Origin of the sequence: Rugamonas violacea, assembly GCF_016461825.1 — a bacterium.
GTDB lineage: Bacteria > Pseudomonadota > Gammaproteobacteria > Burkholderiales > Burkholderiaceae_D > Rugamonas.
Genome location: NZ_JAEMNU010000020.1, coordinates 1 through 53679 on the forward strand (window position 1 = coordinate 1; position 53679 = coordinate 53679).

Below are 53679 nucleotides of genomic sequence, written 5' to 3' on the forward strand. Positions count from 1 at the left end.
GACGAGGTTTGGCTCAATCCGGAACGGGCTGAACCTGAATTAGTGAAGCTGGCTGCATGAAGTGACGCGACAACTTTGTTGACAACTACCGGTATGACCCGCGTATCGCCGAGGCGTTGGCCGGCAAGGCCGTCGTTAAGGCGATCAAGCCTTTCGCGCCGGCGGCTTGATCCGAGGGAAAATCCTGTGTTCGCGTTGGGCTCCTTACCATGACGTCTGCGCTGCGTTTTTATGTAGGGGTATGAGTTCTTAGCCAGTCCTTGAGCGCGTCGTTCATGCGCTTCTGCCAGCCAATACCAGTCCCACGGAATTTGTCGATTACCTCAGTGTCAAAGCGCACCGTTAGTTGTTCCTTGGTGCCACTGCCGAGTGGTCGTCCCCGGCCCTTGGCCGGCTTTACGTGAGCCCATTCTTCATCTGTATGTGGGATCGAGTCGGGGTCTGCCATCGCCGCTTTGGTGATGGCCTCGTCTTCTTCCCTTGTTGGAATAATTGTTCCCGGCTTAAGCTTCGGCATAGCGATGTACTTCCCTTGAGTTTGCCTTGCGTAGACTGATAATTCGGCGTGATTCGGCGCGGTCTACATACACAACATAAAACAGGCGATCGTCGATGTATCCGATGGCGCACTTCCGTTCCTCGCCATACTCTTTCCGTCCATCAATTCAGATTAGTGCACCATCCCATTCCAGTTCCGCCGCAGCGGCGAGTGCAACGCCGTGCTTTCGCAGATTGGCTTCGTTCTTGGACTGGTCGCAAGTGATTTGCATGGATTTATTATAACTACACTTATTTGAGAGAACAATTGAATATTTGTAGTTATAAATATTCAATTGTGATGCGCTACCGTCGGAGGCCGGGGACTGCCGCAAAATCGTTTCCGCAATGAGGCATTGGTTCACATGAAGTAATGTGTTGCAACCCACTATTGTTGTGCCCTAAATTGCATGACCGCTACAGTCCGGCACGCGCGTACTGATGGATTGATAACAAAAAATTGACTGTTAACCGGATAACGGATAACGTGAACTGATGTCAATCCAGTCCTTTGCGTGCCCCGACACGGAAGCCCTGTTCACCACGGGTAAAAGCCGCCGGTTCGTCAACATCAAGAGTGTGGCCGAGCGCAAGCTAGCCCAGCTCGATGCTGCGCCCTCGGTGAACTTTATGAAGGCGCCACCCGGTAACGATCTGAAGGAGTACGACGGCGCTTGGCATGTGCGGATCAATGACCAATGGCGTTTGATCTTCAAATGGGGCGAGAGCGGCCCTTATGACGTGCTGATCGATGACCCGCATTGAATCGGGCTCAGCCGGAATTTGAAACCCCGAACAGAAACGGAGTGCATCATGTTTAAGAACGGTATGCGTCCTGTCCATCCCGGCGAGATCCTGGTGGAGGACTACATCAAGCCCATGGGCGTAAGCGTGCGCGCTGTGGCACTGGCCCTGCACGTTCCCTATTCGCGTTTAAGCGAAATCACCAAGGGCGAACGCGGCGTGACGGCCGATACAGCGCTCCGCTTGGAGCGTTACTTCGGTAGCGAGGCCCAAGGCTGGTTGAATCTGCAAAGCGCGTATGACCTGCGTATCGCCGAGGCTTTGGCGGGCAAGGCCATCGTCAAGGCGATCAAGCCTTTCGCGCCGGCGGCTTGATCCGAGGAAAAATAGTTTTTTCACCGAAAGGAGTATCAATGATTTATGAAATCGCGACCCTATAGCTTAAGCCGGACTCCCACGCGGAATTCGAGGCGGCCATTGCCGCCGCCGTGCCGCTGTTCAAGCGTTCCCGGGGTTGCCAATCGTTACGCTTGGAGCGCTCGATCGAACAGCCGGACAGCTATAAGCTCGTGATTGGCTGGGAGACGCTGGAAGACCACACCCTGCATTTCCGCGCGAGCGAGGAATTGCAGGAATTCCGCCGCTTGGCTGGAAGTTACGTGGCGGGGCCGTCACACATGGAGCATGTGGAGATCGTGTTCTCCGGGTTTTGAACAGGGCTTAAACAAAGCGGCCTGAACACACCAAAAACCTCTAGCCGGCCTTGCTGTGCTCGGCGGCATGCATCGCCAGATAGGCTTTGAGCTGGTCGTCGCCTATCCCCAGGCTGTGCAGGATTTCCGCCATGAAGCTGACCGGGGCGCTGCCGGGCGCCGTCACGACGCGCTGGTCGGCAACCGCGTAGGGCACATCCTGGTAGTGGGCGGCGCCAGCATAATTCAGTTGCGACAGATTCTCCGCCGAATTGGACGTATGTCGGACATGGTCGAGCACGCCCGCCTGCGCCAACACCCGCGTGCCGTCGCAAATGCCGGCGACGACGATGTTTCTTTCATGGGCGGCGGCAACTAGCGCGGCGATATTTGGCGCTTGACCGGTCTGCCAGATGCTTCCGCCACAGACGATAAGCAGGTCGAGCTCGTCGAGCTCAATGGCGTCGATGGCCAAGTGCGGCGTGACGATCATCCCGCCGGACGAGGTGACCGGGGTCCCGTTGGGGCTGGCGAAGCGCGTCTCGAAGCCGTAATAGGCGCGCCCGGTTGAGTTGATCAGGGCGGTTTCCCAATCGGCAAAATCTTCCGTGAGAATCGTGATGCAGCGTGTCATTGGAGCGTCCTTCCGATGTCGATGAATGCAGGCGGAATTATCCTCCCGCAGAAGTTCAAAGAATAGCCGGCACGTCTGTCAATTTCCGTCAGTAGTCTTTTCTGGACATGGCTTGCGCCGCCACCAAACGGCGCGGCGCGGCAGAACGGCGCCGCTGTCGCGCGCCCTCCATCTTGACTAGCGGTTCTTTCCGCCTATCCCCAGCAGCACCACGCCGCCGACAATGGCCGCGATGCCGGCCCACAAGGGAATGTTGACGGTTTCCTTTTCCTGCACCGACAGTTCGAGCGGCCCCAGCTTGAGCGCGGTGGTGTCCTTCGTGTAGCTGAAGCCGCCATACACCAAGCCAAGCGTGCCCGCCGCGATGAGCAGGGCGCCAATAATTTTGATCGGGTTCATGTTGTTCCTAGAGGTGAGGTGACCCTGTTGCCGCTGGATTCGGCAAAAGTAATTTCCCATTGGAACATAAAACGCCGACTTGGCGCCGCGCGATAGCGCGATGGCGCCATCGGCGTGCCGGTTGGCTCGGCGGGCTAGGGCTCAGTCCGGAACCGCGGCCTCGATCAATTGCGCCAGCAGGGTCAGCGATTCTTGCCAACCCAGGTAACAAGCCTCGGGCGGGATCATCGAAGGAATGCCCTCCTGCACGATGCTCAGCTCGGTGCCGCAAAACACCTGCTTCAGGGTCAGGGTGGTCTGCATTTCGCCCGGCAGGTTCGGGTCGTCGAACTTGTCGCTGTGGCGGACGAGTTCGTTCGGCACCAGCTCCAGATATTCGCCGCCGAAGGAATGGCTGTGGCCGCTGGTGAAATTGGTGAACGACATCTTGTAAGTGCCGCCGACCTTGGCCTCCAGGTGGTGGACCTTGCCGGTGAAGCCGTGCGGCGGCAGCCATTTGGCCATGGCGTCGGCGTCGAGCAGGGCGCGGTAGACGCGCTCGGGTGGCGCGCGCAGCACGCGGTGCAGTCGAATCGTGTTACTGGACATGGTTTTATCTCCTTTGACAACAGTTGAGGGCCCCTCGAAAAACCGTCATTCCGCATCGGCGGACCGCCGCGTAGGCGGGAATCCATACGCCGCATATCCATTGGCTCAGCATGGGTTCCCGCCTGCGCGGGAACGACAAGACAATTTGGTGGTTTTTCGAAGTGCCCTTGAGTGACGATGACGGGGCGCCCTCGGCGGCGCGCCCCTTCCTTACCGCAAACTTCAGCCGCGCTGCTCGGCCACCCAACGGTCCAGCACGTCGGCCAACACGTCGAGCGGCACCGAGCCGGTGCGCAGCACCACGTCGTGGAAGGCCGGCAACGAGAACTTGTCGCCCAGCGCGGCCTGCGCCTTGTCGCGCAGTTCGATGATACGCAACATGCCCAGCATGTAGGCGCAGGCTTGGCCGGGCCAGGAGACGTAGCGTTCCACCTCCTGCGCGCCGATGCCGTAATCGATCGCCTGCTGGCGCGTCCAGCCCTTGGTGTGCAGGCCGGTGTCGGCGACCAGGCGCTTGGCGCGGAACAGTTCCGAGCCGAGCGCGCCGAGCAGGCCGGCCACGTCGCCCTCATACCAGCCCTGTTCGACCGCCAGCCGCTCCGAGTACAGCGCCCAGCCCTCGGCGTGCGCGCTGCCGCCGCCGAAGATGCGCATGGTGCGGAACTTCGGCAGTCCGGTTTGCTCCTGCTGCAAGGCCAGCTGGAAGTGGTGGCCGGGCACGGCCTCGTGGTAGGCCAGGCTGCGCATGCGGATCATGTCGTATTGCGGCCCGCGCAAGGGCACCCAGAAAACTCCGGGGCGGCTGCCGTCCGGCGCCGGCACGCTGTAGTGGGCGGCGGCGCTGGGCTCGGTCAGCGGCGGCTCGCGGCGCACCTCGACCGGGGCGCGCGGCTTGAGCTTGAACACGGCGTCGCTGCGCCGCTCGGCGTCGCGCACGATCGCCGTGTAGCGCGCCAGCAGTTGCGCGCGCGGCTCGGGATCGGCCGGCAACTGGTGGCGCGCGTCGAGCTGGGCCATGCGCTCGCCGACGCTGCCGTCGGCCAGGCCCAGCGTTTTCAACTGGCGGTCCATCTCGGTTTCGATGCGGCCCACCTCGCGCAGGCCGATGGCGTGGATTTGCTCGGCCGTCAGCTTGGTGCCGGTGTAGGTGGCCAGCGCCTGGGCGTAGGCGGCGGCGCCGTCGGGCAGGCGCGAGATGCCGGCCTGGTCGGTGGTGCGCGGGTGCAGCTCGGCCAGATAGGCCTGCAGCCGCAGGTAGGCCGGGCGGATGCGCTGTTGCACGATGGTGCCGGCGCGGGCCAGGGCGGCGGCGCGCGCCGCCGGCGTCAGCCCGGCGATGGTGGCGCTGCGCTTGGCCAGCGCGGCGACCAGCACGTTGGCATCGGCGGCCGGCTTGAGGAAGTTGTCGACCTGGCTTTGCGCCCGTTCGAGGATGAAGCGCGGCGGGATCAGCTGGCGCGCGGCGGCGGCGCGCGACAGGGCGATGCCCTCGTCGATGCGCTGGCCCAGCTGGTCCAGCCGCGCCAGATAGCTGTCGACGTCGGCCGCCGTGCGCAGCGGATGGGCTTCGGACATGAAGCTCACCAGGCCGACCTGGATGCCGTTCATCTGCGCGAACATGAAGTTGTAGTCCTGGTAGCGCTCGCCGTCGATGGCGCTCAGCAGATTCCAGCGGATGGTCGCGGCGGAGATGCGTTGGTTGGCGTCCAGGGGGCCGGCCAGCCAGCGTTCGACCTCGGCCAGGCCGCGCCGCGCCAGCAGCGCCTCCTGTTCGCGTTGGGCGGTGGTGTGCGGCGTCAGCTCGCGGTCCAGCGCGCTTTGCTCGGCGCCGGCGAAGTATTGCGCCGTCGAGGCGCGCTCGGGCCGCAGCCGCACCCAGTCGGCGGCGAAGGCGTCGGCCCATTGCTCGAAGGCGAGCTTCTGCGCCGGCGCCGCCGCCGCCGCGGAAGCCGACGCTGTGGTTGGCGATGGCGCCGTCGGCGCCGGCTTGGCGGCGGCAGCGGCGGCATTGGCGGCAGCGGCGGCGTGGACGGGCGGTACGCCCGCGGCGAACAGCAAGCTCAGCAGCGGCGCGGCAAGCGCGCCTTTTCCTACGCGATACGTCATGTTTTTTCCGATAAAAATGTGGGGCGGCTCCGTTTGACGGCGGAGCCCTCTGCGGGCGCGTGCGCCCGGCCGCAGGGGCCGGGCGGCGAAGCTTATTTCAGCCGGGCCGGCACGAACTCTTCCATCACCGCCTTGTACAGCAGCTTGGGCGGCACCAGTCCCTGCGCCAGCACGAAGTCGTTGAAGGCCTGGCGGTCGAACTTGTTGCGCAGCGCCACCTGGGCGGCCTGGCGCGTTTCCATCAGGCGCTGGTAGCCGTAGAAGTAGGACGTCGCCTGGCCCGGCGCGCGGAAGGTGTAGCGTTGCACCTCCTGCGTCGCCATGCCCTCGGACAGGCCGACCTCGTCCATCAGGAAGGACTTGACGTCGGCCGCCGAGATGCGGCCCAGGTTGACCATCGGGTCGAGGAAGGCGCGGGCGGCGCGCAGCATGCGGTGTTGCAGGGCGAAGAACTGGCCGTCGAGCGGCTCGTAGGGTTGCATCTCGGCCTCGGCGTACAGGGCCCAGCCCTCGACGTTGACGCTGTTGAAGGCGAACACGGCGCGCGCCGTCGAGACGCCGGCCTCGATCATCTTGGCGAACTGCAGCTCGTGGCCGGGGCGGCCCTCGTGGGCGGTCAGCGTCCAGCTGCCGGCCTGGTGGGTGAAGTCGTCGAAGCGCAGCGCCTTGCCGCTGGCGTCGGGCGGCATGCCGGTGGTCAGCACGAACTCGCCGTATTCGCCGGTGTTGCCGACCAGCCGGGGCGGGCTCATGTGCGGCGCCGGCTGGCGCGCGTTCTCCGCCTCGCTGGCCAGGCGGATCACCGCCTTGCGTTCCGGCAGCGAGACGATGTGCTCGTTGCGGATCACCTCCTCGATCTGGCTCAGGCGGTCGGCGTACAGCGGCATCACCGCCTCCTTGGCGATCTGCTTGCTTTTCAACTCGCGCAGCACGGCGTGGTAGTCGGCCGAGGCCAGGCCCTGTTCCTTGGCGATCAGGCCGCCGGTGATGTTCATCTGGTTGCGGATCTCGGCGAACGACACCAGCGCCTTGGAGATCAAGAGCTCGGGATCGATGTCGGTGCCGACCTGGCGCAGGCGGTCGGCGTAGACCTCGGCCGGCAGGCGCGAGTCGGGGCGGGCGCGCGGCAACACTTCGCTCTTGAGCACGGTGTTGTAGGCGGTCAATTGCTGTTCCAGCGCGGCGAAGCTTTTTTCCCAGCCCTTCAGCTGACTCTTTTCCAACAGCGACTTGATGCCGGCGATCAAGGTCGGGCTGTCGTTGATGACCTGCTCGACCTCGCCCTTGAACGGGCCGAGCAGCTTCGGATTGGCCTTCAGGCGCTCGTGCAGGCGTTCGCGCGCCAGCTCCGTGTAGGGGCGGTAGCCTTTGCTCAGGCCGGCATATTTTTCCAGCCGCGACAGCAGGGATTTCTGCCGCTCCTGGGGGATGCGCGGGTCCAGCATGTCGTGCACCACGCCGTAGATGCTGCCGGTGGCGTCGATGAAGGGCAGGAAGTATTTTCGCTCCAGCGCGTTGCTGCGCAGGCCGTCCTCGGCGGAGGTGATCAAAATCTCCAGGTCCTGGCGGATCTTCGCGTCAGGCTCGGTCTTCAATCGCTTTTTCAGCTCGGCGACGACCGTCTGCGTGCCGCGTTTTTCCTCCTCGAAAGTGTCGTGCGACAGGTCGCTGATCTTCTCGTCGTAGCCGTCGACCCCCAGGCTGCTGGCGTTCTCCGGCGCCAGCCTGGCCTTCTCCTCCAGCAGCAGCTTGGCGTTGAGGTTGCTCTTGGTGACCCAGGGCAGCTCGGCCGCGCCGGCCGGTAGGGTGAAGGCGAGGGCGACGGCACTACTCAGCAGCGTTTTGATCAACAGTTTCATGGGCGACGGCTTTCAGTGGATTCCGTGAGCGGGTTGTCACGAATTGCTGAGTAGTATCGTCGTCCGGCCAGCCATGGTCAAGCGCCTCGGCGCGCCGCCGCTCAGCGGCATTGGTCGATCCGCTTGACCAGCGGGATGCGGCAGGTGGGTGCGCCCAGTTGCACGCCGGCGCCGATCGACCAGCCGCCACGGATGCTGCCGTTGCGTTGCACGGCGGCGTCGCGGCTGCCTTGCAGATAGGCGGTGAGGAAGCTGGAAAAGCCCAGGTCGATGCGCCCGCCCAGCGACGGCCGCCACGCCGCCGGCAGACCGTCGCGCGCCAAGCGTAGCGCCCGCAACTGCACGCTGAGCGCGGTTTCGGTCTCCGGCCGGACCCAAGCCAGGCGGCTGCTCAGCGCGATGCCGTCCCTGCCCGGGCCGAAATAGCCTTGCAGCCCTGCCAGCAAGGCGTAATTTTCGGAGAAGCGCTCGTGCGAGGCCTTGCCCTGGACCACGGTTTCGAGCGTCAGCAGCTTGCGGTTTTGCGTGTCGCCGAAGGTCATATTGTCGATGCCGTAACTCACTCCCCAGATCTGGTCCATCGCCTTGTAATCGATCCAAGTGCGGTCGTCGTCCAGGTCGCCGCTACGCCGGTTGCGTTCGGGGATGACATATGTGATAGGGCCTATCACCGCCGTGATCTTCGATGGCTTGATGGGGTAAAAGACCTCCTCGGCGGGCTGCGGAGGAGGGTCGAAATCCCAGGTCCAGGCGCTCTTGGAGAACGAGTCCTTCAGCACAATCGCGCGCACGGCACCGGCACCGGCGGTGCCGGCCTCGCTGGACTGGCTTTCGAGCACGTCGAAAATGGCGCGGACCTCGGTCCACAGCATCACCAGGCGCTGCTCGTCCTGATCCGCGTCCCACAGGTGCTGGTCGCCGCGCAGCTTGACTTTGAGCTCCTCCTTGCCGTGGACGCGTCGCATGAACTCCAGCAACTTGTCGAGGCGTTTGTCTTCGCTCTGCGCCAGCACTGCGCAGTCGGCCGCGCAGGGTTTGGGGGACTCGCCGATGTAGCGGAAGAAGTACTGGCGCACCGCCAAATCTTCGCACAGGCTTTGCAAAATCGTACCGATCAGATTGACTCCATGCGAGGCGTTGGGGATGCTGGTCGTGTCGGCAAGCACCGTCTTGTCGACGGCGATCGTCCAACCGCGCTGGTTGTTGCGGTCGTGGTAGGCGTTGGCGGCGATGTCGCTGAGCCGGCTGCGCCAGGTGGTGATGTGGCCGGGGGCGAAGCTGTCTTGAAGGAAATGATCTGAAATGGCGTTCGCCACCATGGCGCCGAACAGGTTGCCGTCCGAGGCGCGCAACATCAGCGCCAGCAAATGATTGGTGCGCTGCGCCGCCAGCAACTCCGCCTGGAAGTGGGAGTGGTTGACATGGCCGGCCCGCGCGCCTTCGAAATTCGAGTCCGCGGGATCGCAGCGCTGCCAATACCTGAATTCCAGATCGCTCCTCCGTTCGGGAAACAATTGGCCGTGCCGGGCGCGCGCGTCGCCCTTCGGACGTGCCAGGATCAGTTGGTTTTCGCGTCCGGCCAGCAGTTTTTCCGGCGTCAGGAAGTAGTCGACGCACATGACGATGTCGCCGTAGCTGATGTGGCTGTAGGGTGTGGCGGTGGAGTGCTGCGCCTCGACGGCGTTGCCCACCGGGTCGAAGAAGGTCTTCTCCTCGTCCTTGAGCAGGCAGAAGTCGACCCTCGGGTTGGTGGCGCAAAAGATCTGCGTCGCCAAGTGATAGGACAAGTCGGCCAATTGCTTGTGTTCGGGCGATTCGAATGCGGCCGCGTGGTTCACGCAGAGCAGTAGCAGCACGAGTCGGCACAGCGATCGCATCATCATCATCATCATCTCCTTTTGCGCGGGGCCGCGACGGGTGTTACAGCACCGTCTGCAGGGCCTTCAGCAGAACGCCGGCGCCGCATTGCTGGGAGACGCTGTCCGGGTCGAAGCGGTGGTCCTCGACGAAGCGGCCCTTTTCGTACAGGTTCGAATAGCTCCACACATAGGGCGACCAGAGCTCTTTTGCGCGGTAGCCGAAGCCGTTGAACTTTTCCCAGCGGTACAGCATGGTGGCCACGTTCCAATCGCCCAAGCCGACAAAACCCTCCAGCGTCAGCGCGTCGAGCGCGCTGTCCTCCCAGTTGAACGGCGGGTTGCCGGCGGCGGGGCGGCCGCGCGGCACGTGGCTGGTGCGGGCGCTGAGCGGATCGCCGTTGTGCAGGTGGGTGGCGAAATTGGTGTTCGATTCGAGCATGTGGATGATGCCGATGAAGTACCAAGGAATCTTGACGTCGTTGGCCAGCGCCCGGTAGCGCGGCGCGTTGTCGAGCAGGCGGCCGACCCGGCCCTTGATCTCGGTCTGGCGCTGGGGCCGGATCTGGCACAGGTCGAAGCAGGCGCGGTACTGCGCCGCCAAGGTCGCGAAGGGGCCGGCCGGCAGCGGCGGCGGCAGTTCCTCGACCAGCGCGGCGGTCGGCGCCGGGGCGGCCTCGGCCTCGTCGGCGGTGGCCAGGGGGGCCAGTTGCGGCGAACCGGCGAAGGTGGCGATCACCGTGAAGTTGCCGTCCGGCTCGGCGATTTTCTGCACCGTGGCGCCGATGGCGCGGTAATCGGCCACCAGCTCGGCGACGCCGTCCGGCGGCACGCCGCGCAGGATTTCCTGTGTGCTCATGTGTACTCCCTATTTGGCCAGGTTGAAGAACAGCACCGCCTCGACCCGGTCCTGCGCATAGGCCGGCGTGTTGATGAAGGCGATGTAACTGACGCCGATGCCCTTGGCCCGCATGAAGGCTTCCAGCCGGCTGCGGCGCTCGTTGTCGATGGCGCCGTTCTGCTTGACGAACTGATTCAGCAGCTTGCTGCTGGCATCGGGGGCGAAGGAGGCGTCGACGGTGACGCGGGCGTTCGACACCTCGGGCGCGCGGCCGGTGGCGGCGTTGCCCGCCTTGCCGCCCGGCTGGGCGTTCTTGACTGCGTGGTTGACCTCGGCTTCGATCGAGGCGGGTATGCACAGCGAGGCATAGCCGCGGATCACCGCCATGGCCGCCGGGCGCGAGGTGTAGCCGCTCACCTTTTCGTCCTTGTACTTGGCCTGCAGCGCCTTGACCAGGGCGCGCACCGAGGAGGGTTCGATGTCGTACAACACGTTGTTGCTCAGGTTGTCGACGGTGGCCGCGCTCAGGCCGAAGGCGATGGCGACCAGCGAAACATCCTTGGCCGCCGATTTCGCCGCCGCCATGATGCCGGCCGAGGCCGTGCCCAGCAGGCCGAGCTCGCCGCTGACGGTTTTCCGGTCGCGGTTCAGGCGCACCAGGGCGGCCATGTAGGCCTCGCATTTGGAGTCGGCGTATTCGATGCCGGCGTCGATCACCTTGTCCCAGGCGTCCGTGGTGATCGCCTCCGGTGGTGGGGGCAGACCCGCCCTGATCTGCAGTTGTGCCAGTATCTTGGTTTGTTCGGTGGTGCTGCTGACAAGGTCGGCGGAGTCGAAGTCCGCCTTGGGTCCGAGCGCCAGCGTGGTGTTGCTGTTCAGGTCGGTGGCGCAGCCGGACAAGGCCGGCGGCAAAGCTATGGCGGCGAGCAAGAGCAGGGCGGCGCGGCGCGTGCTGGGAAGCATGTTCGTGTCCTCGGCAAAGGGATCGGCACTCCGATTTTCCTAGTCTTGTAGGATTACTCCTACGTAAAGTGGCAATTTTGCTCTCATTTTTTAGCCGAACTCTCTCCAATCGTCACAGCGCCGCAATCCGGGCCGCGCCGAGCCGTCCTCGCGAGCGGGCCGCCACTCTGCCGCAGAGGCTGCTTGTCCGCACAAACATCCGCGCAAGCTCGGCGGGCCTGTTGGGCCGGCGCCACACCGGGGTGGGCCGCTCGGCAGCATGCTGTCGATGATCGATGACGGGATGGAGGTATTTGCAGCTGCGCTGCCGCGCCGGCCTTATTCGTCAGCCGGCAATTCGCGCGACTGCAAATCGAAAGGCACGCCGCGCGGCACGGCGCTGTCATCGTCCTGGTGGTCGGGCAGCAGCCGGTATTCCGATTCGATGAAGTAGACGCGGTTGCCGACGACGACGACGGACGACGCATCGTTCAGGCCGGCCACCACGCTACGCAGCGACATCCGTCCGCCATCCAGGCGCGCCACGGCGCCCTGGCGCCAGCCGCCGACATAGAAACTGCCGTCCGCGCCGGCCGCCACGCGTTGCGGATATCAGTCGGCCGGCAGGGGCCGCACGGTCGCCATGCTCGGCGCGGCGTGGGCGTGGGCGGGCAGGCACGGCGACAGCAGTAGGGAGGTCCGGGAGGGCAGGCGGCGCATGGCGGACTCCAATCAGGATGAATGCGGCCATTCTGGCTGCAAACAATTGAAGGGTAAATGCGGTGGAAATTCCTGCTATCGAAAGAAATTATTTCGAATCGCCGCCTCAAATGCGGTCGCTCTCCTTGCGCACGATGCGGCCGATGATGATGCAGTCGTTGCCACGGCAGACCTTGCGGTGGTACTTGCGCTGGTCCGGGTTGTCCGACGTCAACCACCATTCGCCGGCGTCGCGCGACAGGCGCTTGACCACCGGCTCGCCTTCGTAGTTGACGGCGAAGACGGCGCCGTCGACCGGCTTGGCGTCGGCCGTGTTGATGATCACCAAGTCGTCCTCGTACAGCGAGGGCTCCATGCTTTCGCCGCGCACCTTGATGCCGATCAGGCGCTCGGGAATGAAGCCGTTGCGGTCGGCCCAGTTGCGCGGCACGCTGAACATGCTGCCGTCGTGCATCTCCGGCTCGATGCTGAAGCCGCTGATGCCGGCCGACAGGCGCAGCTTGACCTTCTGGATCTGGTAGAAGCGGACGTCGTCCTCCTGCGCCACCACCACCGGGACGAAGCCGGCCGGCGGTGCCATGGCGCGGCCGCGCGGCTCGATGCCCTCGTGCAGCCAGTCGAAGGCGACGTTGCAGGCGGCCGCCAGTTGCACCAGCGTGTGGGCTTCCGGACCGCGCTTGCCGACCCCCTTGAGTATGCGGTTGATGGTCGGCTGCGGCACGCCGGAGGCGCGCGACAGCGCGCTCTGCGATTCGAAGCCGGCCTCTTTCATGGCCGCGTCCAGTCTGCTTGAAATATCCATAATGAATTATACATCCGCGTATAGTTTTTGGTGAATTTCTATCCATTTGCGTATTGATCCTGTATTCATTCTCGTATATATTGTGTGAATTGGCAAGTTTTACAGTGGCAGGAACACAGCGAAAGGCGGGTAGGGACATGGCAAACATGCAAACGATGGCAGTGGGAAAAAGGGCGGCGGGGGTAAGTAAGCAGGAGGAGTATCGCGACGCGGTCTTCAGCAGCGCCGGGCAGGCGGTGCACGTGGCGTACATGATCATGGCGCAGGAAGCGCAGCAGGACGCGCCGCTACGCAAGGCGTTGATGCGCATCATGGAGTCGGCCGGCAGCCTGGCCGAGCCGCAGCGCGAATGGCTCGAACAGCTGCGCGGCAGCACGTCGAAGCAGGTCAACTTCGCCGGACTCAGCCCGCTGGAGGTGCGCGCCCAGTGCGCCTTGATCGTCCACGCCGTGGCGCACAAGCTGCCGCGCACCGAGATGTGGGCCTTGCAGGCGAAGTACGGCCACACCGACATGGAAGACGCCGCCGGCGTGCGCCGCTACGCCTTCTCGGCCGAGCGCATCGCCGCGATCAAGGGCTTGGCGGACTGGATGGCGCCGGCCTTCCCGGCGATCCAGCCGTTCGCCCTCGACTGCATGGTCGGCAAGCTGTACGCCAACCATCAGGGCATTGCGATCAGCTTCCGCGAGCTGGCCAAGTCCTTCGGCGGCAACCATATGACGTATGCGCGCAACTTCGACAAGCTCAAGCAACGTTTGCACGAGCTGGAAATGGTGGCGCTGGACCGGCTGGAGCCGTATTTGCGGGAGCAGGGCGTGGTGGGAGAAGTTTTTTGCTAGTTTGTAGAAAAAAGTAGTTGACAAGGTGTTACAGAGGGTATAAAGTTTAGTCATTCTCGCAGTAATAGCATCCAAAGCCCGCCGCAGCGGGCTTTGTCGTTTCTGCGGCAAACATGGATTTCCCCAGCATTTCCCCCACAGCCCGCCCGGCCCCACAGCCCGGCGGGTTTTTTTTTGACCCCAAAGCAAAATCGGGGTCGGACCCGCCGGGTCCGACCCCAGATTGACGCCCTTGGGTTTCATCGTGATAGAGGACGCAAGATGAGCGACAAGCTTGAATCGATAGAACAATTGCACGAGGCGATCCGCAGCGGCCTGGCGGCGCGGCTGGCCGGCGTGCCGACGGTGCTGCACTACCCGCCGTCCGAATCGGCCTTGGCGCTGCCGGCGGTGCTGGTCGAGCTGGCCGAGCTGCGGCCGGGACGCGATCCCGGCACCGGCGAGTCGGCGCTGATCGGCCGCTTCGTGGCGCGCCTGATCGTCGACGCGGCCGGCGCCAAGGCGGCGCTGGCGCTGCGCGAGTTGGCGGCGCGGCTGGCGCTGGTGCTCAAGCATCAGAACTGGGGCCTGCCGGTCGGCATGGCGCAGTGGCAGCAGGCCGTTGCCGGCACCGGTGCCGCCGGCCGCCTCGAATGGCAGTTGGAGTGGAGCCACGAGTTCGAACTGGGCGCGCCGGTCTGGCCGTATCCGGACAGCAGCAACACCCAGCTGATGCTGGGCCTGGACCCGGAAACGGGCGTCGGCAAGAAGGCGCGTTACTGGGACGCCGGCGACGTTCCCACCAACCTCTAGGAGATGGCGATGGACTATCCGATAGTCGAATTGGACCGCCGCCTGGCGGCGCTGATCCAGGCCGGCACCATCGCCGAGGTCGACCACGCGGCGGCGCGCTGCCGCATCCGCGTCGGCCAGTGGACCTCGGCGCTGCTGCCCTGGCAGACCTTGGGCGCGGGCCAGGTGCGCCACTGGCGCGCGCCGTCGCTGGGCGAGCAGGCGCTGATCATCGCGCCGTCCGGCGAGCCGGCGGCCGGCTTCATCCTGCCCGGTTTCTATTCCGAGCCGCACGGCCAGGCCGGCGAGCAGCGCCCCAAGGTGGTGAGCTGGCGCATGCCCGACGGCTGCCTGATCGAGTACGACTGGGAAGCCGGCGCGCTGCAGGTCAGCGGCAGCAAGAAGGTCAGCGTCAACAACGCCGAGACGGTCAGCATCGTCTCCGGCGGCCAGGTCACCTTGCAATGTCCGAGCCTGGTGGTGGACTGCGCCTCGACCACCTTCAAGGGCAAGGTCAGCGTGGAGGGCGCCGTCAGCGTCAAGGGCAACCTGGGCGTGGACGGTAACGTCGACGCCGCCGGCACCGTGATGGACTCGGGCGGCAACAGCAACCACCACAAGCACTGATTGGGCCGCATCCCGCCTGGCGGCGCCAAAAACCACCCAACGGCAGAGAGCCGGGGTCGGACCCGGCGGGTCCGACCCCAGATTTACGCCCTTGGGTGGTTTTCGTCGCCGCCGGCGCCGACACACGAAGCACCATTTTTCTCAACGATGCCCGCCGATGCGGGCATTTTTTTAAGGAGTCACCCATGGCAAGAGCCAACAACAAACCCCCCGTCGTGTTCCGCGACACCGCCTTCCAGAGCCGCAGCATCTTCCTGCCCGACGGCAGCCAGCACCGCGTCCACAACGGCACGCTGACGGCGGCCAGCGCGGGACTGATCGCGCATCTCGACCAGCACGCCGAGTTCGAGCGGGTGCCGGTCGTGCGCGCGGCGGCATAGCCATGGCGCTCGTCGGCATGGATCGGCACACCGGCCAGCCGATCACTGGGAACGCGCACCTGCTGCAAAGCGTGCGCGATATTTTGACCACGCCGCTGGGCAGCCGGCGCGAGCGGCCCGACTACGGCTCGACGCTGCCGCGCATGGTCGACCTGCCCGTCACGCCGGGCTGGAAGTCCTCGCTGCAGGCCGAGGTGGCGCGCGCGCTGGGGCGCTGGGAACCGCGCCTGAAGCTGCAAGCGGTGGCGGTCGAGTCGGTGCTCGACGGCAGCGTCGCGTTGCGCCTGAGCGGCGACTACCTGGGCGAGGCGATGATATTGGAGGTGAAGACATGAGCACCATAGACCTGAGCCAACTGCCGCCGCCGGACATGGTGGAGCCGCTCGACTTCGAGCAGATCTACCAGGACATGCTGGCCGCCTTCCGTGGCCAGATGGGCGAGGGCTGGAACGCCGCGCTCGAATCGGACCCGGTGGTCAAGCTGCTGCAACTGGCGGCCTACCGCGAGCTGCAAATCCGCGCCCGCATCAACGACGCGGCGCGCGCCAGCCTGCTGGCCTTCGCCGAGGGCGCCGACCTGGACCACGCCGCCGCCTTCTACAACGTGCGCCGCCTTGCCGACGAGAGCGACGAGCGGCTGCGCCTGCGCACCCAACTGCGCACCGCCGCGCTGGCCGGCAACGGCACGCCGGAGCAGTACCGCTTGGCGGCGCTGTCGGCCAGCCCGCTGGTGCGCGACGCCGGCATCATGGCGGCGCCGCCGGGCAGCGTGGCGCTGGCCGTCTGGCCGCAGGAGGGCGCCGACGGCGCGGCGGTGCTGGCGGCGGTGCGGGCGGTGTTCGCGGCGGACGACGCCAAGCCGCTCGGCATTCCCTTGTCGATCATGCTGGCGCAGGCCCGCCCGCTCGACGTGGCCGCCACCATCCACCGCGAGGCCGGCGCGCCGCTCGATCTGGTGGACCAACTGCGGCAGGCCTTGCCGGCGCAGATCGCCGACTACGCCCGGCTGGGGCGCGACCTGTCCGGCTCCTGGCTGGCCGGCCGCCTGCACGTGGCCGGCGTGTCGCGCGTCGAACTGGTCGGCAGCGGCATCACCGTGGCGCCGCACGAGTACGCGGTGCCCGGCAGCATGCGCATCGTCGACGGCGGTGTCGCATGGTAGCGCTGGCCGACGCGGCCAGGCTGCTGCCGCCCAACGCCACCGGGCTGGAACGGGCGCTGGCGCGCACGGTGCCGCGCGCCGCCCTCGACGCGTTGGCCGACGCGCCGGCCGGCCTGCGCCGCACCGAGGCCGGTGCCGGCCCGCTGGCGCCCTGGCTGGCGGCGGAGTGGCAGCTGGCCGAGTTCGCGCCTTACTTCGAGAGCACGGCGGCGCTGATCGAGGCCGGTCTGCCGTGGTTGCGCCAGCGCGGCACGGCCGCCTCGGTCAAGCGGGCGTTGTCCTGGCTGGGCTACCCGGCCAAGCTGGAGGAGGAGGGGCCGTGGTTGCAGATCGACCCCGGCGACGCCTACGCCCAGCTGCGCGTCGGCGCGGTGGCGCACCTGGTGCGCGCCTCGCTGCCGGCCCACGCCCGCTTGTACCGCATGTACCACGGCTACGACCTGCGTCCGCTGCGGCTGGACGACGGCCGGCTCGACGACGGCCTGCTGGACGACGACTCCGGCGTGCTGGTCGACGGCATCAAGCTGTCGTTCGCGGCGCGCCGTGGCGGCGTGGCGGAGACGCCGGGCGATGGTTCCGACCATGCCCGCACCGATACCTTCTCGGCCAACGCGCCCTACGACGACCGCATGATGCTCGACACCTGGCAGCTCGACAGCGAGTTGATCGCCGACGGCCGCTTCATCATGGGCCAGCTGATGACCGGCACCACGGCCGACACGGCGGCCACGCCGGCCACGCTGACGGCGCACCGCACGATGGCCCTGTCGCAGGTCCTGCTGGACGGCGACGAGACGGCGCTGGACGACATCAACAGCCAGCTGGGCGGCGGCATGACGCTGATCGAGCGCCGCTTCGTGCTCGACGGCGAACGGCTCGACAGCCATGACCAGGGCTTGCGCCGCATCGTTATCGACCGTTTCGACATCGATGCGCGGGCGGCGTTGGCGCCGGTCCTGCAACTGCCGTCGGCCGGTTTCGCCCGGCTGGCGCGCGAGGCCCTCTTCAGCGGCACGGCCGGCGTTTATGAGACGCCGATCAAAGCCGCCGGCTGGAGCGGCAACTGGAGTGCGCGCCACTGGCGCATCACGATTCCTTCAACCATCACTTTTTACAATGGAGCTTGATATGGCAGTTTTACAAGACGACGGCCGCGCGGCGCTGGCCGAGGCGGTGAAGTCCCGACCCATCCACCTGGCCTGGGGTTCGGGCGACCCGGCCTGGGACAGCGCCGGCACGGCGCCCGAGCCGAAAAACGCGGCCGCGCTGGTGGCCGAGGTGGGCCGCCGCGTCGCCACCGAAACGCGCTTCGTCATGCCCGACCCGGCCGGCGAAATCTCGGTGGTCGGCGGCCGCTACAAACTCAGCGAGACGCCGACCAAGTGGCTGCTGGTGCGCTTCGTGTTCGATTTCCTCGACGCGCCGGCGGCCCAGTTGCGCGAGGTCGGCATCTTCCTCGGCACGGTGGTCAAGCCGGAGCTGCCGCCGGGCCAACGCTACTTCATCGCGGCCGACCTGCTCAGCCCCGGCAAGCTGTATGCGCTGGAGCGCTTCGACAAGACCACGCGCAGCCCCTCCATCCGCCAGACCTTCGAATACGTACTGCCTTTCTGAACGGGACAATTATCATGATCGAACAGTATTACAACCGCTTCAACGCTGCCGACAACCACGAGCAGATCATGTTCCGCGCCGACCGCGTGCTGCAGTCGGCCGAACTCAACGAAATCCAGTCGGCCGCCATGGCCCGCCTGCAGGGCGTCAGCGACGCCCTGTTCAAGGACGGCGACATCATCCGCGACGCCCGCGTGCGCATCAATCCGGACACCGGCGCCTCGGTCTGCGAGGCCGGCGCCATCTACATCCGCGGCGCCGTGCGCGGCCTGGCCGCACGCGAGCTGAAAGTGGCCACCGTCGGCAGCGCCACCATCGGCGTCTACCTGAAGGACAGCGTGGTCACCGAGCTGGAAGTGGCCGAGCTGCGCAATCCGGCCGCCGGCACGCGCGGCTACCAGGAACCGGGCGCGGCACGCCAAAAGACGTTGGCCGTGTGGGGCGTGGCCGGCGACGGCCAGTCCGGCGAGTTCTACCCGGTCTACCTGATCGACGACGGCGTGCTGCGCGCCAAGGAGGCGCCGCCCAATCTGGACGGCGTGACCCAGGCGCTGGCCCGCTATGACCGCGACAGCTCGGGCGGCTCCTATGTCGTCGGCGGCCTGAATGTGGCCGCCTCGGCCGACGTCAACGGCGCCCAGGTCTACACCGTGTCCGAGGGCCGCGCCCGCGTCAACGGCTTCGGCGTCAACCTGGCCACCAGCCGCCGCCCGGTGTACGCGGCCAAGCCGGACCTGCGCAACATCGAATTGGAGCCGCATGTGTCGAGCGGTCCGGCGCCGCAGCGCGTCACCCTCGACCGTGTGCCGCTGGCTTCGCTGGCGGCGGTCCACATCACCTTGCAAAAGAGCGCGACGATGACGCGCGGCGGCTACACCGGCGGCGCCGACAACCTGGCCGATTCGTCCATCGTGCAGATCGTCGCCGTCAACCAGGGCGGCACCATCAACGCCAACGGCGACGGCTTCGTCGGCGGCACCAGCTACGTCGCCGGCACCAGCTACAAGCTGACCGCCGGCGCCATCGACTGGGGCCTGCCCGGCACCGAGCCGGCCACCAACAGCACCTATCAGGTTATCTACCAGTGCAATGTGGCGGTCACGCCGACGCTCATCGACGACACCGGCTTCACCGTCACCGGCGCCGTGAACGGCACCCAGGTGCTGGTCAACTACAGCCAAAAGCTGCCGCGTGTCGACCGCCTGTGCCTGGACGCCGACGGCGCCCTGGTGTGGATCAAGGGTGTCGCGGCGGACGTCAACCCGCGCGCGCCGGCCGTGCCGGACGCCTTGCTGGCGCTGGCCAGCGTGCAGCAGAGCTGGCGCGCGCCGCGCGTGGTGCAGAACGACGGCGTGCGCGTGGTGCCGATGCAGGACCTGGCCAACATCAACGCGCGCATGGACTTCATGGCCACGCTGATCGCCCAGCAAACGCTCAAGACCGACGCCGCCAACCGCGACACGGCGCTGAAGAAGGGCATCTTCGTCGACCCCTTCCTCAACGACGGCGTGCGCGACCAGGGCGTGGCGCAGAGCGCGGCCATCGTCGCCGGCAAGTTGACCTTGCCGGTGACGGCCACGCCGAACGCGCCGGGCGGCGACGTCAAGGCGCCCGCATCGCTGAAGTTCACGCTGGCCACCGTGCTGTCGCAGCCGATGCGCACCACGACGATGAAGGTCAATCCGTATGCGGCCTTCGACGGCCTGCCGGCCAGCGTCACGCTGACCCCGGCCATCGACCGCTGGACCGATGTCGACACGACCTGGAGCAGCCCGTTGACGACGCGCATCGTCACCGGCGGCGGCGCGCTGGTCAACACCACCAGCAGCACCGTCAACAACCTGTTGTCGACCTCGTCGCAGGCGCTGGAGAAGCTGCGTCAGATTCCGGTCAGCTTCGCGATTTCCGGCTTTGGTCCGAACGAGGCGCTGGACAGCGTCAGCTTCGACGGCATCGTCGTCACCCCAACCCCATAACAGGAGCTACAACATGACTATTCAAGCCAACGCCCAGGGCGTGCTGTCCGGCCGCTTCCAGATTCCCGCCAACGTACCGGCCGGCACCAAGAGCGTCGAGTTCACCGGCGCCGGCGGCACGCGCGGCGCCGCCACCTTCAGCGGCCAGGGCCTGCGCGTGACCGAGGTGCGCCAGATGGTGACCCGCATCACCAGCAACTACTACGATCCGCTGGCGCAGACCTTCACACTGCCGCAGGCCACGGCGCTGGGCGGCGTCAAGCTGTGGTTCACCGTCAAGGGCACGGCGCCGGTGATGGTGCAGATTCGCGGCGTGGCCGCCGGCGTGCCGAACCGCGTCATTTATGCCGAGGCGCGGATCGACGCGGCCGACATCAAGACGGTCGGCCCGACCCAGATCGTGTTCGCCGCGCCGGCCTGGATCGACGCCAACACCGAGTACGCGCTGGTGGTGCTGACCAGCGACGACAAGACCCAACTGGCGGTGGCCGAAGTGGGCATGTGGGACGACAACGCGCAGCGCCGCGTCACCGCCCAGCCTTACCAGGTGGGCGTGCTGCTGTCGTCGTCGAACGCGTCGAGCTGGACGCCGCACCAGGACCGCGACATGACCTTCGAGCTGCAAAAGGCGGTGTTCTCCGAAACGGTCAGCACGGTCAGCCTGGGCAACGTCAGCGTGACCAATGCCACCGACTTGCTGCTGCTGGCGCTGGCCGAGGCGCCGACCTTCGAGTCGCGCGTCGAGTACACGCTGGCGCTGCCGGGCGGCGCCAAAATCAACGTCGCCGAAGGGCAGCCGGTGCGGCTGGCCACGCCCGTCAGCGGCGACATCGGCGTCAGCGCCCGCCTGGCGGGAACGGCGGCCGTCTCGCCGGTGCTGCACCCCGGCACCCAGCTGATCTCCGGCGCCGTGCAGACCACGGCCGATTACGTGTCGGTCGCCTTCCCGGCCGGCGCCAACAGCCGCATCCGCGTGATCGTCGACGCGGCGCTGCCATCCGGCGCCAAGCTGGTGGTGATCCTGCCGGGCGCCGGCGCCGACAACAAGGACGTCGAAGTGCCGTTCCTGTCGTCGCGTCCCTTGAGCCTGGAAAAGCAGGAGCTGAGCTACGAGGTGGCCGGCATCAACAAGGACAGCGTCAAGGTCAAGCTGGTGCTCAGCGGCTCCGCCTCGGCGCGGCCCGAGTTGGAGAATCTGCGCGCCATGGCGCTGTAAGGCGGCGCCATGATCAACCAGACCACCCCCCGCCTGCTGCTGCCGCTGCCGCACCCGGACAACCAGCTCGACGACGACGTGGCCCGGCTGCGCAGCGCGCTGACGATGCTCGACGGCGCCGTCTACACGCTGCGCAGCCTGGTGGCCAGCGACGACGTCAACCTCGACACGGTGCAGGAAATCGTCACCGTGCTGAAGAGCGCCCAGGGCGACATCGGCAACGTCACGGCGCTGCTGGCGACCAAGGTCGGCAAAGACGAGTTCGCGCTCAACAAGGCGCAACTCTCCACACTCACCCCGCTGATTTATGCGGGATTACTGGGATGACCATCCATGGCATATAGCACATTGACTGAGTTCAGGAACACCTTCCTGAGGCAGGCAGAACAAAAAATCAAGGAGTCCGACCTGGCCTCCGCCGACAACACCAGCCTGATCACCTTGGCCGCCCTGTTGAAGAGCTACGACGTGGTCAACCGTTTCGACACCATCGTGCCGGACGCGGTGGCGCCGCTGGAGCTGATGACTGGCGCGATACTGGACGTCTACCTGTCCGACATCAGCAACGGCCAGAGCTTCAATCTGGTGCTCAATTCGGCCGAGGCCATGGCGGCCATCGTGCGCAGCCCGTCGGCGATGGCGGCGATCGCCGGTAGCGCGCGGGCGATGAGCGCCGTCGTCGGCTACCCAGTCGCCTACAACGCCATCGTCGCCAGTTCGGTGGCGATGAGCCAGATTGCAATCAGCGCGACAGCAATGACGGCGATGGCCGCGAGCCAGGCCGCAATGTCAGCGATGGTGGCAAGCCAGGCGGCGGCGGCGCCGGTGGCTGCCAGCCAGGTTGCCATTTCTGCGGTTCTGGCCAGTCCGCTCGCGCTGACCACGGTAGTGGCCAGCCAAGTAACGATGACCCCGATTGCCGCGAACCAAGCGGCGATCACGGCGATGCTGGCCAATACGCCGGCACTGACGGCGATGGTGGTCAGCACGGCGTCGATGGTGGCAATTGCTTCCAGCCCGACGGCCATAACGGCCGTACTGGCCAATGCGGCAGCGGTAGCGGCTTTGGTAGCCAGCCAGACGGCGATGACGGCAGTCGCCGCCAATCAGGCTGCAATCACTTCACTGTTGGCCAATGCGCCAGCCGTGGCGTTACTTGTGGTTAACCAGGTCGGCATGACGTCGGTAGCCGCGAGCCCAGTCGCCATGACGGCGCTGCTAGTCAATACTGCTGCGCTGGCGGCGGCGTTAGCAAGTACGGTCGCGATGACTGCGCTCGCCGCAAACCAAGCTGCGATGAATGCGTTCGCCGCAAATCAGGCGGCGATGACGGCGCTGCTGGCCAATAGTGCAGCCCTGGCGGTAGTGATTGCGAGTCCGGTCGCGATGTCAGCGGTCGCCGTCAGCCCAACGGCGATGATAGCGGTCGCCGCCAACCCAACGGCTCTGGCGGCGGTCATCGCCAGTCCAACGGCTCTGGCGGCGGTTGCCCCCAGTTCAGTGGCTATGGCAGCGATCGCTGCCAACGCAATCGCAATCACGTCCTGTGCTGCGAATGCCGCTGCCATGACCGCTTTCAACTCATCCGATGTGGCGATGGTTGCGCTTTACTCGTCGCCTTTGATCAAGAAGATGGGCTGGGGGAGTGCGGTCATTTGGTCGGCTGTGACGAATGTACAAACCGGGCCATGCCTGTTCGTCCGTCTGACGACCACTGGTCCTAATGCCTGGGGCGAGAACACGTCAGGAAACGAGTACGTGGTTTTCGACGGTACCAACGTCAACTTCGCCGGTCGTGCCGCCAACCCGTACAACCACACGGCGCTTGCATCACCAATGCGCGTGCCGGTGCGCAAAACGCTGACCACCTTGCAGGTCAGACTGTACGCTCCATCCGAAGTCGCCTACATCCCCCTGGCCTCGTAGGTGAACAGCGCAGCGGGCGGCGGCTTTGCCGGCCCGGCTGTTTTCACCATTTTATTTTGTCGCACCACCCAACCCGCCCCGTGCGGGTTTTTCTTTTTCTAGGAGATTCACCATGGCAGCATCCTTTTTCCACGGCGTTACCGTCACCCTGGTCGATTCCGGTCCACGTTCGATCGCCACGCCGTCCAGCTCGGTGATCGGCCTGGTCGACACCTACACCCCGGGCGTCGGCCTGGCCGCCGCCAACACGCCGGTCAAGATCACCTCGCTGCGTGAGGCGGCCGCCGCCTTCGGCATCGCCAGCAACATCTACAAATCGCTGCGCGCCGTCTACGCCCGCACCAGCGCCGTGGTGGCGGCGGTCGGCGTGGCCCAGGTGGCCGACGCCGCCGCGCAGACCTCGGCCATCATCGGCGGCGTCAGCGCGCAGGGTGCCCGCACCGGCCTGCAGGCGCTGCTCGACGCCAAATCCGTGCTCGGCCTGCAACCGCGCCTGCTGGTGGCGCCCGGCGCCTCGGCCACCCAGGCGGTGGCCACCGCCATCGACGGCATCGCCGGCAAGCTGCGCGCCATCGGCATCATCGACGGTCCCAACACCACCGACGACGCCGCACTGGCCTACGCGCTGAACTTCGGCAGCAAACGCCTGTACATGGTCGACCCGGGCATCAAGGTGTGGGACACCTTGACCAACGCCAGTATCGACGCGCCGGCATCGGCCGCCGCCGCCGGCCTGTTCGCCTGGACCGACACGGAATACGGCTTCTGGGTCTCGCCGTCGAACAAGGAGTTCGTCGGCCTGACCGGCACCAAGCGTCCGGTCGAGTTCCTCGACGGCGACGCCACCTGCCGCGCCAACCTGCTCAACGTGGCCAACGTCGCCACCATCATCCGCGACGGCGGCTTCCGCCTGTGGGGCAACCGCACCTTGTCGGCCGATCCGAAGTGGGCCTTCGTCACCCGCGTGCGCACCACCGACATGGTGATGGACGCCATTCTGTACGCGCACAAATGGGCGGTCGACCGCGGCATCACCAAGACCTACGTAAAGGACGTCACCGAGGGCCTGAACGCCTTCATGCGCGACCTGCGCAACGCCGGCTGCATCATCAACTTCGAGGTCTACCCGGACCCCGACCTGAACACCGGCAGCCAGCTGGAGCAGGGCAAGGTGTATTGGAACATCCGCTTCACCGACGTGCCGCCGGCCGAGAACCCGAACTTCCGCGTCGAGGTCACCAACCAATGGGTCGGCGAGGTGCTCTCGCTCGGTAACTAAGCAGGGCGGGCAAGCCGCAGCAGGACGCGGCACCGACGCTTGATGCGCCGGCGCCGCCAGCAGTGAACACATCAATCTCACCACAACGGAGCTTTACCACATGATTCCTCAAACCCTCTACAACTTCAACCTGTTCGTCGGTGCCGATAGCTATGCCGGCGTGGCCTCCCAACTCACGCTGCCCAAGCTGAAGATCAAGACCGAGGACTACCGCGCCGGCGGCATGGACGCGCCGGTCAAGATGGACATGGGCCTGGAGGCGCTCGACGCCGCCTTCTCGATGAGCGGCGTGGCGCCGGACGTGCTGGCCTACTTCGGCCTGGCCGACCAGTCCTCCTTCCACGGCGTGTTCCGTGGCGCCTTCAAGGACCAGAAGGGCGTCGTGGTCGCCGCCGTGGCCACCTTCCAGGGCATGCTGCAGGAAGTCGACATGGGCGACTGGAAGGCCGGCGACAAGGCCGAGACCAAGTACAACGTCAACTGCAGCTACTACAAGCTGGAAGTGGACGGCAAGGCCATCATCGAGATCGATCCGGTGGCCGGCATCCGCGTCATCAACGGCCAGGATCAACTGAGCAAGGTGCGCGCCGCGCTGGGCGTGTAAGCGCCGAGCTTAGGTCGTAAGGCGAAGGTGGCGGGAGCGCCATAGTAACCCCAACGGCGAAGGGCCGGGGTCGGACCCGCTGGGTCCGACCCCAGTTTTTGCCGCTGGGGTCGTTTGCGTTCCGCCACTTCACGCAGAACCATTTTTCAATTCGAGGAACCCATGGAACACACCAACAACCCGTCCTGGCTGCGCCAGGGCGACGACGTCGTCACCGTCACGCTGTCGCGGCCGGAGAGCTTCAACGGCGTCAAGACCAACCAATTGCAACTGCGCGCGCCGACCGTGCGCGACATGCGCGGCGCGCAGAAGCTGCATCCGTCCGACGTCGAGGAGCGCGAGCTGGCGCTGTTCGCCAGCCTGGCGCAGGTGGCGCCGGCCGACCTGGAACAGCTCAAGCTGAGCGATTACAACCGCGTGCAGGACGGTTATTTTCGCCTGCTTTCCGATCCTGCAATTGAGCCTGGAGCAGCTGCGAACGCTGACGCGGCGGCTGGCGCTTGAGTGCCGCTTCCAGCCGTCCGAGATAGAGCGGATGACGCTGGACGACATGTTGTGGTGGCTGGAGGAGCCGGCCTGATCCCGCAGGGGACGGGCGGTCCGCTGCGGCCGCCTGGGTGAGGCACACAAGAGGAACAGGCGAAACCATATGGCGAACAATACGGAACAAGTGGGCACGCTCGTCGCGGACGGCGTGAAGGTGGGCCTGGGCCGCGTCTTCGGCGACGCCGAGGCGCGCGGCGCCAAGGCCAAAAAGGCGGCCGACGAACTGGCCAAGACGGCGGGCGAGGCGGACCGCCAAGTCAGGGCGCTGCGCACCCAAGCCAAGGGGTACGAGCGCATCGGCGATAGTATGAAGCAGGGCAAGGAGGCGCTGGGCGACCTGTCCACGCTGGGCAAGGCGGTGATGGCGCCGGTGAACGCGTCGGCCGAGTACCAGGTGTCGGTGCGGGCGATCGCCAACGAGGCCGGTGAAAGCGGCGCGGCCGGCGAGGCGCGCGTCGCCGCGCGGCTGGCGCTGGCCGCGCGCCAGGGCGGCGTCAACAGCAACGAGCTGGCCGGCGCGGTCGGCAAGATGATCAATCCCCGCCTCGACGGCAAGCAGGCGCTGGATATGGCGCCGTTGCTGACGCGCTTTGCGGTGGGGCAGAGCGTGTCGATGGACGCCGGCGCCAAGTTGATCGGCGCGCTGGCGCAGCAGGCCAACATCAGCTCGCCGGCCGAGATGCGCCAGGCGCTCAACGGCATCGTCGACATGGGCCAGCGCAACAAGGTCGACATGGGCGAGCTGGCCAAGGCCATGCCGGGCCTGCTGGCGGAGATGAACAAGCTGGGCGTGCAGGGCCAGGCGGCGCCGCAGCGGCTGGCCGCGATGCTGGAACGCAGCCTGAAGACGGCCGACTCGCCCGAGGCGGCGGCCAAGGAGGTCAAGGAGCAGCTGGTGAAGCTGCGCGAGCAGGCGCGCGGCAAGGACCGGAAGACCGGCCAGGCCGCCACGGCGGACACGGCCGCCTCGCTGGCCCGCGCCCGGGCGCAGCTGGACAAGGTGGCGCCGGCCGGTCCGGGCAGACCCGTCGAGGAGCATCTCGACAAGGACTTTGGCGACGCGCGCAGCGGCTCCAAGAACAAGTGGGGCGCGTTGGACGCGGCGTCGAACCAACTGCTGGTGAACGTGGGCGACGCGCTGCGTCCCTACAGCGACAAGGTGGCGGTCGTGCTGACCGACTTGACCAACGGTGCCGCCGACCTGGCCAAGGCCTGGCCTGGCGTGACGGCGGCACTGGTCGGCGTGGTCGGCGCGGCCGCCGCGTACAAGCTGGCGAAAAGCGGCGTCGGCCTGGTGCGCGGCGCCGGCGAGGTGGCGTTGGGCGGCATTTTCGGCCGGAAGAAAAAGGCGGCGGGCGAGGCCGGCGACGATGCGGCCAAGGGCGGCGACGTGCAGCGTGTGTTTGTGACCAACTGGCCGGTCGGGAAGTGCTGCGGCGGCGCCGACGGGGATGGTCCGGATGGCGACGCCGGTGGCGCGGATGCGGACGGCGGACGCAAACGGCGCAAGCGACCGGGCGCCTTGCGCCGCGCGGGACGGCGCATCGCCGGCCGGCTTGGCCGCGCCGGGCGCGGCATGGCAGGCCTGGGGCGGCGTGCGCTTGCGGCGGGCGGCCGCGTCTTTGGTGGCATTGGCCGGGGCATCGCCCGGGTGGCGCGTGCGCCGCTGGGTGCGGTGGCCGGCGGCCTTGGCCGCGTGGGGCGTGGCGTCGTCGGACTGGGGCGGAGTGCGGCGACTGCCGGCGGGCGCCTGCTCGGCCGTGCGGGCGGTGCCGTCGCCTCGTCGGCACGCGCGGCGGCCGGCGCGGCGCCGGCTCTGGTTCGGCGCGTGGCGCCGCTTGCGGGCCGTCTGGGCGGCGCCCTGGCGGTGGCGGGCGGCGCGCTGCAGGTCTATCAGGTGTATCGCGGCGCGAAGACCAGGGACGAGAAGGCGGAAGGCTATGGGCGCGCGGCCGGCAGTATGGCCGGCGGCGCTTCCGGCGCCATGCTCGGTGCGGCGATTGGTGGCGTGGCCGGGCCGATAGGCGCGCTGGTGGGCGCCGTGGCCTTGGGCGCCTTGGGCGCCTGGAAGGGCGAAGAGTATGTTGGCCGAAAAGCCAAGGAGCTTTTCGGCGACAAGAAGCCCGAGCCCAAGACGGCTGCGGCAGCCACCGGCGCCGCCCCGGTCGGCGCGGCCTTGGGCTTGACGGCGCCATGGCAGCGTGGCCCAGGTGGGCCGGCGAGCGGGCCGCTGTTGGGCGGCACGCCGGAGGCGCTGGCCGCCGCTGCCCGCGTGGCGGCGTTGCACAGTGCCGTGCAGGGCGCCTTGCAGACGCCGCCGGCCTCGCTGCTGCGCAGTCCCCTGTTGGCGCCGGCCGTGCCGTTCGCACCGGCCATCCACTTCGCGCCGGCCATCACGGTCACGGTGCAGGGCGACGTCAAGGAGCCGGCATCGATCGCGCGCGAGCTGATGCCGCATTTGCAGCGTTTGATGGACGAGCTGCGCGCCAGCCAGGCGCGCAGCGTGCTGTTCGACGGCGTACACGTTTAAGGAGCAATCATGGATGTCAAAGAGTTGGTCAATCGGGCCACCAGCGAGATCGGCCGCGCCACCGAAAGGGCGCGCCGGGTCGAGCAGCTGGTGGATGGAAAAATCGCCCAGGCGGGCAAGCTGGCGGCGATGGCCGTCGGCCACATCGAGCACGCCACGGCGCTGGTCAAGAGCGCCACGGCGACGATGAACCGGGTGCTGCCGTTGCTCGACGGCGCCGTGGTCGAGCGTGGCCTGGCCATGCTGGGCGCCGCCGCCGGCAAGCTTATCGACAGCAAGGTGGCGCTGGTGAAGGAGGCCGCCGCCAAGCTGGCGGGCGCGGTGGGCGGCCTGCGCAAGGCCTTCACCGCGTTGACGGGACTGGGCGGCAAGGCGCCGGCGCCGGTGGCGGCGGCCTTGTCGTCGCTGGGCCTGAAGCCGAAGGGAGGCGCGGCGGGCGGGGCTGAGGGTGCGGCCGCCACGGCGGCCACGCCGCACATGCTGGTGCTGAGCGCGGAGGACGGTTCGAGCTACAGCTTCGGCCTGTCCAACGCCAGCTTCCAGGGACTCAAGCGGCAGACCAACTACACGGTCGCCGCGCAGGAGCGGCTGAACCGGCAGGACGCGCTGCAGGCGGTGGGCAAGGGCGGCGAGTCGCTGTCCTTGAACGGCGTGATCTTCACGGCGCTGAACACCGGCCGCAAGGAGCTCGACAAGCTGCGCGCCATCGGCCAGCAAACCAAGCCGCTGCTGCTGACCACCGGCTACGGCGAGGTGCTGGGCCGCTGGTACATGGTGTCGCTGTCGGAGGAGCAGGACGGTCTGCTGGCCAACGGCGCGGCGCGCAAACAAACCTTCTCGATGGAGTTCAAACGCTATGGCGACGATTATCAGAACCTGTGACGGCGACGTGCTCGACACGATCTGCCAGGACCATTACGGCTTCGTGGCCGGCAGCGTGGAGGCGGTGTACGCCGCCAATCCCGGCCTGGCGGCGCAGCCGCAACCGTTCGCCGCCGGCTTGACGCTGCGCTTGCCGCTGCTGCCGGCGCGCCGCAGCGACGTGATCCAATTGTGGAATTGAGGAGGGCGCATGCAAGCCGATTTTGACATCGTCGCCAACGGGCAGAACATCACCGACCTGCTGCGCGACCGCCTGCTGGAATTGCGCCTGACCGACAAGACCGGCCTGGAGACGGACACCTGCGAGATCCGCCTGGACGACCGGGGCGGCAAGCTGGCCTTGCCGCCGAAGGGCGCCACCTTGACGATCTCGCTGGGCTGGGCCGGCCAGGGCTTGAACCTGCTGGGCAGCTTCAAGATCGACGAGGTGGTGATGGACGGGCCGCCGGCCGGCGTGACCATCCGTGGCAAGGGCGCCGACCTGCGGCAGAGCGCCAAGAGCCAGCGCCACGCCGGCTACGAGAAGACCACGTTGGCGGCCATCGTCGCCACGGTGGCGGCGCGCCACGGCTGGCGCGCCGTGTGCAAGGTGACGGCGGAGGTGGCGCGGCTCGACCAGATCGGCGAGAGCGACCTGCACTTCCTCACCCGGCTGGCGCGGCTGCACGGCGCCACCGCCACCGTCAAGAACGGCGCCTTGCTGGTGCTGCCGCGCGGCGCCGGCAAGACGGCCAGCGGAGCGGTTCCGCCCAAGCTGGTGTTGCGGGCGGAGCAGCTGACGCGCTACAGCTTCACCTTCGCCGACCGCAGCGGCTTCAAGTCGGTCAAGACCAACTCGCACGATGCCGGCAAGGCGAAACAGGTCGAGCAGGAAGTGGCCAACCCGGTGGCGGCGGACGGCGCGGCGGTGCACAGCGACCGTCACCCCTACACCGACACCGACACCGCCAAGGCCGCCGCGCAGTCGCGCATGGCGGCGCTGAACCGCGCCACCGCCAGCGGCACGCTGAATCTGATGGGGCGGGCCGACATCGCCGCCGAACGCATCATCGGCATCGCCGGTTTGAAGCCGGAGGTGGACGGCGACTATCTGGTCGAGTCGGTCACCCACAGTTACACGCACGACTCCTGGCGCATGCAGGTCGAGCTCAATGCCGGCAACCTGGGCAAGGCCACGGCGGGGCAGGGGCGCAGCGCCAATGGCGGCAAGGAGTTGGTGGCGCCGGGCTAGCGCTGGCGAGGTCCCCGCGATTTACTTTGAAAGGAAAAAACCTATGACTGAACCGGTAAGCTCGACGGCCTCCATCGCGATCGCCGCCGGCACCATCACGCTCAGCGGGTCGGTGTTCGGTGTGCAGTACGACGCGCTGTTGGCCGGCTTTTTCGGCGGCCTGGTGTCGCTGTCCTATCTGCCGCCGATGTCGGCGCCGAAGGTCGTCGGCACGGTGGCCGGTTCGGCGCTGCTGGCCGGCTTCTTCGCGCCGATCATCGCGGTGGCGGCGCTGCACTATCTGCCCTGGCTGCAAAGCGTGGGCGACTTCAGCCGCATCGCCGGCGGCGCCGCCCTCGGCATCGCGGCCCAGGTGCTGATCCCGGCCGGCCTGAAACGGCTGCGCTCCTTCATCGGAGGGCAGTGATGCTGCTGGCTATCTACCTGGGCGCGGCCATGCTGATCCTCTGCAAGGGCCTGTTCTTCACCATCAACCATATGGGGCGCCACACCACCTTGCGCAGCCGGCTGGCCTGGCTGCTGCTGACCACGGCCGCGCTGGACGTGGTGATCAGCCCGGCCTTCGACCGCACGCCGTCGCCGTCGCTGGGCGGCGTCGCGCTGGTGGTGGCGCTGGCCTGTTACGTGCTGCCGCCGCGCCGCGCGCAATCAATCAACGACCGAAAGGATGTGCCATGATTTTGTCTTTGCTGTCGATGCTGGGCGGCGGGCTGTTACGCCTGCTGCCCGAGCTGTTCGGCTTCTTGCACAAGAAGACCGACAACGCCCACGAGCTGGCCATGCTGGAGCGCCAGTTCCAGCTGGAGCAGAGCCGCGCCGCCAGCCAGCAGGCGCTGGTGGAGTACCGGGGCGGCGTGGAGGAGACGCTGGCCCTGCTCGACGCGCAGAAGGATGCGCTGGCCGGCCAGATGCAACCGCTCGGCATTTGGTGGGCCGATGCGCTGAATTTTTTGGTGCGGCCACTGGCCACCTACTACGTGCTGCTGTTGTACGGCGTGGCCAAGCTGGCCATGTTCATGGTCGCGCTGCATGCCGGCATCGGCGGCTGGGAGGCGATCCTGAAAATTTACGATGCCGAGGACAGGGCCATCCTGTCTGGCATCTTGGCGTTCTGGTTCGTCGGACGCGTGTTCGATAAGCGCAAATGAGCGCCGCGAGCATCGAGGACGGCGCCGCGCTGGGGATGGCGCTGCGGCTGATCCGCGCCTTCGAGGGATGTCGTCTGCACGCCTACCGCGACATGGTCGGCGTGTGGACCATCGGCTGGGGCGAAACGTTGGATGTGAGGGAGGGCATGGTGTGGACGCAGGAGCGGGCCGACGAGGTGCTGCGCCGGCGGGTGGCGCAGTTCCAGTTGGCGGTGCTGAAGCGCTGTCCGGCGCTGCATCTGGAAGCGCCGGCGCGGCTGGCCGCCTGCACTTCGCTGGCCTATAACATCGGCCTGGGCGCGTTCGGCGCCAGCTCGGTGTGCCGCCACAGCGCGCGCCAGGCGTTCGAGGCGGCGGCCGATAGCTTCCTGTTGTGGAATAAGGCCGGCGGCGCCGTGGTGGCGGGTTTGACGCGGCGTCGGCAGGCCGAGCGTGCGCTGTTTTTGCAGGCGTCGGTGGCGGCGTTGCCTTGCTAATGTGCTGAGCCGGTGAGCTTGCGGAACCCAGCGGCAAAGAGCCGGGGTCGGACCCCTGGGGGTCCGACCCCAGTTGACGCATTTGTGTTTTGGCGCCGTTCGTGGCGGGCTTGAACCTACAGCATGCGCGCCAGCAGCGCCTTGTCGTAGCGTTGGTCGAGGGCGATGCGGACGCGGTGGCCGCTGCCGGGGGCGACCTCGATGGCGCTGCCGTCGAGCGCGCGCATCTGCTCGATGCGCACCAACTGGTTGCCGCTAGGGTGGATCACTTCCAGCTCGTCGCCGACGGCGAAGCGGTTCTTGACGTCGATCTCGGCCCAGCCGTCCCGCACGCCCTGCACGTCGCCGACGTACTGGCTGCGGTGCAGCTCGGAGGCGCCGGCCATGTAGTTCTGGTGGTCCTGGGTGTGGTGGCGCTGGTAGAAGCCGTCGGTGTAACCACGGTTGGCCAGGCCCTGCAACTGGCCCAGCAAGTCCATATTGAAGGGCCGGCCGGCGACGGCGTCGTCGATGGCGTGGCGGTAGACCTGGGCGGTGCGGGCGGCGTAGTAGAGCGACTTGGTGCGGCCTTCGATCTTCAGCGAATCGACGCCGATCTTGACCAGGCGTTCGATGTGCTCGACCGCGCGCAGGTCTTTCGAGTTCATGATGTAGGTGCCGTGTTCGTCTTCCATGATCGGCATCAGCTGGCCGGGGCGCTCGGCCTCTTCGATCAAGTAGGCGCGCTCGGCCAGCGGGTGGCGCTTGATGTCGCCCATCGCCGAGAAGGTGGCGTCGGCCTCGTTGAGCGCCTGGCGGTAGTTGAAGCCGATGCTCTCCGGCGCGATGCGGGCCAGGTCGCCGCTGGCGTCTTCGTCGGCGTTCATCACCTTGTAGTCCCAGCGGCAGGAGTTGGTGCAACTGCCCTGGTTGGGGTCGCGGTGGTTGAAGTAGCCCGACAGCAGGCAGCGGCCGGAGTAGGCGATGCACAGCGCGCCGTGGACGAAGACTTCCAGCTCCATTTCCGGGCAGCTCTGGCGGATTTCCTCGATCTCGTCGAGCGACAGTTCGCGCGACAGGATCACCCGGCTCAGGCCCATGCGGTGCCAGAACTTGACGTCGGCCCAGTTGACGGCGTTGGCTTGCACCGACAGGTGCACCGGCATGTCCGGCCACTTGTCGCGCACCATCATGATGAGGCCGGGATCGGCCATGATGAGCGCGTCCGGCCGCATGGCGATGACCGGTTCCATGTCGCGCAGATAGGTCTTGAGTTTGGCATTGTGGGCGAAGATGTTGCTGGCGACGAAGAACTGCTTGCCGCGCGCGTGGGCCTGGGCGATGCCTTGGGCCAGCACTTCGGCGCGGGAGAATTCGTTGTTGCGCACGCGCAGGCTGTAGCGCGGCTGGCCGGCGTAGACGGCGTCGGCGCCGTAGTCGAAGGCGGCGTGCATTTTTGCCAGCGAACCGGCGGGCAAGAGTAATTCTGGAGCGCGAAGCATAAGTGGCTTTCAATAAAACGCGAAAAAACAACTATTTTAGGCGGCGTAGGAGGGAGATAGCCATGCTTTGCGGCCGCGCGGATTAACTTGGATCAAGTGGGCGTGAAAAATAATTGCCAAGACTTTGATCGTTCGGCTAGTATTAATTAAGGCGCAACACAGCGCCTGCGTCGCTCGGACGGTTCCGGGCGCTTACGTGAAGACCACAATCGATGACTCAATCCCCAGCTCCGCGCAGCTTTTCGCGCATCAATCGCCTGCCCCCCTACGTTTTCAACATCACCGCCGAACTCAAGATGGCCGCCCGCCGCCGTGGCGAGGACATCATCGACATGTCGATGGGCAACCCCGACGGCGCCACGCCGTCGCACATCGTCGACAAGCTGGTGGAGACGGCCAAGCGGCCCGACACCCACGGCTATTCGGCCTCGAAGGGCATCCCCCGGCTGCGCCGCGCCATCACCAAGTGGTACAAGACGCGCTACGACGTCGAGTTCGATCCCGAGTCGGAGGCGATCGTCACCATCGGTTCGAAGGAGGGCCTGGCCCACCTGATGCTCGCCACGCTGGACCGGGGCGACACCGTGCTGGTGCCCAACCCGAGCTATCCGATCCACATCTGGGGCGCGGTGATCGCCGGCGCCGACATCCGCTCGGTGCGCATGTCGCCCGGCGTCGACTTTTTCGCCGAGCTGGAGCGGGCGATCCGCGAAAGCTATCCGAAGCCGAAGATGATGGTGCTCGGCTTCCCGTCGAACCCGACGGCGCAGTGCGTCGAGCTGGAATTCTTCGAGCGCGTGGTGGCGCTGGCTAGGCAGCACAATATTTTGGTGGTGCACGACCTGGCCTACGCCGACATCACCTTCGACGGCTACAAGGCGCCGTCGATCATGCAGGTGCCCGGCGCGCGCGAGGTGGCGGTGGAGTTCTTCACCATGTCGAAGAGCTACAACATGGCGGGCTGGCGCATCGGCTTCATGGTCGGCAACAAGGAACTGGTGTCGGCCTTGGCGCGCATCAAGAGTTACCACGACTATGGCAGCTTCACGCCGGTGCAGGTGGCGGCCATCGCCGCGCTGGAGGGCGACCAGGGCTGCGTCAGCGACATCGTGGCGCAGTACCAGAGCCGGCGCGACGTGTTGGTGAAGGGCTTGCTCGAAGCCGGCTGGCCGGTGGACAAGCCGAAAGCGTCGATGTACATCTGGGCGCTGATCCCCGAGGCCTACCGCCACCTTGGCTCGCTGGAATTCGCCAAGCGCCTGCTGGCCGAGGCCAAGGTCTGCGTCTCGCCCGGCATCGGCTTCGGCGAGTATGGCGACGAGTATGTGCGCTTCGCGCTGATCGAGAACGAGGCGCGCATCCGCCAGGGCCTGCGCGGCATCAAGGCGATGCTGCGCAATCCGCAGTCGGCCAAGGCGCTCGCGCCCATCGATGCCGTTGATGCCGTTGACGCCGTCGAGTAGGAAAACTGTTTACCCCGGCGCCACGCCGGGGTAGGGACAATCGGCGCTTTCTTAAGCCGCCTCAAAGGCCGTGCGTGATGCGGCCATCTCCCCGCTTCATCCTTTGCTACTGTAGTTGCTGATCCCCGTTCGTCCTTTTCGCCGCATTCTGGAGTGTCATCATGCGTCCCTCGTCGATCAGTGTCAGCATCGTTCAGTTGCTTCGTGCCGTCAAAAGGATGGAGCACGGCATGCGTTCCATCGGCCTGCCGCGCTTCCTGGCGCGGCTGCCGGTGGGGTGTTTGTGTTGGTACTACTGCAAATTGCTCGACGAGAAAATCGTCCGCATCGGCCGCATCGGCGAGAAGATCCGCCGTTGGCGCGGCGCCTTGCAGGAGATGGGGCGGGAGGGACCGGCCCGGACCGAGTTGATCGACATGGACAAGGGCTTGCACGCCGATCTGGAGTCGACCCGCAAGGTGTTGTGGGAGTTGCGCGAGGTGTGCCTGGACGTGGCGCGGATGTTCGAGCGGCTGGGCGTCAGCTCGGCCGGCCTGCTGCGCCGCCAGCACATTTTCCTGCGCGTGCTGGAGGAATCCTACGCCTCGGCCGGCATGATGCAGGAGTTGCTGGCCATGCACGACAAGGTGGCCATCGCCTTGTTACAGCAGCAGCGGCCGCCGCCGCAAGCACAGCCGCAGCCGCAGGGCGTCTAGAAGCCTTCCAGCACGATTTTTCCCTTCATGCGCTGGCCTTCGATGAGCGCGTGGGCGCGTTTGAGGTTGGCCGCGTTGATCGTGCCCAGCCGTTCGGCCAGCGTGGTCTGGATCACACCGCTATCCACCAGTTGCGCCAGGTCGTTGAGCAGGTCATGCTGCTTTTGCATGTCGGCCGTCTCGAACATCGAGCGTGTGAACATCGATTCCCAGTGCAGCGACACGCTCTTGCGCTTGAGCGGCATCACGTCCAGCGCGATCGGGTCGTCGATCAGCGCGATCTTGCCCTGCGGCGCCACCAGCTTGACGATGGCCGGCCAGTGCTGGTCGGTCTGGTTCAGGCTGATGACATAATCTGGCTGCGGCAGGCCCAGGCGGTTCAGCTCCTCGTCCAGCGGCCGGCTGTGGTCGATCACATGGTGGGCGCCGAGTTGCTTGATCCACTCTTTGGTTTCCGGCCGCGAGGCGGTGCCGACGATGTTCAGGCCGGTCAACTGGCGTGCCAGTTGCAGCAGGATGGAGCCGACGCCGCCGGCCGCGCCGACCACCAGCAGCGTTTGACCGCGCCGGCCCTTGTCGCGGCTGACCTGCAGGCGCTCGAACAACAATTCCCAGGCGGTGATGCCGGTCAGCGGCAGCGCGGCGGCGCGGCCGAAGTCCAGTGTGGCCGGCTTGTGGCCGACGATGCGTTCGTCGACCAGCTGGAACTCGCTGTTGCTGCCCTGGCGGGTGCGCGAGCCGGCGTACCAGACCTGGTCGCCCGGCTTGAACAAGCTCACGTCGGGACCGACCGCCTTGACGATGCCGGCGGCGTCGAAGCCCAGCACCCGGCTCTCGCCCTCGGCGGGGGCGACGTCGCGGCGCACTTTGATGTCCACCGGGTTGACCGAGACGGCCTTGACTTCGACCAGCAGGTCGCGTCCCAGCGCCCGCGGCTCGGGCAGCTCGACGTCGAGCAAGGCCTGCGGATGGTCGATCGGATGGGAATGGCGGTAGGCGACGGCTTTCATGTTTGCTCCTGGGTGGGTGGTTTGGCGTATCATCATTTATTCGTCTGGAAAGAAAAAGATGCCAATCAACGAAACACTTTCAAAGGAATGAAGAAAATTGCTGCGGCTTGATGATTTGACCGTGTTTGTGCGCACCGCCGAGCGCGGCAGCTTGTCGGCCGCCGCGCGCGAGCTGGAGATCTCGCCGGCCCTGGCCAGCGCCGCGCTGAAGCGGCTGGAAGGCGCGCTGGGCCTGCATCTGGTGGCGCGCACCACGCGTTCCTTGCGGCTGACGGAGGAGGGCGAGCATTACCTGGTCCACGCGCGCGAGGCGCTGCGCCTGCTCAGCGAGGGCCATCAGGCGCTGATCCAGGGCAAGGAATCGTTCGGCGGCACGCTGAAGATTTCGATGCCGTCCGACATGGGACGCAACATCCTGCTGGGCTGGCTGGACGCCTTCCAGGCGCGCTATCCGCAAATCAACTACCAGCTCAGCGTCAGCGACCGCCTGTCCGACCTGTACCGGCAGCCGGTCGACATCGCCCTGCGTTACGGCGCCCAGGCGGACTCCGGCCTGATCGCCTTTCCGCTGGCGCCGCACAACCGGCGTGTGCTGGTGGCTTCGCCGGCCTATGTCGCGGCGCACGGCGCGCCGGCCACGCTGGACGAGCTGCACCGGCACAACTGCCTGCGTTTCGCCATCGACGACAGCATCCATGAGCGCTGGACCTTCTATCGGGGGAATGGCGCGGCGCTGCGCACAGTGAACGTCAGCGGCAACCGCAGCGCCGACGACGCCGACGTGGTGCGGCGCTGGGCCATGGCCGGCCATGGCATCGCCTACAAGTCGCGGTTGGACGTGGTGGGCGACCTGTGCGCCGGACGCTTGCAGGTCTTGCTGCCGGAATTGCCGGGCGAGCCGGCGCCATTGCACATGTTGTGCATGCACCGCGCCCAAGTCACGCCGGCGGTGCTGCATCTGCGCGATTTCCTGCGCGAACAGTGCGAGCGGGAGGCGGCGCTGCTGCCGCCGGCTTGAGTGTCAAGGTGCCGGCAATGCTGGCGCACCCCAGCGGCGAAGAGCCGGGGTCAGACCCGCTGGGTCCGACCCCAGTTTGCGCCTTGGGGTCTTGCGGACGTCCCGCAAATCGCTTCAGCGGCAATTAAAACCGAACGTCGCGCTTGCTGCGGCGCAATTTGCCCTTACCATGGGTGCAACATTATTCTGGAGACTAGTCGATGACCGAAACCCAACGCGATGTGCTGAGCGCCGGATTCTCCCTGACCATGATCGCGCTGGCGGCGTTTGTGATGCAACGTTTCTTCCTGCCGCTGGTCTGGGCCGGCATCCTGTGCGTGGCCACTTGGCCCTTGTACCAGCGGCTGCGCGCCAAGCTGGGCAAGCGCGATCTGCTGGCGGCCCTGTTGCTGACGCTGATTTGCGCCGGCGTCTTCATTGTGCCGGTGCTGCTGGGTGTGACCCAGGCCGCGCGCCAGGCGCCCGAGTTGGCCAATTTCATCGCCAACGCCAACAACGACGGCCTCGCGCCGCCGGCCTTCCTGCTGACCATTCCCTTCGCCGGCGCCGCCGTCAACGATTGGTGGCTGGCCACGCTGAGCCAGCCGCACGGGCTGGCGCATTTGTTTTCCGGCAGCGGCATCGACGGCTTCCATTCGGCGCGCGACCTGTTGAAGATCCTCGGCGCCGGCTTCTTCCACCGCCTGGTCGACTTCGGCCTGGCCTTCCTCTGCCTGTTCTTCTTCTACAAGGACGGCGAAGCGCTGACGCGGCAAATCACCGCCATCGGCAGCCATTGCTTCAGCGAGCGGCGCTGGGGCCACTATGTGCAAAAAATTCCCACGGCGATACGCGCCACCGTCAACGGCCTGGTGCTGGTCGGCTTGGCCGAGGGCGTGCTGATCGGCATAGGCTATGCGCTGGCCGGCCTGTCGTCGCCGGCGCTGTGGGCTGCCGCGACGGGTATACTGGCCATCATTCCGTTTGGCGCACCGCTGGCTTTCCTTGGTGCGGCGGCCTTGCTGGCGGTGAACGGCAGCGTAGCCGGCGCCATCGGCGTGGCCGTATGGGGCATGATGGTGCTGTTCGTCGCCGACCACTTCGTGCGGCCCGGCATGATTGGCAATGCGACGCGCCTGCCATTCCTGGCGGTGCTGTTCGGTATTCTGGGCGGAGTGGAAACCCTGGGCCTGGTTGGCCTGTTCATCGGGCCGGTGGTGATGGTGCTGTTTATGACGCTGTGGTACGAGGCCAATTTGTTCGACGAGGCCTAGGCTGCCTGGTCATTGCGCTGTTGCCGTACTAGCTGTACTGCTGGTGCTTGATGGTGCTTGATGCTGCGTGATGGTGCCAACTGGTGCCAGCCGTCGTGGCTGCGGCTGCGGCAGAGTCCGTCGGTAGGTCGACGGCCTGTGCCGGGCCGGGGCCGCATCAATGGGCTTTGGACAGGATCAGCAGCCAGCGGCGCATCAGCAGCACCTCGACGTGGCCGGGTTCGATGCCGGTGTCGCACTCGATGAGCGGATTGACGGCGTAGTAGCGTTTGCGGAAGTCACGGCAAACCAGCATTTCGCGCTTGCCCATGCGGACCAGGAAGGATGTAGGGGCATATTCCAGACCAAAACGGGAGCCGAAACCGCTATTCAATGTTGTCATGACGTTTCCTTTTGAGGGAGATGCGTTGAACGAGAGAGTCCAGAATAGCATAACTACTGTATGAATGCACAGGTACTGTATAAATAAACAGCTGACGGGCACAGATGTGGTTTTTTTGCCTACACCAGCAAAGAATGGATTTAAATGAAGTTTTTGTCAACAAATAGAGTATTGCGTTTTATCGAGGCACGCTTCACGCCGGGTGGCGAGCTGGGCTTGCATCTGACGGCCGGCGTGGCGCTGATGGTGTTGGCCACGGCCGTGTTCGGCGCTATCGCCGGGGCGGTAGTGGGGCGGACGGGCATCGCCTTGCTCGACTTGAGGGTGTCGCAGTGGTTCGACGCGCACGCCGCCGAGCCGCTGGTCAGCGTGGTGTTGGTGTTCAGCGCGCTGCACAGCGTGGCCAGCGTGGCCGTGGCGGCGGGCTTGTTGGGCTGGTATTTCTGGCGCCGGCGCGAGCGCTACTGGCTGCTGGCGCTGGTTTGTGCCGTCCCGGGCGGCATGCTGCTGAATGTACTGCTAAAGTACGTTTATCAGCGCAGCCGTCCGGTGTTCGACGCGCCGATGGTGGACTTGGCCACCTACAGCTTTCCCAGCGGTCATACCTCGGCCAGCACGGCGCTGTATGGCTTTCTGGCCTGCTACGTGGTGATGACGGCAAGGCGGCACGGCACGCGCGTGTGGGCGGTGTTGCTGGCGGTGTTGATGGTGGCGCTGGTGGCCACCAGCCGGGTGTATCTGGGCGCGCATTATCTGAGCGACGTGCTGGCCGGCATCGTCGAGAGCTGCGGTTGGCTGGCGCTGTGCATCACCGGCTGCTCGACCTTGCGGCGCCGACGCGCCGCTTAGTCCGGAGCGCCGCTGTTTTTTATTTGGAACAACGGGAGAATATGCTGGGTCCTATCACTGTCATCATCAACGCCGGCGCCGGCCTCGGCTACCAGTCCGACTGGACCGAACAGCTGCGCGGCAAGCTGGAGGCGCCCGGTGTCGCGGTGACCCTGAAGCTGGCGCACGACGGCGCCGAGATGATCGCCGCCGCCGAGCAGGCGCTGCGCGAGGGCGCGGCGATGGTGGTGGCGGGTGGCGGCGACGGCACGCTCAACGCGGTCGCCTCGGTGTTGGTGGGCAGCGGGGTGCGCTTCGGCGTGCTGCCGCTGGGCACCTTGAACCATTTCGCCAAGGACATGAAGATCCCGCTGGCGCTCGACGAGGCCATCGCCAACCTGTTCCACGGCCAGCCCTGCCAGGTCGACGTGGGCGAGGTCAACGGCCGCATCTTCCTCAACAACTCCGGCCTCGGCCTGTATCCCGACATCGTGCGCCAGCGCGAGCAGTTGCAGCGCAAGCTGGGGCAGGGCAAGTGGCCCGCCTTCGGCCGCGCCTTGCTGACCGCGCTGCGGCGCTATCCCTTCCTCCATGTCAAGCTCAAGGTCAACGGCGACGAGCACGTGCGGCGCACGCCGTTCGTCTTCATCGGCAACAACGAGTATCTGCTGCAGGGACTCAACCTTGGCGCCCGCGACCGGCTCGACGGCGGCACGCTGAGCCTGTACGTGGCGCAGCGGCCGACCCGGCTGGGCTTGCTACGGCTGGCCTTCCACGCGCTGCGCGGCCGCTTGTCCGAGGCCAAGGATTTCGACCTGCTGTTGGCGCGCGAGATGGTGATCGAGACGCACCACAAGCATTTGCGCGTGGCCACCGACGGCGAGGTCAACCTCGTGCATACGCCGCTGTGCTACCGCGTGCTGCCGGCGGCGCTGACGGTGATGGCGCCGCCGCGCGCGGTTGAGCCGGTCGATGCCGCCGCCGACAACGCCGCCGCCGCCGCCGAGAATGCCGCCGCCAACGCCAACGCCAACGCCACCACCACCACCACCACCACCACCACCACCAGCGCCACCGCCAGCGTCGCCGCCAGCGTCGCCGCCGGGCCAGCCCCGTCCGCCAGCTCGGCGGCGACGGCCTAGGAGGGCGCCATGCGGACACTGGTGCATCTGTCGGATCTGCATTTCGGCCGCGTCGACCAGGCCCTGCTGGCGCCGCTGCAAACGCTGGTGACGCGGCTGGCGCCGGACGTGCTGGTGGTCTCCGGCGACCTGACGCAGCGCGCCCGCAGCGCCGAGTTTATCGCCGCGCGGGCCTTCCTCGACACCTTGCCGGGGCCGCAGATCGTGGTGCCGGGCAATCACGACATTCCGCTCTACGACGTGGCCGGCCGCTTCTTCGCGCCCTTGCGCAAGTACCAGCGCCATGTGACGCTGGACCTGGCGCCGGAATATGTCGACGAGGAGATCGCCTTGCTGGGCGTGAACACGGCGCGCTCGCTGACCTTCAAGGACGGCCGCATCAACCGCCAGCAAATCGAGCAGATCCAGCGCCGCTTCGCCCAGCTGGCGCCGGAGGTGGTGCGCATCGTGGTCAGCCACCATCCCTTCGACCTGCCGGCCGGCGCCGACGAGAACTCCCTGGTGCTGCGCGCGCCGCAGGCCATGCAGGCCTTCGCCGCGTCCGGTGTCGACCTGCTGCTGGCCGGCCACATGCACGCCAGCCACAGTGGCGACAGCTCGCAGCGCTATTCGCTGGGCGGCTACGCGGCGCTGGTGGTGCAGGCCGGCACGGCGACCTCGACGCGCGGTCGCGGCGAAGCGAATTCCTTCAACGTGATCCGGATCGACGCCAGCCACATCCAGGTCGAGCGCTACGCCTGGGTCGCCGCGACGGCGGCCTTCGAGTCGGCCGGCCACGCCGGCTTCCGCCGCAGCGGCGCGCTGTGGGCGGCGGTGGCGGCGCTCTGAGCGCCGGGCGCTTAGAGCCAGTAGTTCATGAAGCGCGCCGCCCACTCCTTGATGCGGTTGCCCAGCGGACGGTCGCGCCATTGCTCCAGCGTGATCTGTTGCGAGTCGCGCAGATCCTCCTGGAAGGCTTTTTCCATCTCGTTGCCGAAGGCCTCGCCGAGGACGATCACGTTCAGTTCGCTGTTGTGCAGAAAGCTGCGGGTGTCGATGTTGGTCGAGCCGACGGTCGACCAGGCGGCGTCGACGACGGCGGTCTTGGCGTGCAGCACGGCCAGTTTGAGTTGGAAGATCTTGACGCCGGCGGCCAGCAGTTCGTCGTAGAAGGCGTGGCCGGCGTGGAACACCAGGCCGCTGTCGGAGACGCCGGGCAGCACGATGCTGACCTCGACGCCGCGTTGGGCGGCGGCCTTCAGCGCGTCCACCGTCTGGCGGTCCGGCACGAAGTAGGCCGAGGTGATGTGGATGGATTTCCTGGCTTGCTGGAAGGCCAGGTTGTAGGCCTTGAAGATCTCGAACTGGCCGTCCGGCTCGCTGGCCAGCACGCGCATCAGCTTGTCGCCGGCGATCACCGGCTGGGGGAAGTAGTCGGCCTCGCGCAGGTCCTCCTGGTCCTGGCCGGCCCAATGGCGCACGAAGCTCCACTGGAAGGCGGCCACCGCCGGTCCCTCGATCTTGATGTGGGTGTCGCGCCAGCCGACCTGGGACGGCGCGGTGGGCTTGGACTTGGAGCGGAACAGCGAGCTCTTGGCGTAGGTGTCGCTGATGTTGATGCCGCCGGTGAAGGCGGTCTTGCCGTCGACGATCAGCAGCTTGCGGTGGTCGCGGTTGTTGATCTTCCAGGCGTCGCCGCGCAGCTTGGCCGGGTTGACCGGGTTGAAGGCGAGCAGGTGGATGCCGGCCTGGCGCATGCGCTCGAAGAATTCCTGCGGCACGCCGATGGTGCCGACGCTGTCGTAGATGATGTTGACCGTCACGCCGGCGCGCTGCTTGGCGATCAGCTGGTCGGCGAACTGCAGGCCGAGCGGGTCCTGGTCGAAGATATAGGTTTCCAGGTTGATGCTGCTGCGGGCGGCGGCGATGGTCTTGAGCATCTCGGCCATGGTCTGCGGGCCGTCGAACAGCAGGGTCGCCTTGTTGCCGGCGATCAGGGGAACGCCGGTGGCGGCCTCCTCCAGCGCGGCCTGGGCCTTTTGGTCCAGGGTCGCCTTGGGCCAGCGCCGCGCCAGCAGGGCGCGGGCGCGCTCCTCGCTGAGCACGCCGTGCGCGCCGCTGACGCTGGGCACCGCGCCGGCCTTCGGCGTGGCCTGGATGGTGCTCACATCCGGTAGCGAAGCGCAGGCGCATAGCGCCCAGCACATCAGTGTCGAAGGAAGCCAGCGCGCGACGCTCGTGGTGTTCATCTGTGAACCTTGTGGTTGGATGGGGCCTCGTCCGCCGGCAAGGCCGGCGGCACTTCCTTGGCGCCAATGAAAAATTCCAGCGGGGCCTTGAGAAACTTGCGTCCCAGCACCTTGAGCAGGGCGATGCCGTGCTCGAAGCGCACCTGGCGCGAGCGCAGCGCCACCCACAGCGCCAGGCCGAAACTGACCAGCAGGTTGACCGAGCCGATGGCCAAGAAGCCGACGATCGACTTGCTGGCAAGTTGCCAACTCATATTATGGTCGAGTGCGACCAGGGCTGTCGCAAAGTTGGCCGAGGAGAAGGTGACGTGGCGGATGTCGAGCGGCAAGCCGAGCAGATAGCCCAGGGTGCCGATGGTGCCGAGCAGCACGCCGAAGAAGAAATTGCCCATTAAACCGCCGAGGTTGTTCTCCAGATACAGGCCGAGGCGGTTCAGCCGTTCCTGGCCGAGCAGCCGGCCCAGGCCGCGCAACTGGCCGATGCGCTGCGCCCAGCGGGTGTACAGCGCCTGGTTGTCGTAGTAGCCGGAGATCAGGCCGGCGACGAACAGGCAGACGCCGGCGATGGCGGCGTAGAACAGGGCCGGGCTGCCGATCGGGTCGATGTCGTGCAGCAGGTGCATGGCCTTCTCCGGCGTCACCAGATGGCGCCCGGTGATCGCCTTGTAGCCCAGCGCGATCAGCCAGGCGGTGGGGATGGCCGTGGCCAGGTTGCCCAGCACCGCCATGATCTGCGTGCGGAAGACCTTGTTGATCAGCTCGGCCATGCTGTCGAGGTCGATGTGGCGGCCGTCCTTGCTGTGCAGGCCGGCGGCGATGCGCGAGGCGGTCATGGCCGGCTGCTTGGTCGCCACGGTGAAGTGCAGCAAGTGGATGAACATGAAGCCGAGCGAGTAGTTCATGCTGAACAGGAAGGCCTCGACCAGCGGCGCGGCGCGCAGGTAGGACATGAGGATCTTGAACAGGGCCATGAAACCGATCACCAGGCCGGCGCCGGCCGAGGACAGGAACATCGCGCCCATCTGGCTGCGGTTGTCGGCCACGTAGTGCTCGCCGGTGCGGCTGGCGTTCTCGGTGATGTTGCGCGCCAGCAGGTCGATATTGTCGGCGAACAGGTCGCGCACCGCGTACTTGTTGTTGTGCGCCTCGATCAGTTCGAGCGTCAGGGCGACGCCGGCGGCGCGGCGCTGCTGCGCCGGGGTGGCGGCCTGGGCGGCGTTGGCGGCGCCGGCGGGGATGGCCTCGGCGCAGGCGGCGGCCAGGTCCAGGGTCGGCGCGCTGGGCAGCTCGCCGGACATGTCGACCAGGAACAGCAGCTTGCGCAGCCGGTCGATGCTCTGGCTCAGCGACACCAGCAGATAGGTCAGGGCGATGCTGGTGCCCTGGCTGAGCGCCTTCTTGCGGATCTTGGCGACCACCTCGTCACATTGGTCGAGCATCACCAGCAGGTGCTTGGCGTCCTCGATGGTGTCGGCGGTGCCGGCCAGCAGGCGGTTGTAGCCGTCCAGGTAGGCGTTGACCTCGACGTTCTGCTCCATGAAGGGCGAGTCGTAGGTCTCCATCTCGGTGTGGAAGTTGGTCAGCTTGGGTTCCAGGCCGATGGCGCAGACGCGGTAGGACAGGGTGCGGATCGCTTCGAGCAGGCCGGGCAGCATCAGCTGGCCGGCGGCGCCGGACTGGACCGGCCGGGCCATGGCCGCCGCGGCGCCGTTGTCGTTGTCGTTGTCGTTCTCGTTCTTGTTCTTGTTCTCGTTTTCGGTCAGGGCCGGCGTCCGGGCCGGCGCGCCGATCACGTCGAGCAGGGCCAGCCAGTCGGCGGCGGGCACGGCGCTGATCCAGAGGTGGTCGGTCTTCTTGTGGATGATCTGGTCGAGCGCGTCGCTCAGGTATTCGTCGCCCAGCGCCGGCGGCAGCATGCGGAAGGAGATGCGGCGCTTCAGCTCGGTGAAGAAGCCGTCGTTCGACAACACGCCGATCTCGGTGTACAGGCTGGCGTGGCGGCGCGCGCGCAGCACGCTGCGGACGTAGCCGTGCAAGGCGGCGGCGTGTTCGGGATTGCCTTTGAGTAGCTGGCAGAGGGTGCGGACGTTGGCCGTGGCGTGTTCGGCGTCGGCCGCACGTTTGGGGCGCAGGGTGTTGAACAGCTCGACCATCAGGTCGATGTTGCCGCTGTTCGGATCGATACGTTCGAGGAGTGCGAGCATGCGGGGAGACGGACTAGCCGCATTAGTCAAAACAACAGTATATCGTTTTGTGCGGCAACGGTATGTACGGCGCCGTACATTGCACAGGGGAAATCCCCGAAGCGGCGCCCAAGGCGGGCGCCGCCGCCTCGTGTTCAGCAGAGCAGGATCTGGCGCGCCGCCAGGCGCAGCTCGGCGCGGAAGTCGGGATGGGCGATGGCGATCAGGGCCTCGGCGCGCTGGTGTGCCGACTTGCCGCGCAGCTGGGCGACGCCGTACTCGGTGACCACGTAGTTGACGTCGTTCTTGCTGGTGGTGACGTGGGTGCCCGGCGTCAAGGTCGGCACGATGCGCGAGATGCTGTCGTTCTTGGCGGTCGACGGCAGCACGATGAAGGCCTTGCCGCCGCGCGAGCGGTTGGCGGCGCGCACGAAGTCGACCTGGCCGCCGGTGCCGGAGTAGGGCAGGTGGGCGATGCTCTCCGAGCCGCACTGGCCGAGCAGGTCGACCTGCAGGCTGGCGTTGATGGCGACCAGCTTGTCGTTCTGGCCGGCGATGTGGGGATCGTTGGTGAAATTGACCGGATGCATCTCCAGCATCGGATTGTGGTGCATGAAGTCGTACAGGCGTTTCGAGCCGAGCGCGAAGGTGGCCACCATCTTGCCCGGCAGGTGGGTCTTGCGGCGGTTGGTGACGACGCCGGCCTCGACCAGGCTGAGGATGCCGTCGCCGATCATCTCGGTGTGGATGCCGAGGTCGACCTTGTTGGTCAGCTGCATGACGACGGCGTCGGGAATGCCGCCGTAACCGATTTGCAGGGTCGAGCCGTCCTCGATCATGTCGGCGACGTACTTGCCGATGGCCTGCTGCACCGGGCCGATGACCGGCAGCGGCACCTCGAAGAGGGCGGCGTCGTCCTCGACCAGCGCGCTGACCTGGGAGATGTGGACGTGGCACTGGCCGTGGGCGAACGGCACGTTGGGGTTGACCTCCAACACCAGCGCGCGCGCCTTCTGGACGGCGGCCATGGTGTAGTCGGCGCCCAGGCTGAGCGAGAAGTAGCCGTGCTCGTCCATCGGCGAGGCCAGCGAAAAGACCACGTCGGCGGCGATGTCGCCGCGCTCGATCAGCTGTGGCAGCTCGGAGAAATAGGCGGGGATGAAGTCGTTCCAGCCGGCCTGGCCGCCGGGGCGCGAGGCGCCGCCGAAGAACAGCGCCAGGTGGCGCACGTGCTCGACGGTGGCGCAGTCGAAGTAACCGTATTTGCGCAGCGCCAGGATCTGCGCCACCTTCACGTCGTGGAAGCGGCGGCGTTGTTCCGACAAGGCCGTCAGCAAAGTCGGCGGCTCGCCGGCGCCGGTGGGCACGATGATGCAGTCGCCGTCCCTGAGATGGCTCAAGGCGTCGTTTGCCGAGCAGCGTTTGCTGGCATACAGGGTGTGTGCGGATACATGGGACATGAAGCGGCGGCCTTTCACTATCGATGAACGTGTGGCCAGACTATACGCCAACACGATAGTGAAAGAATGTTAAGCGTTGCGTAGTATTTCTATATTGTGTTTGCCTGCGCACAGAGGCCGTGTGTCAGGAAGAAGTAAGCTGGATCGACTGCCTGGTCGGCGTGCGTCGGAACGCCAGGAATGCCGCGCTACGGCGCCCTGCCTGGATTCGACGATGAGTTGGAAGAAGAGTTGGAAGATGAGTCGGGAGACGATCATGAAGAGCTACTACCTCGCCTGCGGTCTGCTGCTGCCGGTGTTCGCCTGGGCGCAGAGCAGCGCGGCCTTGCCCTTGTACGGCGTGCTCGACGCCAACTGGGCCGACTACCCGCTGCAGCGCGGCGACCGCGGCAACACCAACACCATCAGCTGGCAGACGCCGCGCCTGCGCGGCATCAGCGCCAGCGCCATTTACCGCGTCGGCGAGTCGCCCGGCAACGACGCGCGCAACCGCGTCTACAGCATGACCTTGGGCTATGCGCGCGACATGTTCAACCTCAGCCTGTCGCACCAGCGCAGGAACAATGCGGTCGACGCCGTGGCGACACTGCCGGCGGCCGATTTGTCGGCGCAGAGCAGCTTACTGGCGGCCAACTTGAAGCTGGGACGGGCCACGGTCTACGCGGCCTACGGCCACAACCATGGCGACGCCGGCCTGCCGTGGGACAGCGGCAATCCCTACGGCGCGCTGGCCTTCTCCTCGCCGGTCAGCAACAGCAGCGACCTGTTGTTCGGCGTCGCCGTGCCGCTCGGCAGGACCACGCTGCTGGCCTCGGTCATCCACCGCAACGACCGCACGATGCTCAACCAGGACGCGCGGCAACTGGCCATGGGCATGACCTATTCGCTGTCGCGGCGGACGGATTTTTACGCCGCCTTGGCCCACGTGCGCTACCAAGCCGGCGGCAACACTATGACTGTCAACAGGAGTAACTTCGGCGCCAACAGCGGGGCCAACTTCGGCGTTGCGCCACGCACCGATCGCGCCGTCAACTTCGGTGTGCGCTACGGTTTTTGAGGCGACCCGGCCGTGCCGGCCGGATGCCGCCGCGCCCGGTTTCCGTGTTGCTGTTCAGCTGTAATTCAAACGTCATCCAAACGATCACAACAAACGATCACAACAAACGATCACAACAACGACGAACGGCGCGCCACGCCTAGCGTGTCGCGCCGTTCGTCGGTCCGGCGGGCGTGGCCGCTAGACGCCGCGTCCGCTAATCAGACGCAACAGCACCATGATGACGGCGATCACCAGCAGGACGTGGATGAAGCCGCCGATGGTGTAAGACGTGACCAAGCCAAGCAGCCACAGGATGAGCAAGACTACTGCGATGGTATAGAGCATGATGGTCCCCTTGCATAAAGTGTGAAATGCGATGAGCTCGGTGCCTGTTGGCGGGCCGGAGCACATCGATCGCGATGTCGCTCTGGCGTCGAAACCGGCCAGTGCGAATCATGTAGCTATTATCGCGACAGGGGGATTGCGCTTCCGTTCGCTGACGTACATAGGCGGCACTTAATTGAATACTCGGCATCTATATTCGGCATCTATATTCGCCGTCGACATTCCGTCGATATGCAGTCGATACGCGGTCGGTAGCGGGCGTCGATATTCAGCGGCTGTGGCGGCGTTCGAGCGGCGCGCGGGCCAGCCAGTCCAGCATGCCCAGCAGGCCGGTGGCGCCGACCAGGCCGACCAGCATGCCGCCGGTGATGAGCAGGGTGACGGTCAACACCGGCATGGCCGGATCGGTCAGGTTGAGCGAGGCGAAACCCAGGCGCGCGATCAGCATACCCAGCAGGATGACGGTGCTCCAAATGTATTTACTCATGATTCTGTGGTCCTTGTAAGGCAAGCGGCCGAGAGGATGGCGGCTGGCCTCCATTGTCGTGGCGCCTTGCAAATTGATCTGTTCGCCATTTCACTTAGCGGCGCCAAACGCAACGCCCCCGCAGCGAGCTGCGGGGGCGTGTGGTCGAACTGATAAGAATGGCGGCGCCGCCGCCCGTGCCCGGCTAGCCGTTGGCGCGCAGCTGGCCGTTGACGACCTTGACGGAGTCGCCGTTGCCCCAACCGGGTTTGCTGCCCTGGTGCAAGGTGCGGCTGCTGCCGTCGTCCATGCGCACGACGATTTCATAGCTGTGGCTGGCGTTGACGTTGCCCTCGATCTGGTTGCCGGCGACGGCGCCGCCGACGGCGCCGACCACGGTGGCCAGTTGCCGGCCGTGGCCGCCGCCGACCTGGTTGCCGAGCAGGCCGCCGAGCACGGCGCCGCCGGCCGCGCCGACGCCGCTACCCTGGGCGCGGGTGGTGATCTCGCGCACCGATTCGATCACGCCGCACTGGTGGCAGACGGCGGCCTGGAGGTTTTGCTGGCGCGCCGGGGCGGGCGCGGCGCGGTGCCGTTCGTTCTGTTCGCGGTGCTCGTCGAGCGCGGCGAGGCGGCGCTGCTCGGTCTGGCGGCGCGCCGCCGCGTCGCCGGACTGCTCGTCCGGCGGATTCAGCGGCGCGCTGGCGGACTGGCCGGTGCCGGCCGAGCTGGGCAGCCAGCCCATGACGGCGGCCGTGCCGACGCCGCAGAACAGCACAACGGCGACGGCGGCGGTGATCATCAGGGGATGGGGGGCGGTTTTGGCGAGCGGGATCGGGGTGGTCATGATGCTTCCTTAGGGTGAACTGTTGATGGGTGTCATTTTGCCGGCTTGCATCTTGCCGTTCCGTGCGTCAGCGTACATACGTGTCATATATTCGCCGCTACGCTCAAAGCAAGCTCCCCCATACGCCCATTCACCCGCACCAATATCACACGGCGCGCGCGCCGGGAAGGTCATTCAGCCATGTCCACCTCGCTTATTCCAATGATCTGTTTGTTGTTGCTCTCGCCCATGCCATATCTGCGCCACCGCTTGCGGCGCCCGGCCGCACCGGTGCCCCTGCCGGTCGCGGCGGCGAGGGGGAAATGAACTTGTCCACCGACCCTGGCCGGGCCGGGAGAACCCCGTTGCGCGCCACCGGCAACGGTCTGCTGGCCAGCCTGCCGCAGGAAGACCGGCGCCATCTGGCCGCGCTGTCCGAGCTGGTGCGGGTCGAGGCCGGCGAGGTCTTGTGCGAGCCGGGCCAGACGATGCGCCACATCTATTTCCCCGACGACTGCCTGATCTCGCTGCTGGCTGTGGCCGAGGGGCGCATGACCCTGGAGGTCGGCTCGATCGGCCGCGAGGGCATGGTCGGCGCCTCGGTGGCGTTGGGCCACACCCAGGCCCAGGTGCGCGCCGTGGTGCAGCGCGCCGGCCGCGTGGTGCGCATTGACAGCGGCGACTTCTGCGCCGAATTCGGCCGCATGGCCTCGCTGCATACGCTGCTGCACCGCTATACCGACTCGCTGCTGGCGCAGGCCATCCAGATCGCCGTGTGCAGCCGTTTCCACGTGCTGGAGGCGCGGCTGGCGCGCTCGCTGTTGATCACGCGCGACCGCCTGCAGTCGGAGCGCTTCCACTTGACGCACGAGTTCCTCGCCCACGCGCTGGGCGTGCGGCGGGTCGGCGTGACCAAGGCGGCCAGCTCGCTGCAACAGCAAAAACTGATTTCCTATAGCCGGGGCAATATCGAGATCCTCGACTCGGCCGGGCTGGAGGCGGTGTCCTGCCGCTGCTACGAGCTGGTCAAGGACGCTGGCGCGGGTGGCGTGGCGAATCTGTTCTTGTGAGGGAAGGGGCGGCGCTGCTGCGGGGGGATGGGCGGGACGGAGTGGGGCGGGATCAAACGCAGTAACACGGGATACGACGGAATAAGACGGGATAAGACGGAATAAGACGGGATAAGATGGAATAAGACGGGGTACGGCGGAGTAAAAGGCAGGCGCGACCGCATGGCGGCCGCGCCTGCCTGTTTTTAGCGGTGCTTCTCGACCTGGTTGCCGATCACGCCGCCGACGGCCGCGCCGCCCACCGTGCCGACCGGGCTGCCGCCGGTCAGCACCGAGCCGGCCACGGCGCCGATGCCGGCGCCGATGGCGGTGCTCTTGTCCTGCCGCGACATGCCGGCGCAGGCGCTCAGGCTGATGACCAGGGTCAGTGCGAGGGCCGGTGTGGCCAGTTTTTTAATGATGCTCATGGAAGTCTCCTGTTGAAGTGGCTGCCGACGGAATCGTCGCCTTGCCACCGATGAGCCGAGATTAGTGGAGCACCGGAAATGGTTCCGTTCGCCAACGCACATTGCGTTGTAAAACTTGTTACACGGTCTAGCGCGACCGCCGCGCCGCCGGGCGCTGGCCGGGCGGCGGCGCCACCGCCTTGCCGGCGGCCTCGGCCAGCAGGCGGGCGCAGCCGCTCGGATGGTCCGGCCCGGTGCTCAGCAGCGGCACCACGGCGGCCACCGGCGCCACCACGGCCAGCGCCAGCGCGCCGCCGGCGCGCAGGGCCAGCACGCCCTTGTCGATGCTGAAGTCGGGTTGCTTGAAGCTGCCGTGCACGTAGATCGGCGCGCGCAGCGAGAACACGCGCAGGCCCCGGCTGTCCGGCTTCAAGGTCAGGTCGAGCCGCTCGTTGGCCAGGTTGACGGTGCCGCTGACGTTGAGCAGCGAGTCCTCGGTGTCGAGCACGAAGCGGCGCGTGCGCATCAGGCCGCGCTCGACGCCGAACTCGCTGACCATGCAGTTGAGCTTGACCTGCTTGTCGCCGGCCAGCTTGGCCAGCAGCACGTTGCCGATGTTCAGGCCGAGCTCTTCGAGCAGCAGCTTGCTGACGGTGCCCTGGTTGACCACGCCCTTGACCTCGCCGTTGGCGCTGGCCAGCAGGCTGGCCACCGAGTTGCCGGTGGCCGACAGCGCGATGTCGGCGTTGATCTCGCCGACGCTGGCCGGCATGCCGTCGAGCGCCGGCAGCAGTTGCTTGAGCTTGATGTGGCTGGCGCTGGCCTTCAACTCGGCGCGGATGGCGTCGGCACTGAGCTTGCCGCTGCCGTCGAGTTTGATGTCGGACTTGAACTTGCCGCCGGCCACGTCGAAGTTGAGCGGCGTCAGCGCCAGCACGCCGTCCTTCAGGTGCAGCACGGTGTCGAGGTTGTGGATCGGCAGGTCGGCGCCGCGCACCAGGCGCTTGGCCTGGAAGCCGACGTCGGCGTCGAGCGCGGTCCAGCGCTCGGTCTTGAAGGTTTCCACCGGCAAGACCTTGTCGCCCGGCTGCACCGCCGCCACGCCGCGCGCCTGCTTGCTGGCGTTGGAGTCGGCGCCGATCAGCGGGCCGAGGTCGGACAATTGCAGCAGCGTCGAGCTGACGGCGCCGCTCAGGCGCGGCCGTGGCCGGCCGGTTTCGAAGCTGAGCTTGCCGGCGATGTCGCTGGCGCCGACCTTGCCGGTGAATTTTTCATAGGTCCAGCGGCTGCCGCCCCGGCCCAGGCTGCCGAGCAGGCGGCCCTCGGTGGTGAAGGCCGGCGTCTCCGGCAACAGCACGCCGGTCAGAGGGTAGAGCCGCGCCATGCTGGGGCCGGACAATTTCAGCCGCAGGTCGAGCGCGGCCAGCGCGGTGGGCCGGGTCAGCGTGCCGACCACGGCGATGCGGGTGCCGCCGACGGCGACGTCGGCCGCCAGCGGGTAGGGCGCGGTTTGCGCCTGCAACGACAGCACGGCGCCGGCCTTGCCGCCGCCCGTCAGCGGCTGGCCGTTCCAACGCCCGCGCAGGGTCCAGGCGACGCCGTAGGCCGGGTCGCTGATGGTGTCGATGGCGGCGCTGGCGTCGATTTTCTGCACCGCGTCGAGCAGTTGCACCGTGCCCTTGGTGAACACCACGCGTTGCAGGTCGAGGCGCCAGGGCGAGGGTTTGGCGGCGGGCTTGAAGGTCCAGTTGTTGCCGCCGTCGGCGTCGCGGCGCAGCAGCACGAAGGGGCGTTCGAAGCGCAGCACGGGGATGGCGATGCGCTGTTGCAGCAGCGGCAGCAGTTCGATGGCGAACGACAACTGGCCGACGCTGGCCATCTCGGTCGGCGTCAGCGGCATGGCGCGCGCGTCCTTGTTGGCGCCGGGGCTGGGGGTGTAGCCGCGCGCCGGCAGGGTCGCCGGGTTGCCCAGGTGGACGTCGTTGGCCACCAGATGCGGCAGCGGCAGGTAGTCGCTCCAGCTGCGGTCCTGCGCCGAGCTGCCCTGGCGTTGCCAGGTCAGCGCCAGCGCGCCGTGGATTTCGAAGGGACGGTCGATCGCCTCGCCGATCTTGGCGTTGAGCCAGGGGCGGGCCTGGTTCCAATCGTAGTTGAGCAGGACGACGATGGCGACGACGGGCGCGGCGAGCAGGACGCCGGCGACGCCGAGGACGAGGCGGGTGCGGCGCGATTTGGGCATGGGCATGGCATGGCCTTTCTTGATGGGTGGCGGGCGGCAGCATAGCGCGGCTGCGGCCGGAAGGCCAGCGCTTTGCGCGTCGACGCGTCAGGCGCGCCGCGCCGTCGCGGCATCGACGCCGTTTTGGCGCGGACGCCAAGGCGGCTCTTGCCTCCAGTGTAACGCCGCCGCGTCGGCCTCGCCGTGCGCTGGCGTACCAAGCGCGCGGCTGCCGGCGGCTGCTGGACGCGCCCCCGCC

General features: G+C 66.7%; 57 protein-coding genes and 1 pseudogene. 35 read left to right on the top strand and 23 right to left on the bottom strand.

Going from position 1 to position 53679, the window contains the following annotated elements; all coding sequences use genetic code 11:
• Positions 1-229 precede the first annotated feature (229 nt).
• Entirely contained in the window at positions 230-517 is a 288-nt protein-coding gene (locus tag H7U20_RS03175; RefSeq protein WP_199518168.1) for a BrnA antitoxin family protein, read from the bottom strand.
• Positions 504-665, bottom strand: coding sequence for a BrnT family toxin (locus H7U20_RS30860; protein WP_370593070.1), 162 nt, complete (start codon positions 663-665; stop codon positions 504-506). Before H7U20_RS30860 ends, H7U20_RS03175 begins: the two co-directional genes overlap by 14 nt.
• Before the next feature lie 367 nt (positions 666-1032).
• Between H7U20_RS30860 and H7U20_RS03185 the strand changes: the two genes are divergently transcribed.
• From H7U20_RS03185 to H7U20_RS03195, 3 genes and pseudogenes are all read left to right on the top strand, one after another.
• On the top strand, positions 1033-1302 hold the full coding sequence (locus H7U20_RS03185; protein ID WP_199518169.1) for a type II toxin-antitoxin system RelE/ParE family toxin: 270 nt from the start codon (positions 1033-1035) through the stop codon (positions 1300-1302).
• A 48-nt stretch (positions 1303-1350) separates the two neighbouring features.
• Positions 1351-1656, top strand: a complete 306-nt coding sequence (locus H7U20_RS03190) for a HigA family addiction module antitoxin (RefSeq protein WP_199518170.1) — start codon at positions 1351-1353, stop codon at positions 1654-1656.
• Between the two features lie 80 nt (positions 1657-1736).
• Positions 1737-1994: pseudogene (locus tag H7U20_RS03195) on the top strand (antibiotic biosynthesis monooxygenase family protein); the annotation flags it as partial.
• Between the two features lie 40 nt (positions 1995-2034).
• On the opposite strand, the gene H7U20_RS03200 reads toward H7U20_RS03195, so the two are convergent.
• The 10 genes from H7U20_RS03200 to H7U20_RS03245 all read right to left on the bottom strand — a co-directional run bounded on the left by H7U20_RS03200 (position 2035) and on the right by H7U20_RS03245 (position 12690).
• Positions 2035-2607 carry a type 1 glutamine amidotransferase family protein gene (locus H7U20_RS03200; RefSeq protein ID WP_199518171.1) on the bottom strand — a complete coding sequence of 191 codons (573 nt, stop codon included), beginning with the start codon at positions 2605-2607 and terminating at the stop codon, positions 2035-2037.
• Positions 2608-2784: 177 nt separating this feature from the next.
• Entirely contained in the window at positions 2785-3006 is a 222-nt protein-coding gene (locus H7U20_RS03205; RefSeq protein WP_199518172.1) for a hypothetical protein, read from the bottom strand.
• Positions 3007-3147: 141 nt separating this feature from the next.
• Positions 3148-3594, bottom strand: coding sequence for an SRPBCC family protein (locus tag H7U20_RS03210; RefSeq protein ID WP_199518173.1), 447 nt, complete (start codon positions 3592-3594; stop codon positions 3148-3150).
• A 222-nt stretch (positions 3595-3816) separates the two neighbouring features.
• Positions 3817-5700, bottom strand: a complete 1884-nt coding sequence (locus tag H7U20_RS03215) for a DUF885 domain-containing protein (RefSeq protein ID WP_199518174.1) — start codon at positions 5698-5700, stop codon at positions 3817-3819.
• Between the two features lie 92 nt (positions 5701-5792).
• Positions 5793-7559: a DUF885 domain-containing protein gene (locus H7U20_RS03220; protein ID WP_199518175.1), complete on the bottom strand. Its 1767-nt coding sequence runs from the start codon at positions 7557-7559 to the stop codon at positions 5793-5795.
• A gap of 101 nt (positions 7560-7660) precedes the next feature.
• Positions 7661-9445 (bottom strand): hypothetical protein, encoded by a 1785-nt coding sequence (locus tag H7U20_RS03225; protein ID WP_199518176.1) that lies wholly within the window; start codon positions 9443-9445, stop codon positions 7661-7663.
• 34 nt (positions 9446-9479) lie between these two features.
• Positions 9480-10274, bottom strand: a complete 795-nt coding sequence (locus tag H7U20_RS03230; RefSeq protein ID WP_199518177.1) for a hypothetical protein — start codon at positions 10272-10274, stop codon at positions 9480-9482.
• A 9-nt stretch (positions 10275-10283) separates the two neighbouring features.
• Positions 10284-11219, bottom strand: a complete 936-nt coding sequence (locus H7U20_RS03235) for a hypothetical protein (protein ID WP_199518178.1) — start codon at positions 11217-11219, stop codon at positions 10284-10286.
• A 318-nt stretch (positions 11220-11537) separates the two neighbouring features.
• Positions 11538-11798: a hypothetical protein gene (locus H7U20_RS03240; RefSeq protein ID WP_199518179.1), complete on the bottom strand. Its 261-nt coding sequence runs from the start codon at positions 11796-11798 to the stop codon at positions 11538-11540.
• Positions 11799-12024: 226 nt separating this feature from the next.
• Positions 12025-12690 (bottom strand): XRE family transcriptional regulator, encoded by a 666-nt coding sequence (locus H7U20_RS03245; protein ID WP_199518180.1) that lies wholly within the window; start codon positions 12688-12690, stop codon positions 12025-12027.
• 176 nt (positions 12691-12866) lie between these two features.
• Here H7U20_RS03245 and H7U20_RS03250 point away from each other — a divergent pair, with 176 nt between their 5' ends.
• The 23 genes from H7U20_RS03250 to H7U20_RS03360 all read left to right on the top strand — a co-directional run bounded on the left by H7U20_RS03250 (position 12867) and on the right by H7U20_RS03360 (position 31927).
• Positions 12867-13559, top strand: a complete 693-nt coding sequence (locus H7U20_RS03250; protein WP_233410467.1) for a hypothetical protein — start codon at positions 12867-12869, stop codon at positions 13557-13559.
• Between the two features lie 261 nt (positions 13560-13820).
• Positions 13821-14351: a hypothetical protein gene (locus H7U20_RS03255; protein WP_199518182.1), complete on the top strand. Its 531-nt coding sequence runs from the start codon at positions 13821-13823 to the stop codon at positions 14349-14351.
• Between the two features lie 9 nt (positions 14352-14360).
• A complete protein-coding gene (locus H7U20_RS03260; RefSeq protein WP_199518183.1) occupies positions 14361-14957 on the top strand; it encodes a phage baseplate assembly protein V in 597 nt (198 codons plus the stop codon).
• 185 nt (positions 14958-15142) lie between these two features.
• Positions 15143-15337 carry a hypothetical protein gene (locus H7U20_RS03265; RefSeq protein WP_199518184.1) on the top strand — a complete coding sequence of 65 codons (195 nt, stop codon included), beginning with the start codon at positions 15143-15145 and terminating at the stop codon, positions 15335-15337.
• A gap of 17 nt (positions 15338-15354) precedes the next feature.
• Entirely contained in the window at positions 15355-15672 is a 318-nt protein-coding gene (locus tag H7U20_RS03270; RefSeq protein WP_370593065.1) for a GPW/gp25 family protein, read from the top strand.
• On the top strand, positions 15669-16499 hold the full coding sequence (locus H7U20_RS03275; protein ID WP_199518186.1) for a baseplate assembly protein: 831 nt from the start codon (positions 15669-15671) through the stop codon (positions 16497-16499). The genes H7U20_RS03270 and H7U20_RS03275 overlap by 4 nt, the downstream gene beginning before the upstream one ends.
• Entirely contained in the window at positions 16493-17626 is a 1134-nt protein-coding gene (locus tag H7U20_RS03280; RefSeq protein ID WP_199518187.1) for a phage tail protein, read from the top strand. Before H7U20_RS03275 ends, H7U20_RS03280 begins: the two co-directional genes overlap by 7 nt.
• A gap of 1 nt (position 17627) precedes the next feature.
• On the top strand, positions 17628-18113 hold the full coding sequence (locus H7U20_RS03285) for a hypothetical protein (protein ID WP_199518188.1): 486 nt from the start codon (positions 17628-17630) through the stop codon (positions 18111-18113).
• A 14-nt stretch (positions 18114-18127) separates the two neighbouring features.
• Positions 18128-20089, top strand: coding sequence for a DUF4815 domain-containing protein (locus tag H7U20_RS03290; protein WP_199518189.1), 1962 nt, complete (start codon positions 18128-18130; stop codon positions 20087-20089).
• Between the two features lie 13 nt (positions 20090-20102).
• A complete protein-coding gene (locus tag H7U20_RS03295) occupies positions 20103-21305 on the top strand; it encodes a hypothetical protein (RefSeq protein WP_199518190.1) in 1203 nt (400 codons plus the stop codon).
• Between the two features lie 9 nt (positions 21306-21314).
• Positions 21315-21632 carry a hypothetical protein gene (locus H7U20_RS03300; protein WP_199518191.1) on the top strand — a complete coding sequence of 106 codons (318 nt, stop codon included), beginning with the start codon at positions 21315-21317 and terminating at the stop codon, positions 21630-21632.
• Positions 21633-21638: 6 nt separating this feature from the next.
• A complete protein-coding gene (locus H7U20_RS03305; RefSeq protein ID WP_199518192.1) occupies positions 21639-23231 on the top strand; it encodes a hypothetical protein in 1593 nt (530 codons plus the stop codon).
• 112 nt (positions 23232-23343) lie between these two features.
• Positions 23344-24510: a phage tail sheath subtilisin-like domain-containing protein gene (locus tag H7U20_RS03310; RefSeq protein ID WP_199518193.1), complete on the top strand. Its 1167-nt coding sequence runs from the start codon at positions 23344-23346 to the stop codon at positions 24508-24510.
• 100 nt (positions 24511-24610) lie between these two features.
• Positions 24611-25114, top strand: a complete 504-nt coding sequence (locus H7U20_RS03315; RefSeq protein ID WP_199518194.1) for a phage major tail tube protein — start codon at positions 24611-24613, stop codon at positions 25112-25114.
• Positions 25115-25276: 162 nt separating this feature from the next.
• A complete protein-coding gene (locus H7U20_RS03320) occupies positions 25277-25618 on the top strand; it encodes a phage tail assembly protein (protein ID WP_199518195.1) in 342 nt (113 codons plus the stop codon).
• Positions 25619-25763: 145 nt separating this feature from the next.
• Positions 25764-28190 carry a phage tail tape measure protein gene (locus tag H7U20_RS03325; RefSeq protein ID WP_199518196.1) on the top strand — a complete coding sequence of 809 codons (2427 nt, stop codon included), beginning with the start codon at positions 25764-25766 and terminating at the stop codon, positions 28188-28190.
• Positions 28191-28199: 9 nt separating this feature from the next.
• Positions 28200-29072 carry a phage tail protein gene (locus H7U20_RS03330; protein ID WP_199518197.1) on the top strand — a complete coding sequence of 291 codons (873 nt, stop codon included), beginning with the start codon at positions 28200-28202 and terminating at the stop codon, positions 29070-29072.
• Positions 29047-29253: a tail protein X gene (locus H7U20_RS03335; RefSeq protein ID WP_199518198.1), complete on the top strand. Its 207-nt coding sequence runs from the start codon at positions 29047-29049 to the stop codon at positions 29251-29253. Before H7U20_RS03330 ends, H7U20_RS03335 begins: the two co-directional genes overlap by 26 nt.
• A gap of 9 nt (positions 29254-29262) precedes the next feature.
• Positions 29263-30303 (top strand): phage late control D family protein, encoded by a 1041-nt coding sequence (locus H7U20_RS03340; protein ID WP_199518199.1) that lies wholly within the window; start codon positions 29263-29265, stop codon positions 30301-30303.
• A 43-nt stretch (positions 30304-30346) separates the two neighbouring features.
• Entirely contained in the window at positions 30347-30709 is a 363-nt protein-coding gene (locus tag H7U20_RS03345) for a hypothetical protein (protein WP_199518200.1), read from the top strand.
• Positions 30709-30981: a hypothetical protein gene (locus tag H7U20_RS03350; protein ID WP_199518201.1), complete on the top strand. Its 273-nt coding sequence runs from the start codon at positions 30709-30711 to the stop codon at positions 30979-30981. The genes H7U20_RS03345 and H7U20_RS03350 overlap by 1 nt, the downstream gene beginning before the upstream one ends.
• Complete coding sequence (locus tag H7U20_RS03355) at positions 30978-31451, top strand: hypothetical protein (protein ID WP_199518202.1); 474 nt, start codon at positions 30978-30980, stop codon at positions 31449-31451. Before H7U20_RS03350 ends, H7U20_RS03355 begins: the two co-directional genes overlap by 4 nt.
• Positions 31448-31927, top strand: a complete 480-nt coding sequence (locus tag H7U20_RS03360) for a lysozyme (protein WP_233410468.1) — start codon at positions 31448-31450, stop codon at positions 31925-31927. The genes H7U20_RS03355 and H7U20_RS03360 overlap by 4 nt, the downstream gene beginning before the upstream one ends.
• Positions 31928-32043: 116 nt before the next feature.
• On the opposite strand, the gene trhP is transcribed toward H7U20_RS03360, so the two are convergent.
• Positions 32044-33408, bottom strand: a complete 1365-nt coding sequence (trhP, locus tag H7U20_RS03365) for a prephenate-dependent tRNA uridine(34) hydroxylase TrhP (protein WP_199518203.1) — start codon at positions 33406-33408, stop codon at positions 32044-32046.
• A 212-nt stretch (positions 33409-33620) separates the two neighbouring features.
• Here trhP and alaC point away from each other — a divergent pair, with 212 nt between their 5' ends.
• Together alaC and H7U20_RS03375 are read left to right on the top strand one after the other, a co-directional pair.
• On the top strand, positions 33621-34871 hold the full coding sequence (gene alaC / locus H7U20_RS03370) for an alanine transaminase (RefSeq protein ID WP_199518204.1): 1251 nt from the start codon (positions 33621-33623) through the stop codon (positions 34869-34871).
• A gap of 161 nt (positions 34872-35032) precedes the next feature.
• Positions 35033-35566, top strand: a complete 534-nt coding sequence (locus H7U20_RS03375) for a hypothetical protein (RefSeq protein WP_199518205.1) — start codon at positions 35033-35035, stop codon at positions 35564-35566.
• Here H7U20_RS03375 and H7U20_RS03380 read toward each other — a convergent pair.
• Positions 35563-36576, bottom strand: a complete 1014-nt coding sequence (locus tag H7U20_RS03380) for a zinc-binding alcohol dehydrogenase family protein (RefSeq protein ID WP_199518206.1) — start codon at positions 36574-36576, stop codon at positions 35563-35565. The two genes, H7U20_RS03375 and H7U20_RS03380, sit on opposite strands and share 4 nt — an antisense overlap.
• 97 nt (positions 36577-36673) lie before the next feature.
• Here H7U20_RS03380 and H7U20_RS03385 point away from each other — a divergent pair, with 97 nt between their 5' ends.
• Both H7U20_RS03385 and H7U20_RS03390 read left to right on the top strand, forming a co-directional pair.
• Positions 36674-37594, top strand: coding sequence for a LysR family transcriptional regulator (locus H7U20_RS03385; RefSeq protein WP_199518207.1), 921 nt, complete (start codon positions 36674-36676; stop codon positions 37592-37594).
• 200 nt (positions 37595-37794) lie between these two features.
• On the top strand, positions 37795-38847 hold the full coding sequence (locus H7U20_RS03390; protein ID WP_199518208.1) for an AI-2E family transporter: 1053 nt from the start codon (positions 37795-37797) through the stop codon (positions 38845-38847).
• A gap of 157 nt (positions 38848-39004) precedes the next feature.
• Here the strand turns inward: H7U20_RS03390 and H7U20_RS03395 are convergent, their stop codons facing one another.
• Complete coding sequence (locus H7U20_RS03395) at positions 39005-39229, bottom strand: hypothetical protein (protein WP_093388407.1); 225 nt, start codon at positions 39227-39229, stop codon at positions 39005-39007.
• Positions 39230-39400: 171 nt separating this feature from the next.
• Between H7U20_RS03395 and H7U20_RS03400 the strand changes: the two genes are divergently transcribed.
• Genes H7U20_RS03400 through H7U20_RS03410 form a run of 3 tightly spaced genes read left to right on the top strand, consistent with a single transcriptional unit; the run spans position 39401 to position 42027 of the window.
• Positions 39401-40078: a phosphatase PAP2 family protein gene (locus tag H7U20_RS03400; RefSeq protein ID WP_233410469.1), complete on the top strand. Its 678-nt coding sequence runs from the start codon at positions 39401-39403 to the stop codon at positions 40076-40078.
• Between the two features lie 41 nt (positions 40079-40119).
• Positions 40120-41199, top strand: a complete 1080-nt coding sequence (locus tag H7U20_RS03405; RefSeq protein WP_199518210.1) for a diacylglycerol/lipid kinase family protein — start codon at positions 40120-40122, stop codon at positions 41197-41199.
• 9 nt (positions 41200-41208) lie between these two features.
• On the top strand, positions 41209-42027 hold the full coding sequence (locus tag H7U20_RS03410; RefSeq protein WP_199518211.1) for a metallophosphoesterase family protein: 819 nt from the start codon (positions 41209-41211) through the stop codon (positions 42025-42027).
• 11 nt (positions 42028-42038) lie between these two features.
• Here the strand turns inward: H7U20_RS03410 and cls are convergent, their stop codons facing one another.
• From cls to H7U20_RS03425, 3 genes are all read right to left on the bottom strand, one after another.
• On the bottom strand, positions 42039-43427 hold the full coding sequence (gene cls, locus H7U20_RS03415; protein ID WP_370593067.1) for a cardiolipin synthase: 1389 nt from the start codon (positions 43425-43427) through the stop codon (positions 42039-42041).
• Positions 43424-45631, bottom strand: coding sequence for a site-specific recombinase (locus tag H7U20_RS03420; protein ID WP_199518212.1), 2208 nt, complete (start codon positions 45629-45631; stop codon positions 43424-43426). The genes cls and H7U20_RS03420 overlap by 4 nt, the downstream gene beginning before the upstream one ends.
• Positions 45632-45765: 134 nt before the next feature.
• Positions 45766-47070, bottom strand: a complete 1305-nt coding sequence (locus H7U20_RS03425) for an acetyl-CoA hydrolase/transferase family protein (RefSeq protein WP_199518213.1) — start codon at positions 47068-47070, stop codon at positions 45766-45768.
• A 256-nt stretch (positions 47071-47326) separates the two neighbouring features.
• Between H7U20_RS03425 and H7U20_RS03430 the strand changes: the two genes are divergently transcribed.
• The gene (locus H7U20_RS03430) at positions 47327-48127 is read left to right on the top strand and encodes a porin (RefSeq protein ID WP_199518214.1); all 801 of its coding nucleotides are present in this window, start codon (positions 47327-47329) and stop codon (positions 48125-48127) included.
• 180 nt (positions 48128-48307) lie between these two features.
• Here the strand turns inward: H7U20_RS03430 and H7U20_RS03435 are convergent, their stop codons facing one another.
• The 3 genes from H7U20_RS03435 to H7U20_RS03445 all read right to left on the bottom strand — a co-directional run bounded on the left by H7U20_RS03435 (position 48308) and on the right by H7U20_RS03445 (position 49767).
• On the bottom strand, positions 48308-48454 hold the full coding sequence (locus H7U20_RS03435; RefSeq protein WP_139236505.1) for a lmo0937 family membrane protein: 147 nt from the start codon (positions 48452-48454) through the stop codon (positions 48308-48310).
• A gap of 268 nt (positions 48455-48722) precedes the next feature.
• Positions 48723-48941: a hypothetical protein gene (locus tag H7U20_RS03440; RefSeq protein WP_199518215.1), complete on the bottom strand. Its 219-nt coding sequence runs from the start codon at positions 48939-48941 to the stop codon at positions 48723-48725.
• A 184-nt stretch (positions 48942-49125) separates the two neighbouring features.
• The gene (locus H7U20_RS03445) at positions 49126-49767 is read right to left on the bottom strand and encodes a glycine zipper 2TM domain-containing protein (RefSeq protein WP_199518216.1); all 642 of its coding nucleotides are present in this window, start codon (positions 49765-49767) and stop codon (positions 49126-49128) included.
• A 302-nt stretch (positions 49768-50069) separates the two neighbouring features.
• Here H7U20_RS03445 and H7U20_RS03450 point away from each other — a divergent pair, with 302 nt between their 5' ends.
• Positions 50070-50816, top strand: a complete 747-nt coding sequence (locus tag H7U20_RS03450) for a Crp/Fnr family transcriptional regulator (RefSeq protein WP_199518217.1) — start codon at positions 50070-50072, stop codon at positions 50814-50816.
• Between the two features lie 185 nt (positions 50817-51001).
• Here the strand turns inward: H7U20_RS03450 and H7U20_RS03455 are convergent, their stop codons facing one another.
• Positions 51002-51223: an osmotically-inducible lipoprotein OsmB gene (locus tag H7U20_RS03455; protein WP_199518218.1), complete on the bottom strand. Its 222-nt coding sequence runs from the start codon at positions 51221-51223 to the stop codon at positions 51002-51004.
• Positions 51224-51350: 127 nt separating this feature from the next.
• A complete protein-coding gene (locus H7U20_RS03460) occupies positions 51351-53441 on the bottom strand; it encodes an AsmA family protein (RefSeq protein ID WP_199518247.1) in 2091 nt (696 codons plus the stop codon).
• Between the last annotated feature and the right edge of the window lie 238 nt (positions 53442-53679).

Excerpts from the sequence above, each read along its gene's own strand:
- H7U20_RS03175 (WP_199518168.1), bottom strand. The coding sequence starts at position 517 with ATGCCGAAGCTTAAGCCGGGAACAATTATTCCAACAAGGGAAGAAGAC.
- H7U20_RS03185 (WP_199518169.1), top strand. The coding sequence starts at position 1,033 with ATGTCAATCCAGTCCTTTGCGTGCCCCGACACGGAAGCCCTGTTCACC.
- H7U20_RS03190 (WP_199518170.1), top strand. The coding sequence starts at position 1,351 with ATGTTTAAGAACGGTATGCGTCCTGTCCATCCCGGCGAGATCCTGGTG.
- H7U20_RS03200 (WP_199518171.1), bottom strand. The coding sequence starts at position 2,607 with ATGACACGCTGCATCACGATTCTCACGGAAGATTTTGCCGATTGGGAA.
- H7U20_RS03205 (WP_199518172.1), bottom strand. The coding sequence starts at position 3,006 with ATGAACCCGATCAAAATTATTGGCGCCCTGCTCATCGCGGCGGGCACG.
- H7U20_RS03210 (WP_199518173.1), bottom strand. The coding sequence starts at position 3,594 with ATGTCCAGTAACACGATTCGACTGCACCGCGTGCTGCGCGCGCCACCC.
- H7U20_RS03215 (WP_199518174.1), bottom strand. The coding sequence starts at position 5,700 with ATGACGTATCGCGTAGGAAAAGGCGCGCTTGCCGCGCCGCTGCTGAGC.
- H7U20_RS03220 (WP_199518175.1), bottom strand. The coding sequence starts at position 7,559 with ATGAAACTGTTGATCAAAACGCTGCTGAGTAGTGCCGTCGCCCTCGCC.
- H7U20_RS03225 (WP_199518176.1), bottom strand. The coding sequence starts at position 9,445 with ATGATGATGATGCGATCGCTGTGCCGACTCGTGCTGCTACTGCTCTGC.
- H7U20_RS03230 (WP_199518177.1), bottom strand. The coding sequence starts at position 10,274 with ATGAGCACACAGGAAATCCTGCGCGGCGTGCCGCCGGACGGCGTCGCC.
- H7U20_RS03235 (WP_199518178.1), bottom strand. The coding sequence starts at position 11,219 with ATGCTTCCCAGCACGCGCCGCGCCGCCCTGCTCTTGCTCGCCGCCATA.
- H7U20_RS03245 (WP_199518180.1), bottom strand. The coding sequence starts at position 12,690 with ATGAAAGAGGCCGGCTTCGAATCGCAGAGCGCGCTGTCGCGCGCCTCC.
- H7U20_RS03250 (WP_233410467.1), top strand. The coding sequence starts at position 12,867 with ATGCAAACGATGGCAGTGGGAAAAAGGGCGGCGGGGGTAAGTAAGCAG.
- H7U20_RS03255 (WP_199518182.1), top strand. The coding sequence starts at position 13,821 with ATGAGCGACAAGCTTGAATCGATAGAACAATTGCACGAGGCGATCCGC.
- H7U20_RS03260 (WP_199518183.1), top strand. The coding sequence starts at position 14,361 with ATGGACTATCCGATAGTCGAATTGGACCGCCGCCTGGCGGCGCTGATC.
- H7U20_RS03265 (WP_199518184.1), top strand. The coding sequence starts at position 15,143 with ATGGCAAGAGCCAACAACAAACCCCCCGTCGTGTTCCGCGACACCGCC.
- H7U20_RS03270 (WP_370593065.1), top strand. The coding sequence starts at position 15,355 with ATGGATCGGCACACCGGCCAGCCGATCACTGGGAACGCGCACCTGCTG.
- H7U20_RS03275 (WP_199518186.1), top strand. The coding sequence starts at position 15,669 with ATGAGCACCATAGACCTGAGCCAACTGCCGCCGCCGGACATGGTGGAG.
- H7U20_RS03280 (WP_199518187.1), top strand. The coding sequence starts at position 16,493 with ATGGTAGCGCTGGCCGACGCGGCCAGGCTGCTGCCGCCCAACGCCACC.
- H7U20_RS03285 (WP_199518188.1), top strand. The coding sequence starts at position 17,628 with ATGGCAGTTTTACAAGACGACGGCCGCGCGGCGCTGGCCGAGGCGGTG.
- H7U20_RS03290 (WP_199518189.1), top strand. The coding sequence starts at position 18,128 with ATGATCGAACAGTATTACAACCGCTTCAACGCTGCCGACAACCACGAG.
- H7U20_RS03295 (WP_199518190.1), top strand. The coding sequence starts at position 20,103 with ATGACTATTCAAGCCAACGCCCAGGGCGTGCTGTCCGGCCGCTTCCAG.
- H7U20_RS03300 (WP_199518191.1), top strand. The coding sequence starts at position 21,315 with ATGATCAACCAGACCACCCCCCGCCTGCTGCTGCCGCTGCCGCACCCG.
- H7U20_RS03305 (WP_199518192.1), top strand. The coding sequence starts at position 21,639 with ATGGCATATAGCACATTGACTGAGTTCAGGAACACCTTCCTGAGGCAG.
- H7U20_RS03310 (WP_199518193.1), top strand. The coding sequence starts at position 23,344 with ATGGCAGCATCCTTTTTCCACGGCGTTACCGTCACCCTGGTCGATTCC.
- H7U20_RS03315 (WP_199518194.1), top strand. The coding sequence starts at position 24,611 with ATGATTCCTCAAACCCTCTACAACTTCAACCTGTTCGTCGGTGCCGAT.
- H7U20_RS03320 (WP_199518195.1), top strand. The coding sequence starts at position 25,277 with ATGGAACACACCAACAACCCGTCCTGGCTGCGCCAGGGCGACGACGTC.
- H7U20_RS03325 (WP_199518196.1), top strand. The coding sequence starts at position 25,764 with ATGGCGAACAATACGGAACAAGTGGGCACGCTCGTCGCGGACGGCGTG.
- H7U20_RS03330 (WP_199518197.1), top strand. The coding sequence starts at position 28,200 with ATGGATGTCAAAGAGTTGGTCAATCGGGCCACCAGCGAGATCGGCCGC.
- H7U20_RS03335 (WP_199518198.1), top strand. The coding sequence starts at position 29,047 with ATGGCGACGATTATCAGAACCTGTGACGGCGACGTGCTCGACACGATC.
- H7U20_RS03340 (WP_199518199.1), top strand. The coding sequence starts at position 29,263 with ATGCAAGCCGATTTTGACATCGTCGCCAACGGGCAGAACATCACCGAC.
- H7U20_RS03345 (WP_199518200.1), top strand. The coding sequence starts at position 30,347 with ATGACTGAACCGGTAAGCTCGACGGCCTCCATCGCGATCGCCGCCGGC.
- H7U20_RS03350 (WP_199518201.1), top strand. The coding sequence starts at position 30,709 with ATGCTGCTGGCTATCTACCTGGGCGCGGCCATGCTGATCCTCTGCAAG.
- H7U20_RS03355 (WP_199518202.1), top strand. The coding sequence starts at position 30,978 with ATGATTTTGTCTTTGCTGTCGATGCTGGGCGGCGGGCTGTTACGCCTG.
- H7U20_RS03360 (WP_233410468.1), top strand. The coding sequence starts at position 31,448 with ATGAGCGCCGCGAGCATCGAGGACGGCGCCGCGCTGGGGATGGCGCTG.
- trhP (WP_199518203.1), bottom strand. The coding sequence starts at position 33,408 with ATGCTTCGCGCTCCAGAATTACTCTTGCCCGCCGGTTCGCTGGCAAAA.
- alaC (WP_199518204.1), top strand. The coding sequence starts at position 33,621 with ATGACTCAATCCCCAGCTCCGCGCAGCTTTTCGCGCATCAATCGCCTG.
- H7U20_RS03375 (WP_199518205.1), top strand. The coding sequence starts at position 35,033 with ATGCGTCCCTCGTCGATCAGTGTCAGCATCGTTCAGTTGCTTCGTGCC.
- H7U20_RS03380 (WP_199518206.1), bottom strand. The coding sequence starts at position 36,576 with ATGAAAGCCGTCGCCTACCGCCATTCCCATCCGATCGACCATCCGCAG.
- H7U20_RS03390 (WP_199518208.1), top strand. The coding sequence starts at position 37,795 with ATGACCGAAACCCAACGCGATGTGCTGAGCGCCGGATTCTCCCTGACC.
- H7U20_RS03395 (WP_093388407.1), bottom strand. The coding sequence starts at position 39,229 with ATGACAACATTGAATAGCGGTTTCGGCTCCCGTTTTGGTCTGGAATAT.
- H7U20_RS03405 (WP_199518210.1), top strand. The coding sequence starts at position 40,120 with ATGCTGGGTCCTATCACTGTCATCATCAACGCCGGCGCCGGCCTCGGC.
- H7U20_RS03410 (WP_199518211.1), top strand. The coding sequence starts at position 41,209 with ATGCGGACACTGGTGCATCTGTCGGATCTGCATTTCGGCCGCGTCGAC.
- cls (WP_370593067.1), bottom strand. The coding sequence starts at position 43,427 with ATGAACACCACGAGCGTCGCGCGCTGGCTTCCTTCGACACTGATGTGC.
- H7U20_RS03420 (WP_199518212.1), bottom strand. The coding sequence starts at position 45,631 with ATGCTCGCACTCCTCGAACGTATCGATCCGAACAGCGGCAACATCGAC.
- H7U20_RS03425 (WP_199518213.1), bottom strand. The coding sequence starts at position 47,070 with ATGTCCCATGTATCCGCACACACCCTGTATGCCAGCAAACGCTGCTCG.
- H7U20_RS03430 (WP_199518214.1), top strand. The coding sequence starts at position 47,327 with ATGAAGAGCTACTACCTCGCCTGCGGTCTGCTGCTGCCGGTGTTCGCC.
- H7U20_RS03435 (WP_139236505.1), bottom strand. The coding sequence starts at position 48,454 with ATGCTCTATACCATCGCAGTAGTCTTGCTCATCCTGTGGCTGCTTGGC.
- H7U20_RS03440 (WP_199518215.1), bottom strand. The coding sequence starts at position 48,941 with ATGAGTAAATACATTTGGAGCACCGTCATCCTGCTGGGTATGCTGATC.
- H7U20_RS03445 (WP_199518216.1), bottom strand. The coding sequence starts at position 49,767 with ATGACCACCCCGATCCCGCTCGCCAAAACCGCCCCCCATCCCCTGATG.
- H7U20_RS03450 (WP_199518217.1), top strand. The coding sequence starts at position 50,070 with ATGAACTTGTCCACCGACCCTGGCCGGGCCGGGAGAACCCCGTTGCGC.
- H7U20_RS03455 (WP_199518218.1), bottom strand. The coding sequence starts at position 51,223 with ATGAGCATCATTAAAAAACTGGCCACACCGGCCCTCGCACTGACCCTG.
- H7U20_RS03460 (WP_199518247.1), bottom strand. The coding sequence starts at position 53,441 with ATGCCCAAATCGCGCCGCACCCGCCTCGTCCTCGGCGTCGCCGGCGTC.